The following is a 56093-nucleotide window of genomic DNA, read 5'->3' on the forward strand; positions in this document are numbered from 1 at the left end:
CGACCGCGTCCGGCCGGAGCCGGCGTACGGCCCGGGCCACCGAACGGCGCAGGTCGAGGCTCGGCTCCAGCATCCCGTCCGGGTGGTCGAGGATGGTGAGCTCACCGACCCCGACGGTGTCGCAGGCCCGCCGCTGCTCGGCGGCCCGGATCGGGGCCACCACCTCGGGCGGCTCGGCCATCCCCGCCTCGCCGGCGGTCAGTAGCAGGTAGTCGACGGTGATCCCGCGGTCGGTCCACGTGCGTACGGCAGCCGAGGTGCCGTACTCCAGGTCGTCGGGGTGGGCGGCGACGCAGAGCACCCGTCGCCACTCACCGTCCTCCAGTGGTGGGAGCAACTCCGTGTGGGCGCGCTCGTCCTTGGTCATGGCACCTCCGGTCAGGTCGGGCTGACCACGTTAGCCCTGTCGCAACGGACCTGCCACGCGTAGATGAACGGAGTAGTGGGCCCGATTCGGCCCGAAATCGACACTTATCGGCGCTTTACTCCGTTCAAATACGAGCACCCCCGCCCTGCGCTGAGCAGACGGGGGTTCTCGGTGGAGCTGGTGGAGCTGGTGGAGCTGGTGAAGCAGAGGGCGATCAGGCGCCGATGATGAACGCCTCGAGCTGGGCGCGTCCCTCGTCGTCGGCCATCTGCACCGGCGGGGACTTCATCAGGTAGGCCGAGGCCGGGAGGATCGGGCCGCCGACGCCACGGTCCAGGGCGATCTTCGCGGCACGGACGGCGTCGATGATGATGCCGGCCGAGTTCGGGGAGTCCCAGACCTCGAGCTTGTACTCCAGGTTGAGCGGGACGTCGCCGAACGCGCGACCCTCGAGGCGCACGTACGCCCACTTGCGGTCGTCGAGCCAGGCCACGTAGTCGCTGGGACCGATGTGGACGTTGCGGCTGTCCTTGAGGTTGGCCAGCGAGCCGGTCAGGTTGGAGGTGACGGCCTGGGTCTTGGAGACCTTCTTGGACTCAAGACGCTCACGCTCGAGCATGTTCTTGAAGTCCATGTTGCCGCCGACGTTGAGCTGGTACGTACGGTCCAGCGTGACGCCGCGGTCCTCGAACAGCTTCGCCATCACGCGGTGCGTGATGGTGGCGCCGACCTGGGACTTGATGTCGTCACCGACGATCGGGACACCGGCGTCGGCGAACTTCTTCGCCCAGACCGGGTCGGAGGCGATGAAGACGGGCAGGGCGTTGACGAAGGCCACGCCGGCGTCGATCGCGCACTGGGCGTAGAACTTGTCGGCCTCTTCCGACCCCACGGGGAGGTATGAGACGAGGACGTCGACCTCGGCGTCCTTGAGCGTCTGGACGACGTCCACGGCCTCGGCGTCGGACTCCTCGATGGTCAGGGCGTAGTACTTGCCGATGCCGTCCAGGGTCGGGCCGCGCTGGACGATGACACCGGTGGGCGGCACGTCGGCGATCTTGATGGTGTTGTTCTCGGAGGCGTGGATCGCCTCGGAAAGGTCGAAACCGACCTTCTTGGCGTCGACGTCGAAGGCGGCGACGAACTTCACGTCGGAGACGTGGTACTCACCGAACTTGACGTGCATGAGCCCGGGGACGTTGCCCGACGGGTCCGCGTCCTTGTAGTACTCGACACCTTGGACGAGGGACGTGGCGCAGTTGCCCACACCCACGATTGCTACGCGTACTGAACCCATGGGGCTCTCCTTACTCACTTGTGTATCAGTGCCACGGGTGTGGCGATGTGGCTCTGGTCAGGGGGTTGCTGTGCCCGGGGCCGTCCGGTGCTCCTGGTGTTCACGCTCGGCCTTGATGAGGTCCGACAGCCATCGGACCTCGCGCTCGACCGATTCGACTCCGTGCCGGTGCAGCTCGGAGGCGTACCTGTCAGCCTTCTTCGGGTTGCGGGCCAGGTCCCCTCGGACCCTCGCCAGGCGCTCCTCCAGACGCGTACGCCGACCTTCGAGGACCCGGAGCCGGGTCTCGCTGGGGGCTGAGGAGAAGAAGGAGAAGCGGATCCCGAAGGTGTCGTCCTCCCATGCCGTGGGACCGACGTCCGCCATCTGTCGGCGGAACTCTTCGCGGCCGCTCTCGGTCACTCGGTAGACGATGCGCGGGCGGCCGGTGACCGGCGCGGGCACGGAGGTGTCCTCGCTGATCAGTCGGGAGCGGAGCATCTTCTTCAGCGCGGGGTAGAGGGAGCCGTAGGACAGCACCCGACCCCATCCGAGCATCAGGTTGAGTCGCTTGCGCAACTCGTATCCGTGCAGGGGTCCCTCGTGGAGCAGTCCCAGGACTGCCAGCTCGATGGTCTCTCCGCGACGTGACACCGACCTATCGTAGCGATATATCCGGGGGCTAATGCAAATGGGAACGCCAGGTGAAATCGAGGTGACCTTCGACCCACCGCCCTCGACCAGTGCATCCAACAAGACGGAGGAGCGGGGATCGCCCTCTACTCTTGGCGGGTGACGAACTCGCGCAGAGCCCCGGGCAAGGCTGTCACCCGACGCCCGGGCAAGAAGACAATTGGCCAGCAGGTCCGCCGAGCCCTGTTGTGGCTGTGCACCCTCGGTCTGGTCGGAGCCCTGATCGCCGTCGGCGGTTTCGTCTTCCTCTACCAGACCATGGACATCCCGACGGAGAACGCTGAGTTCAAGACCCAGACCTCCTTCGTCTACTACGACGACGGCAAGAGCGAGGTCGGCAAGTACGTCGCGCAGAACCGCATCGCGGTGCCGCTCGACGACATGCCCGAGGTGTTGCAGCACGCGGTGGTCTCTGCGGAGAACAAGACCTTCTGGACCGACAGCGGGATCGACCCCAAGGGCATCCTGCGCGCCGCGTTCTCCAACGCGAAGGCCGGCCAGACGGTCGGCGGTGGCTCCACCATCACCCAGCAGTACGTGAAGATCCTCTACCTGACGAGCGAACGCCGCCTCAGTCGCAAGGTCAAGGAAGCGATCCTGTCGCTCAAGATCCAGCGCCAGCTGAGCAAGCGGGAGATCCTCGAGGGCTACCTCAACACTATCTACTTCGGTCGCGGTTCGTACGGTGTCCAGGCGGCCTCGAAGGCCTACTTCGGCAAGGACGTCGCCGACCTGAACCTGCGCCAGGCGGCCACGCTGGCCAGCGTCCTGAACAGCCCCAACGCGTACGACCCGGCCAATGGCGAGGACGCGAAGGAGGCGCTCAAGCGGCGCTACGACTACACGCTCGGACGGATGGAGGCTGACGGCCACATCACCGCCGAGCAGGAGGAGAAGGCGGCCAAGAAGCTGCCCAAGTTCCCCAAGATCAAGTCCGAGAGCGCGAACGGTGGCCAGCGGGGCCACATGATCAAGCTGGTGCGCGACGAGTTGCTGAGCCTGGGCTACACCGACGAACAGATCGACGGTGGTGGCCTCCGGGTCACCACGACCTTCAACCGCGACATGATGGAGCAGTTGGAGGAGTCGGTCGCTGAGGAACGGCCCGAGGGTCTGAGCGCGAAGAAGCTGCACATCGGCGCAGCGACCGTCGAGCCCGGGACCGGTGCCGTCAAGGCGTTCTTCGGCGGTCAGGACTACCTGAAGTCCCAGATCAACTGGGCCGCCACCGGCGGGATGGCGGGGTCGACGCTGAAGGCCTTCACCGTCGCCGCCGCACTGGAGGACGGGTTCAGCCTGCGCGACGGATTCCAGGGGAACTCTCCGTACCGGTTCTCCGACGGTCTGGAGATCAACAACGCCGGTGAGGGCGCCGCCGACATGGGCAGCAGTGTCTCGATGACGACTGCGACCGCCAAGTCGACCAACACGGCCTTCATCGACATGAGTGAGTCGATCGACGACGGCCCCGAGAAGATCCACCAGATCATGCTCGACGCGGGGCTCCCGCCGGCGGAGGCGGACCCGGAGTACCCGGGCATCCCGAACCGGAGCACCGACCTCCTGCCCGACGACCCGCTGATCACGTTGGGCAAGGCGCGGGTCAGTCCGATCAACATGGCCAACGCCTACGCGACCTTCGCCAACGAGGGTGAGCGCGCCGACGCCCACGTGGTCACCAAGGTGGTCGAGTCCAGCGGGGAGACCTCCTACTCCCGCAAGACCTCGACTCGACGGGTGATCGACGAGGACGTCAGCGCCGACACCGTGTACGCCCTCCAGGAGGTCGTCCGCAACGGCTCGGGCTCCAAGGCTCGGGCGCTGGGCCGCCCCGCTGCCGGCAAGACGGGCACCGCCACGGCAGGTGCCAGCCAGAAGACCGTCCACGTCTCCTCGTCCTGGTTCGTCGGTTTCACGCCGCAGTACTCCACAGCCGTGATGTACGTGCGTGGTGACGGCGACGACAAGCTCGACGACTGGCTCCCCTCCTTCTACGGCGGCACCTACCCGGCCCAGACGTGGACCGCGATCATGCGTCGACTCAGCGAGGGTCTCGAGGTGGAGAAGTTCCCGGAGCCCGTGTTCATGGACGGCGACGCGGACTCCGAGGGGGGTGGCTACGTCCGACCGGCTCCGCAACCGACCGCAGAGCCCGAGCCCTCGAAGGAGCCGAAGCCGAGCAAGAAGCCCGAGCCGAAGCCCGCCCCGACGCCGACCGAGACCCAGCCGCCTGAGCCCACGGTCGAGCCGGAGCCGACGTCGGTCCCTGAGCCCCCGGCTCCGCCCCCGACGCCGACCGCTCCGTCCCCACCCAAGCCCACCCCGCCTGCACCCGGCGTGGTGCCGGGTGGTTCGGCTGCGGCGACCCCCAGGCGCTGACCGACGCCTCACGCCGACTGCTGTTGCGTCTGTCCCGCTAGGGTCGCGTCCGTGAAGGACGACACAGCCCCGACGCGGGTCCACCCCACCCAGGACGACGCGGTGGTGGCCGGGCTCTCCGAATCCGTCGGGGGCCCGATGGGCTCACGCGCGGGGCGGCACTCCTGGTGGTCGCCCGTGCGCGTACTGCTCGTGCTGACCGCGCTGACGTTTGCACTCGGGCTGGTGGCGAAGACGCCGTGCGTCAACTCGCAGTGGCAGGACACCGAGCAGCGCTACACCCACATGTGCTACTCGGACATGCCCTACCTGTACACGTGGCGTGGGCTCGCCGACCTGAACTGGCCCTACACCGACGACGCTGCGGTGCGCGCCGAGTACGAGGTGATGGAGTACCCCGCCGGCATCTCGTACTGGGCCTGGGGGACCGGCCACGTGACCTGGTGGTTGAGCGGCACCCCCGACCTCGACGCCGAGGACCGTGACCTGGTGCAGGAGGGGACGCTCTACTTCGCTGTCAACGCGCTCGGCTTCGCGCTGGTCGCCCTGCTCACCACGTGGCTGATGGCGGGGGTCAACCGCCGCAGACCGTGGGACGCGGCGGGCTTCGCCCTGGCCCCGGCGCTGGCCCTGACGGCCACCGTCAACTGGGACCTGCTCGCCGTGGTCTTCGTGGCCGGCGCGGCCTGGGCCTGGGCACGCGAGCGTCCGCTGCTCACCGGTGTGATGATCGGGCTCGGCACGGCGGTCAAGCTCTACCCGCTCTTCCTGCTCGGTGCCGTGCTGGTGATCTGTCTGCGGAGCCGCCGGTGGCGGACGCTGGCGCTCACCGCTGCCGCGGCGGGTGGGGCCTGGTTGCTCGCGAACGCACCCGCGCTGCTGACCGGCCCGGCGCAGTGGAAGGTCTTCTGGAGCTTCAACTCCGAACGCGCCGCTGACCTCGGATCGGTGTGGTTGGTGGCCCAACAGATGTTCGACACCTGGTTCGAGGTCGAGACGGTCAACCTCGGCTCATGGGTCTTCTTCATCCTCTGGTGCGTGGGTGTCCTCGCGCTCGGGTGGCAGGCACCCGTCTCGCCGCGCTTCGCCCAACTCGGGTTCCTGATCGTCGCCGGTTTCCTGCTGGTCAACAAGGTCTACTCCCCGCAGTACGTCCTGTGGTTGCTGCCCCTGGCCGTGCTGGCCCGGCCCCGCTGGCGCGACCTGCTGATCTGGCAGGCGGGTGAGGTGATCTACTTCGCCGCGGTCTGGTGGTACCTGGCCGAGGAGCTCACCCCTGCCGGTGACGGCGCCCCGGTCATCTACTGGCTCGCGATCGCCCTGCGGCTCGCCGCCCAGTTGTGGTTGGTCGCCGTCGTCGCCCGTGACGTGATGCGCCCGGAGAAGGACCCCGTCGAACGCCCGCCCGAGGTGTTGCAGAGGTCACACTCCCTTTAATTGGTATTCACAATACCGATTTAACTAGGGTCGAGGTGTGCAACTCACCCGGTACACCGACCTCGGCCTCCGCATCCTGATGCGTCTGGCTGCGGTGGACGACCCCGCAGCGACCACCAGGACGGTGGCGGCGCAGATGGCGGTGAGCTACACCCACGCCGCAAAGGTGGTCGCCCGCCTGCAGGCGCTCGGTCTCGTGGAGACCCGCCGCGGACGTACGGGAGGGCTGCAGATCACCGACGCCGGCCGTCACCAGTCCGTCGGTCGCCTGGCCCGGGAGCTCGAGGGACCCGACGAGGTCATCGACTGCGAGGGACTCAAGTGCCCCCTGCGCAAGGCGTGTCGCCTGCGCGGGCTGCTGCGCGAGGCACAGGAGGCGTTCTTCGTCGTCCTGGACCCCTGGACGGTCGAGGAGTTGAGCCGCGAGCCGACCGGGTCGGTCCTGCTGGCCCTCTCCGTACGTCCGCCCGACTGACGCCCCAGACCCCCGGACCGCATCACCCAGACCGCATCACCCAGACCCCCGGACCGCATCACCCAGACCGCATCACCCAGACCGCACGATCCGTTCTCGGAAGGACACCCATGCTGTCACCCACCTCGACCTCGGTCATCCAGGCCACCCTGCCGGTGGTCGGCGCCGCCATCGGCGACATCACCCCGCTCTTCTACCGCAAGATGTTCGACGCCGAGCCCGACCTGGAGCGCAACCTGTTCAACCGCGGCAACCAGGCCGCCGGCGACCAGCCGCGCGCGCTGGCCGCGGCAGTGGCGACGTACGCCACCGCCCTGGTGGACCCCGACTCCCCGCACCCGCGCGACCTGCTGAGGCGGATCGGGCACAAGCACGCCTCCCTGGGGATCACCGAGCCGCAGTACGAGATCGTCCACGAGCACCTGTTCGCCGCCATCGTGGAGGTCCTCGGCGACGCGGTGACGCCCGAGGTCGCAGCAGCCTGGGACGAGGTCTACTGGATGATGGCGCGCGACCTCATCGACCTCGAGAAGGACCTGTACGCCGAGGCCGGGGTGAGCGCCGAGGAGATCTGGCACGACGTCGCCGTGCGCGAGCGTCTCCAGCAGTCGCCCGACACGGTCTCGTTCGTGCTCAGCGCCGCGGACGGCTCCGCGTTGCCGAGCGCCAAGCCGGGGCAGTACGTCTCGGTCGCGGTGATCCTGCCCGACGGCGCGCGTCAGATCCGGCAGTACAGCCTCACGGGCGCCGGCGCCCCCGGCGAGTGGGCGTTCAGCGTCAAGGCGATCGCGGCCTCGGTCGCCGCCGACGGCACCGAGATCCCGGAGGGTGAGGTCTCCAACTTCCTGCACCGCAACCTCTTCGAGGGCGACCGCCTCTCCGTCTCCCCTCCCTTCGGCGACCTGGTGCTCGACGACTCCGACGCGCCCCTGCTGCTGATCTCTGCCGGGATCGGGACCACGCCGATCATCGGGATGCTCAACTACCTCCAGCACACCGCCAGCGAGCGGGCCGTCACCGTCCTGCACGCCGACCGTTCGCCGGCCAGGCACGCCCACCGGGCACAGCTGAAGCAGTTGGTGAAGGCGCTGCCCCAGGCTCAGCTGCAGCGGTGGTACGAGGACCTCGGTGGCCGCCCGGCGCGCGACGACTTCCACGCCGGGCTGGTGGATCTCTCCGACGTCGACATCGCGGCCGAGGCCCGGGCGTACCTCTGCGGACCGTTGCCCTTCATGGAGTCCGTGCGTGGTGGCCTGGTGGAGCGTGGTGTCTCCTCCGACCACATCCACTACGAGGTCTTCGGGCCCGACAAGTGGGTCGCCGCCGTCTGATTTGCTGACCGGTCAGCGCAGCAGGCTCGCCACCGCGGCGTCCGAGGCGGCCAGCGCGTCCCGGTCGTACGTGGACCCCGAGACGAGCAGCTCGTCGGCACCGCTGCGTGCGGCGAGCTGCTCCAACCGGCGGCGTACGGTCTGCTTGCTGCCAGCGGTGACCCGGTCGAGAGCGCCCTCGATCCTCTCGCGTTGCCGGTTGTTGCCCAGTGGGTCGCCCAACTGCTCACGGATCGCGGCGACCGGTTCGAGGGCGTCGAAGAGGCCCGTACGCCGCGACTGCGCCATCGCCCAGACCTCCGGGAGGGCCAGGTCGCGGGCCTCGGCGTCGGTGTCGGCGACCAGCACGTCGAGGGAGACCGTGACGTGCGGCTGGCTGTCGCGGTGCGGTCGGAAGGCCTCGCGATAGCCGGCCAGGGTCTGCGGGAGTGCGGGGTCGTCGAGGACGGGTCCGCCCAGCACCACCGGAAGTCCCAGGTCCGCCGCCACCGTGAGGCCGGCGCCGGTCGCCAGCACGAAGAGCGGGATGGTCTCCTCGACCACCGGGCGGGCGGTGACCGGCGCGGTCCGCTCCAGGAAGCCGCGCAGCTCCGCGATGTCGGTGGCGAAGGTGTCCGGCTCCTCCATCTGACGTCGCAGGGCACGCCGGACCGGATCGGTGAAGCCGAGGGAGCGGCCCACCCCGAGGTCAATTCGCCCCGGGTGCAGGCCGGCCAGCACCAGGAACTGCTCGGCGACCACGAGGGGTTGGTGGTGGGGGAGCATGACCCCGCCCGAGCCCAACCGGATGCGCTGCGTACGCCCCGCGACCGCGGCCAGGAGCACCGCCGGTGACCCGGACGCGATGCCCGGGACGCCGTGGTGCTCGGCCACCCAGAAGCGGTGGTAGCCGGCGCCTTCGGCGGTGACCGCGCGCTCGACGGTGTGGGTCAGTGCCGCTCCGTCGCTGTGGCCGACGCGGGTCCGGGAGCGGTCGAGGAGGGAGAGCTTCACGCACACGCAACGTCGCGAGCTCCGGTTGACTTCCCGGCGGACCGACTCAGCCCTGCGAGATCACCACGTGGTCGAAGGTGGTGGCGGTGTAGCGGACGCGTACGTCGATCTCGTCGCCGACCTCCGGCACGCCCGCCCCGGCGGGGACGAAGAGCATCGAGGCCTGCATGTGCGGGGGCTCGGCGAAGAGCCGCTGCTTTCCGTCGATCGAGTACGGCGAGCGCACGAAGCCGACGGCGTCGAGGCCGCCGCGGGCCAGGGTCGCTGCCCGGGCCTTGAGCGACTGCTCGCCGGTGGGGGCCTCGAGTCCGATGCCGTGGGCCGTACCGCCGGAGACCACCAGGATGTGGCCGCTCTTCGGGGCGGTCCGGGAGCGGTACCCGAAGACGTCACCGCGCTCGACGGGGTGCACGTCGAGGACCCGTGCGCTCACCCGCAGCGAACCGCGATCGCCGAGCCACAGGCCGGTGCCGATGCGCGGGCGGATCGTGTAGTCGGAGTAGGACGTCCGCAGCGTCGCCAGCTCGTCGGGGGTCAGGTGGCTGACCCACAGGGTGCGGGTCGGCAGACCGGCGGAGATCGCGTCGGTGATCAGTCGCTGCACCTGGCTCAGGTGGGAGCCCTGCGCGAGCGGCAGGTGCATCGCGACGCCCTCGAGGGTGCCGCCGGAGGCGAGACTGCCGAGGCTGCGCAGCTCGTGGGCGTTGAAGCCGTGACGCAGCATCGAGGTCAGGAGCTCGAGCACGTAGCGGGCGTCAGGCTGGCGTTCCAGCAGGGCGGCCAGGTCGTCGACCCGGCTGACGGTGTGGATCACCCGTCGGGAGAGCGCGGGGTCGAGGGCGGCGTCCACCTCGACGGCGGCGCCGAAGGGGCGCCACGGGGTGAGCACCAGGATGCTGCCGTCGTAACGGTCGGCGACCTCGCTGATCTCGTCGTACGTGCCGACGGCCAGGACGTCGCCCCACGTCTGCCCGGTGGCGGCGCCGCGCTCGGTGAGCCACTGCGTACGTCGGGCCAGACGCCCCAGGCCGAAGCCGTAGCCGTTGCCCTTGGCGACCGGGACCAGCCCGGGCGTACGTTCCGCGACGTGGGTCAGGTGATCGCGCCAGCGCGCGCCGTCCACGTGGAGGGTCAGGGACATCTCAACGCCTCTTCATGTAGAGCTCGAAGGCCTTGTAGATCGCCTTGTTGAGGGGCAGGTCCCACTCGCCGACGTACTCGACGGCCTCGCCACCGGTGCCGACCTTGAACTGGATCAGGCCGATCGTCGGGTCGTCCGCGTCGAGCGTGTCGGTGATGCCGCGCATGTCGTAGACCTCGGCGCCCGCTGCCAGGGCCTCGCGGATCATCGCCCACTGCACCGCGTTGGAGCCGCGCACGTCGCGCTTCTCGGTCGACGAGGCGCCGTAGGAGTACCAGGAGTGGGCGCCGACCCGGATCGAGATGGTCGCCGCGACCAGGTCGCCCTCGTGGCGGGCCAGGTGGAGCACGAAGCGGTCCTCGTCCTCGGGGGAGAGGGAGTCCCACATCTTCTCGAAGTAGGAGAGTGGCCGGGGCGTGAAGTGGTCCCGCTCGGCGGTGTGGACGTACAGCGCGTGGAAGGCAGCGAGCTCGGCGCGGGTGCCGCGCGTCACCTCCACGCCTTCCTTGGCCGACTTCTTGATGTTGCGGCGCCACTGCTGGTTCATCGCCTTGAGGACCTCGTCCTCGGTCTTCGCGCGGCCCTCGACGGTCAGCGGGACGTGGAAGTTGTACTGCGGCTGACCGATGGCGAAGCCGCCCTCGGAGGCCTGCGGGCGCCACCCGAGCTCGTGCAACTGGGAGACCACGCAGGCCCCGGCCCGCGTACGTTCCACGGGCGCGATGTCGTCGAGGCGGCGTACGGCCGGGTCAGCGACGCCCTCCTTGATCTGCGCCGACGACCAGCGTCGGGTGATCACGGGCGGCCCGATGCGGATGCCGAAGGCGCCCTTCTTCTTCAGGTGCGCCTTCAGTGGCTCGAGCCAGTGGGCGAGCCGGGCCTCGGGGTGCTGGAGGCTCTCCCAGTCGATCACCGGACCCTCGGGAAGGTAGGCCAGGTAGCGCTTCACCTTCGGCAGTTGGCGGTAGAGGACCAGTGCTGCCCCGACCATCTCCTCGCCGTCCGGGGTGCGGCGGAACCAGCCCAGGGACTCGTGCTTCCACTCCGACTTCACCGGCCCCCACGCGGGGACCTGGAGGAACGAGGCGGAGCGCTGCGTACGGATGAACGCGAGGTGTTCGGCGGCGCTCACCGTGCGCAGGAGCAGGGGTGCAGCTTCAGAGGTGGACACCCGCCTGAGGCTACCCGGGTGGCGCGTGCGGGTCAGACGAGCGTGACGAACCAGTCACCGTCGATACGCACGAGGTCGATGTCGAAGGCGTCGTCGCCCGTGCCGTAGGTGACCGACGCCTTGTCGCCGTCCTCCTCCGACTTCTCGGGACCGTCCTCGAGCGACTTCTCCGCTTCCTTGCGCTCGTCGTCGTCCATCGCAGGCATGGCGTCGTCGGCCTGCCCGGTGCAGAGCTCGAGTGCCTCCTCGTTCTCGGCGACCGGTTGGCCCTCGATCTCGATGAGCGAACAGAAGGCGTCTCCGTCGCGGTCGACCATGGACTGCATGAACTTCTCGGCCGCCTTCTCGCTCTCCGTCTGGTCCTCGCCGCAGGCGCTGAGGGCGAGAAGGGTGCTGGTCGCGACGGCGACGAGGGTCGTACGTGCGGTGCGCATGGGGTCTCCTGGAGGACTGCGGTGGACGCGTCGAGTCGACGCCGCCCGGTTGCGGAAGGCTAGCCGCACCGCGGGCGGGGCCGTCGGCGTGACCAAGTGACGAGCCGGGCGTGCACGCTCAGGCGAGCGGGTCCCAGTACCAGGCCTCGTCGATCTTCACGAAGCCCAGCGCCTCCTCGTCGGAGAGGGTCACCGTAGCCCGGTCGCCGTCCTCCTCGACCTTCTCGGCGCCCTCCTCGAGGAAGTGCTCCATGTTCTTGCGGTCGTCGTCCTCCAGCTCGATCATCTCCTTGCCGAGGCCGTCGACGCACTCCTTCTTCGACTCCTCGTCGGGGAGCTCTCCGCCGGTTGCAATCAGGTCGCAGAGCGCTGCGCCGTCCTCGTCCAGGACGCTCTGGACGACCTGGCGAGCTGCTTCCTCTGGGGTCGAGGTCTGTGCACTGCAGGCTGCGGTGAGGGCGAGCGCGAGGGCGAGGGCGGGGGCGACGAGGACGCTGCTGGTCAGCCGGATGGGGCGCATGTGGACTCCTGGTGGGGTGCGGGCGGCGCCGTTGCCTGACGCCCTGCAGTGCTGTGCAGGCTACGGCGTTCGCGACTGTTCACCCACCCGTCGCCTAGGAGGCGTCGCGCGCGCTGCCAACCCATCGCTTGGGTGGAGATGCCACGCAAACCCGGGCACATCCTCGAAAGGCAGTCATGTCCAGAAACGTCCGCAACATCGCCATCGGCGCTGCGGCGCTCTCCTTGCCGCTCGCCCTCCTCGCCACCAACTCCGCAGCCGTGTACGGCCCGGGCAACGGGTGGGGCAAGTCTGCGCCGCTCATCGAACGGTCCTCGGCCGGTCAGGTCGACGAGCACGCCGGTGCCCGCCGGATCACCCGAGACCAGACCCAGGTCATTGCCGACTCGGTGCGCAAGAACTCCGCCAAGAACGTCATCCTCGTCATCGGTGACGGCATGGGTGACTCCGAGATCACCATCGCCCGCAACTACCTCGAGGGTGCCGGTGGCTCCCTCAAGGGCATCGACTCCCTCCCTCTGACCGGACAGATGACGCACTACAGCGTCGACCGGGAGACCGGGAAGCCCGACTACGTGGCCGACTCGGCCGCCACGGGCACCGCCTGGGCGACCGGCACGAAGACCTACGACAACGCGATCAGCGTCGACCGGCACGGGGCGCCGCAGCAGAGCGTCCTGCAGTGGGCGAAGAAGACCGGCCGGGCCACCGGCAACGTCTCCACCTCCGAGATCCAGGACGCCACCCCGGCGGTGCTCTACTCGCACATGTCGCTGCGCGCCTGCAAGGGCCCGGTCGCCACCTCCAAGACCTGCTCCGCCGAAGCTCTGGAGAACGGTGGACCGGGATCGATCAGCGAGCAGTTGCTCGACACCCGTCCGGACGTGACCCTCGGTGGTGGCTCGGCCTTCTACGAGGAGGTCGCCCAGGCAGGCAAGTTCAAGGGCAAGACGCTCGCCGAGCAGGCTCGCGAGCGTGGCTTCCAGTACTACACGGACAAGGCCGACCTCGCCTCGATCAAGAAGGCCGACCAGAAGAGCCCGGTGCTGGCACTCTTCGCGCCCAACAACCTGCCGGTGAAGTTCGCCCCGCTGGTCGCCGCCAAGGGCGGCGCCGCCCTGCCGGCGGCCGAGTGCCAGCCCGAGCCCGCCTTCTCCGACGTGCCCGCCCTCGGTGAGATGACCAGCAAGGCGATCGACCTGCTCACCAAGAACAAGGACGGCCGGAAGAACGGCTTCTTCCTCCAGGTCGAGTCCGCCTCGATCGACAAGAAGGACCACTCCGCCGACGTCTGCGGCCAGATCGGTGAGACCCAGCAGATGGACGAGGCAGTCCAGGAGGCGCTGGAGTTCGCCAAGCGTGACGGCAACACCATGGTCATCGTCACCGCCGACCACGCCCACACCTCGATGATCGTGGATGGCGGCACCCCCGGCCACGACGCGCACCTGAACACGGCCGACGGCTCGGAGATGATCGTCACCTACGGGACCTCTGCTCGTCCTGGCGGCATGCAGCACACCGGCGCGCAGGTGCGGGTCGCGGGCTACGGCCCCGGCGCCGCCAACATCGTGGGGCTGATCGACCAGACCGACCTCTTCTTCACGATGCGTGACGGCATGAAGAACTGGAGCAAGGTGCACCCGCCCCAGAAGTCGAAGCCCGCGAAGAAGTCCGAGCGGTCGAACAACCGTCGATGAGTTCCGAGTCCTCGGCGCTCTGCCAGCAGGGTTGATCCCGCGGCAGTGATCCAAGGGCGCGGGCTCAGAGGCGTTCCTGCAGCCAGGCGGCGTCGGCCACGTGTTGGTCGGCGCCGCCCGGCGTCTCCAGGATGACCGGCGCTCCGGCGTCACGAATGACCCGGGCGAGGAGCTCAGGGTCGATCTGCCCCGCGCCGAGGTTGGCGTGCCGGTCCGCGCCCGAGTCGAAGGCGTCCCGGCTGTCGTTGCAGTGCACCAGGTCGATGCGTCCGGTGATCGCGATGACGTCGTCCACGACCGTCTCGAGGGCGTTGCCGCCGGCGTGGGCGTGACAGGTGTCGAGGCAGAAGCCGACCCGGTCAGCCCCCTCGGCGCTCTCGATGGCGTCCCAGACCCGAGCGATGCGTGCCAGGTGCCGGGTCATCGCGTGGTCACCGCCTGCGGTGTTCTCGATCAGCAGGGGCACGGCGAGGTCGGTGGCCTCGATCGCCTTGCGCCAGTTGTCGAACCCCTTCGCCAACATTTCAGCATCGTCGTCCCCTCTGCTCACGTGGCCGCCGTGGACGATGAGCCCCTGGGCGCCGACCTCAGCAGCCGCGTTGACGTGCTGCTGCAGCAACTTACGACTGGGGATCCTGATCCGGTTGTTGGTGGTGGCCACGTTGATCACGTACGGCGCATGGACGTAGATGGCGACGCCGGCCTCCGCCGCGTCGGCCTTCAGCGCCTCGGCGCCACCTGCGTACTCCACGACGGGGCCCTTGTAGCTCTGCGGATCGCCGAGGAACATCTGGACGACCGTCATGCCGCGGGCCCGGGCCTCGGCGATCGGGTCCTGCTGGTCCACGTGGGCGCCGATGGTGAGCGCGCCGACAGGGGAGGAGGGGGTGGCTTGGCTCATGGCTCCACCCTAGGACGCTGCGCCGACGGCCCGGGTCGTGACCGTTGGCCGCTCATCGGAGCAGCCCCCACACCACGACGCCGCAGCCCGCGACCACCGCGCCCGAGACCGTCAGTGCGGCGAGCGCGACCAGTCGGGTGCCGAGATCCCTGCGCCGGGACCGTACGTCTGCCCGCGCCACGTCATCGGGCGCGGGGCCGAGGCGGTCCCTCACCCAGGCTCCCTCGGGTGCGGAGATTGCCAGCGCCTGGAGCAGGGCGAGTGCCTGCTCGGCCGTGGTCGGGCGCTGCTCGGGGTCGGGGTGGGTCAGGCGTTCCAGCAGTGGTCGCAGTCGGGTCGGCGGCCAGGGAAGGTCGGGGTGTGGTCGCCGACCGGTGAGCAGGTGCAACGCGGTGACCCCGAGCGCGTACAGGTCGTGGCGGGGGTCGGCGTGGAGGTGGGCCTCGGGCGGCAGGTAGCCGTCGGTGCCGACCGGTCCGGCCACCGTCAGCCGCGGGGCGGTGGGGTCCAACGCCACCCCGAAGTCACCCAGCCGCAGGTGGATGCTGCCGTCCGCGGTCGACTCCAGGAGCAGGTTGGCCGGCTTCACGTCGCGGTGCACCAGCCCGGCACCGTGCACGACCGCGAGCGCCCGCAGGGTCTGCTCCACGACGAGAGCGACCACCTCCTGCGGCAGGGCTCCGTGGCGGGCCAGGAGATCCTGCACCGTGCCGCCCCCCATCAGGTCGGTGGTCAGCAGGACGATGTCCTCCTCGGCTGCCCACCCGGTGGCCGTGAGGAGGTGGGGATGGCGCAGCCGGATCTCCTGCTCACGCCAGAAGCGGGCCATCAGCGCGCCGGTGTGGGCGCCCAACACCTTCGCGGCCACCACGTCACCTGTGGTCAGGTCGCGGGCACGCCAGACCGAGGCTGTCGCCCCGGCACCGATCTGGTCCAGCAGCAACCACCGTCCCGCGACCGTACGTCCGCCGGCCTGCTCCACCGCGTACGCCTCCGCTCATCTCCGGCGCAGTCCTGACCTCCGCGGGGTCGGGCCCTGACGCCCGTCCGACGCTAGTGGCAGTCGGCCGTCGGTGAGGGCGACGATTCACAGGCGCGCCGGGTGCTCCACAGGGCGCGCCAGGGATTCACCGCACCCTCGTCTGCGCTGGTAACCTGCTCCAGTTCTCTGTGTGCCCTCCTCAATAGGAGACGCCCGCAGTGAGCTCGCGGCCTGACTCACCCGAGTCGTTGGCCGTGACGCAAGCCCTCCTGCCACGGAGAGTCCGTGGCCGCCTGAGTCCAAAGGAGGTGGAGACCGCTTTGCGTAAGTATGAAGTGATGGTCATCCTCGACCCCAGTCTCGAAGAGCGCACGATCGAGCCTTCGCTCGACAAGTACCTCAACGTCATCCGCACCGACGGTGGAACCGTCGAGAAGGTTGATGTCTGGGGTCGTCGTCGTCTCGCGTACGAGATCAAGAAGAACGCCGAAGGCATCTACGTTGTCGTCTCGATCGAGGCCGAGCCGGCCACGGTCAAGGAGTTCGACCGCCAGCTGACCCTCAACGAGTCCATCCTGCGCACGAAGGTCATCAAGCCCGGCAACCGCTGAGCTTGTGCACAAGTCTTCGTAACCGTCGGCGACATCGGCAACGATGGTCTCCGGCAAGCAAGTGGCGGATTCAAACCCGCAACACCAACTGATGGACCAACCTAGGGAGTTCTTGCAATGGCAGGCGAGACCGTCATCACCGTGGTCGGCAACCTGGTCGACGACCCGGAGCTGCGATTCACCCCGTCGGGTGCACCCGTGGCCAACTTCCGGATCGCTTCCACGCCGCGCACCTTCGACAAGAACGCCAACGAGTGGAAGGACGGCGACGCGCTGTTCCTCTCCTGCTCGATCTGGCGTCAGGCAGCCGAGAACGTTGCCGAGTCGCTCCAGAAGGGCATGCGCGTCGTGGTGCAAGGACGGCTCAAGCAGCGCCAGTACGAGACTCGCGAAGGCGAGAAGCGCACTGTCGTTGAGCTCGAGGTCGAAGAAATCGGTCCCTCGCTGAAGTACGCCACCGCCAAGGTTGCTCGCGCCGCTCGTCAGAGTGGTGGCGGCGGCTTCGGTGGCGGCGGTCAGCAGGGCGGCGGTTTCGGCGGCGGTCAGCAGGGCGGCCAGCAGGCCGACGACCCGTGGGCCACTCCGGCTCCGCAGCAGCCCCAGGGCGGCGGCGGTTTCGGTGGCGGTCAGCAGGGCGGCGGCCAGCAGGGTGGGGCACAGCCCGACCCGTGGGGCGCCCCCGGCGTGGGCTCGGAAGAGCCTCCGTTCTGACCTGAACGACCCCTCTCTGGGGCCGTCCATCAGTTGTATCCGAATACACCCTCAACCATTCCGACCTCGCGGTCGGGCTTCTAGAAAGGAAGCACCACAATGGCCAAGGCAGTGATTCGCAAGCCCAAGAAGAAGGTTTGCCAGTTCTGCAAGGAGAAGGCGACTGGTGTCGACTACAAAGACACCACGCTCCTTCGCAAGTTCATCTCCGACCGTGGCAAGATCCGCGCGCGTCGCGTGACCGGCAACTGCGTCCAGCACCAGCGTGATGTCGCCATGGCGGTCAAGAACGCTCGTGAAGTCGCGCTGCTCCCGTACACCTCTACCGGACGCTGAAGGGAGCCAGGAACATGAAGCTCATCCTGACCCAGGAAGTGACCGGCCTCGGTGGCCCCGGTGACATCGTCGAGGTGAAGGACGGCTACGGCCGTAACTACCTCATCCCGCGCGGCGAGGGCATTCGCTGGACCAAGGGGGGCGAGAAGACGGTGGAGTCGATCAAGGCTGCACGCAAGTCCCGCGCCGTCCGCGACCAGGCCCACGCCGAAGAGATCAAGGGCAAGCTCGAGGGCAACGCTGTTGCACTCAAGGTGCGTGCCGGTGAGTCCGGTCGCCTGTTCGGCGCCATCACCACCGGTGACATCGCTGAGGCTCTCAGCGCTGCTGCGGGCGAGACCGTCGACAAGCGCACGCTCGTCCTCGGCAACCCGATCAAGTCGCTCGGCTCCCACGCCGTGTCGGTCAAGCTGCACGATGACGTGACCGCTCAGGTCACGGTCAACGTGATCCCTGCCTGATCACAGCGTCTGACGCAGGAAGCCCGCTCACCGTTCGCGGTGGGCGGGCTTCTCGCGTTGGTGCGTCCGACCATCCGCGGGCGCTGATCAGGACGCGCCCAGGACGATCCAACGTCCTCGGCGGGCCCGCGCCATGAGCAGGATGCAGCGCACGCCCATGAAGAGCGCGGCGAAGAGGACCCAGATCCACACCAGGCTCCGAGACTGGTCGGCGACCATCGGTACCGCCAGCACGAGTGGTGCGTACACGGCCAGGGTCCAGATCCCCGCCCACGCCAGGAAGCGTCCGTCCCCGGCGCCGATCAGGACCCCGTCGAGCACGAAGACGACTCCTGCCACGGGTTGACCCAGAGCGGCGATCAGCAGGATCGGCACCAGCAGGTCGTGAACCGCGGGGTCGGGGGTGAAGAGCGGCCCGAGGAAGGGCGCACCGGCCGCGATCAGGAGCCCTGCGACGATCCCGCTGCCCCATCCCCAACGGATCAAGCGTTGCAGGAGCACCTCGGTCCCTGCGCGGTCCCCTGCGCCCAGGGAGCGCCCGGTCAGCGCCTGGGCTGCGATGGCGATCGCGTCGAGGGCGAAGACCATGAAGGTCCACACGGTGAAGGCGATCTGGTGGGCAGCAAGGGCGGTGCCCTGGGTGTCACCGCTGTGGGCCACCGACCAGGCGCCGACGACGAGGGCGGCGCGCAGGGCGAGCGTACGGACCACGAGGGCGACGCTGGCCCGTCCCGCGCTGACGATGCCGGCGACGTCGGGGGTGAGCGCCGCCCCCTCCGCCCGCGCGGCGCGGATCACTACCGCCACCAGGACGAGTGCGCTCAGCACCTGCGCGATCACCGAGCCCAGGGCGGCCCCCGCCACCCCCAGTGCCGGGACGGGCCCGAAGCCGAACACCAGGACGAGGTTGAGCACGACGTTGACGAGGTTGCCGCCCACGGCGACCCAGAGCGGCGTACGGGTGTCCTGCAGGCCGCGGAGCACGCCGGTGGCGGCCAGCATCACCAACAACGGCGTGACCCCCAGAACGGCGACAGAGAGATAGTCCGACGCGTGCTGCGCGACGGCGTCGCCCACCCCGAAGGCCGCGATGAGCGGGTGAAGGGTGAGGAGCAGTACGCCGGTGGTCAGCGCACCGATCAGGACGGCGAGCCAGATCCCGTCTGCGCCGAGGGTGAGGGCACGTCGCGTGTCGCCGGCCCCGAGGTGGCGCGAGACTCCTGCGGTGGTCCCGTAGGCGAGGAAGATGCAGAGACCGACGGCGGTCTGCATGACCACCGCGGCGATGCCGACGCCGGCCAGTTCGGAGGTGCCGAGGCGGCCGACGATCGCGGTGTCGGTGAGAAGGAAGAGCGGTTCTGCGACCAGTGCGAAGAAGGCCGGGATCGCAAGCCTGAGGATCTCCCGGTCTGTGGTGTGCACCGGATCAGTGTAGGAAGCGGCGCGTCGCATCGGCGTGTCGCACCCGGCTGGAAGGTAAAGCCGCAGGTCAGAGGCGAAATTCGGGTATGCGGCTCTTTACCAACCTGTGGAGAGGCTTGGGATATCACACTTCACTTCATCGTTTCAGCGCCTTGTCGACAAAGGAACTCATGAAATCTCACGGCTGGAAATACTTTCCGGGGAACCTTTCATGCACAGGGTGTGGATTGCGTTTTCGCAGGTCAGAGGTCCTGTTGGGGGCGATGCGAGATGTCTGTCCACAGCCAACCCCACAGATGTGGGCATGTTGTTGGGGACAACTCACCCCTCATGCCCAAGTTATGCACAGGGCCTGTGGATACGCCGCTGTCATTTGCCCCCCTCGACCACGTACGTTCGCTGCGGTCGTAGGACTGTCGGTGCTCGCTCATAGGCTCCGAGACGACCCTCAGCGCCACTCCCGGAGGACCCATGAGCATCACCGAGCAGGACCGTCGCGGTCCGGCCGAGCCCCCCTTCGACGAGCGTTGGGGAGACGGCCCGTCGGCATTCGAGCCGGGTGAGCAGCCGCGTCGGGCCAACGACCGCACGCCGCCCCAGGACAACGCCGCGGAGCAGAGCGTCCTCGGGTCGATGCTGCTGAGCAAGGACGCGATCGCCGACGTATCCGAGGTGCTGCGAGGCACCGACTTCTACAGACCCGCCCACGAGATGATCCACGACGCGATCATCGATCTCTTCGGCCGTAGCGAACCGGCCGACGCCGTCACGGTCACCGCCGAGCTCCAGCGCCGCGGTGAGCTGTCCAAGATCGGTGGGGCTCCCTACCTGCACACGCTCGCCGCCAACGTGCCGATCGCGGCCAACGCCGGCTACTACGCCGAGATCGTCCGGGAGAAGGCGATCCTGCGCCGCCTGGTCGAGGCCGGCACGAAGATCGTCCAGATCGGCTACGCCGGCGAGGGGCAGGTCGACGCGGTGGTCGACCAGGCCCAGGCCGAGGTCTACAAGATCACCGAGAAGCGGGCGAAGGAGGACTACGCGCCCCTCAGCGACATCATGGACGGGGTCCTCGACGAGATCGAGGCGATCGGCAACCGGGAGCAGGGCGTCTACGGCGTCCCGACCGGTTTCCAGGACTTCGACGACCTGACCAACGGTCTGCACTCGGGTCAGATGATCATCGTGGCGGCGAGGCCTGCCATGGGCAAGGCGCTCGCGCTCGACACGCCTCTGCCCACGCCCACCGGGTGGACGACCATGGGTGAGGTCGCAGTGGGCCACGAGTTGTTCGACGCCCAGGGCCGGGTGACCCGTGTCGTGGCAGCCACCGACGTCATGCACGAGCGTCCTTGCTACGAGGTCACCTTCTCTGACGGCTCGGTCATCGTGGCAGACGCCGAGCACCAGTGGCTCACCGAGACGCGAGCCGCCCGCAAGTCGAAATGGGCGGCGGACCATCAGTACAACCGCGCGCGGAACCAGCAGATCCACTCTGCTGTGGTGACCACGGAGGAGATCGCCCGGACGCAGCGCATCGGTCAGGAGGGTCGGGCCAACCACGCTGTCCTGAACGCAGGACCTCTGGAGGGTTCTGCAGGATCGCTGCCAATAGATCCCTATGTCTTGGGCGCCTGGTTGGGCGACGGCCACAGCGCCGGTGGACGCATCACCAGCGAGACTCCCGAGATCCCCATGCTGATCGAAGGGCGTGGCTACGAGTGCCGTAGCCACGGCGGCCTGAACTACGGCATCTTGGTGCCAAAGGTAGTGGCGCCCCAGAAGGGCACGTGTCCCTCGTGCGGTGAGCGCCTTTCGGGTGCCTATCTGTGCAGGGACTGCCAGGCCTCCCACGGGTCGTTCACGGCGCTGCTCCGCTCGCTCGGCGTGCTGAACAACAAGCACATCCCGTCGCCTTACCTCCGGGCCTCGGAAGCCGCAAGACGCGATCTGCTCGCAGGTCTGATGGACACCGACGGCACGGTCGTCAAGGGCGTGGGCTCCTGTCAGTTCGCCGTGACCAGCGAGAGATTGGCCAACGATGTCTACGAGCTGATCGTCAGTCTCGGCTACCGCTGCGGCCGGACGACGAAGCAGGTTGCGGGCCGCTCCGAGGCGTCATCGACCTGCCACATCCTCAACTTCTCCACGACCGACGACGTGTTCCTCCTGGAGCGGAAGCGCCTGCTTCACAAGGAGGAGCGACCGTCGAGCACCATCCACATCGGGCGCCGCTACATCACGCAGGTGCGCCCGGTGGAGTCAGTGCCCGTGCGGTGCGTCCAGGTGGACAACGAGGACCACCTCTACCTGGCCGGTCGTTCCATGATCCCCACGCACAACTCGACCCTTGCCCTGGACTTCTGCCGAGCGGCGTCGATCCAGAACGGCATGGCCTCTGTCTTCTTCAGCCTGGAGATGACGCGTTCAGAGATCGTGATGCGTCTGCTGTCGGCCGAAGCCAAGGTGGCGCTCAACCACATCCGTACGGGCCAGCTGACCGAGGACGACTGGGACCGTCTGGCTCGCAAGATGGGCGAGGTCTCGTCGGCCCCGATGTACATCGACGACTCGCCCAACATGACCATGATGGAGATCCGGGCCAAGGCCCGGCGGCTGAAGCAGAAGCACGACCTGCGCCTCATCGTCATCGACTACCTCCAGCTGATGAGCTCGGGCAAGAAGGTCGAGTCCCGTCAGCTCGAGGTCTCGGAGTTCTCCCGTCAGATCAAGTTGCTGGCCAAGGAGCTCGAGCTCCCGATCATCGCGCTCTCCCAGCTCAACCGTGGCCCCGAGCAGCGCAGCGACAAGCGCCCGATGATGTCCGACCTGCGTGAGTCAGGCTCGATCGAGCAGGACGCCGACATGGTCATCCTGCTCCACCGTGAGGACGTCTACGAGAAGGAGTCGTCCCGCCCCGGTGAGGCAGACCTCATCGTCGCCAAGCACCGCAACGGCGCGACGCGAGACATCACGGTCGCCTTCCAGGGTCACTACTCGCGCTTCGTCGACATGGCGCACTGACCCAGTTTCGCTGGCGTCACGCGCATGACCACCGCCGTCCCCATCCTGGCCGTGACTGACGTGGACCTGCCGTGGTGGGGACGCCTCGAGCCACCGAGGGCTTCCGCCTCGTCCACCTGGGCGTCGACGATGTCGTCGGGAGCGGCCCTGCGCCAAGCCGTTACTCTCGACCCATGCCCACCGTCCAGGCATCCGTGCACGTGCCGCTGCCGCCCGAGCTCGCCTTCGCCGTCTCGCAGACCACGGGCGAGGTGCGCCGCCGCTGGGACCCCTTCATCAGGGGGCAGCACTTCCTCGACGGCGCCGCACGTCCGGCGAAGGGCGTACGCACCTTCACTCGGCACCGGATGGGGTTCGCGATGGTCAGCCGCTACGTCTCGTACGCGCCGCCGACGAACGTCGGGATGACGATGGAGAGCGGATCCTGGTTCTTCGCCAAACTCGGCGGGGGGTGGCGCTTCACCCCGGAAGGCGCCGGCACCCTCGCTGTCTGGAAGTACAACTTCGCCTGCAGACCCGCGTGGCTCGCGCCGATCGCTGAGCGCGTCGGCACCTGGGTGCTCGGGCGGGAGATCCGGGCGCGGATCGCGGGATTCTCCCGTGGCTGCGCCGATCCGGTCGTCGTCGCAGCCGCGCGCGAGTCAGTCTGAGACCCAGGAGGACCCGTGGCCCGTACCCATCTCGCGCTCCTGCGCGGCATCAACGTCGGCGGTTCCAACAAGGTGCCCATGGCCGAGTTGCGCGCGATGGCTGCCCGGCTCGGGTGGAAGGACGTGGCCACCCATGTGAACAGCGGCAACCTCGTCTTCTCGGACGAGGGCAAGATCGCTGACCTGGAGGCGGCGCTGTCCGCCGAGGTCGAGACCTTCCTCGGCAAGCCGGTGCAGGTGCTGGTGCTGACGGCGAGCGAGTGGATCGACGCCGTCGAGCAGTGCCCGTACAAGCCGACCGAGGACAAGTTCGTCCACCTGCAGGTGCACCGAAGCCCGCTGCCCGAAGCCTTGGCGACGGCCATGGTCGAGGACGTCTCCGCGGCCGGTGACGGCACGGAGATGACGGTCACCGGCCGCTGGGTCTACCTCCACACCCCGATGGGTCTCTCCAAGTCGGTGGCGTTCACGAAGTCTCCACGTGCGCTCTCCAAGAACGACCCGGGCACGGCCCGCAACCTCAACTCCTCCAAGGCGATCGCTGCCCTGCTCAGAGCCTCCGCCTAGCCTCCTCGCCATGCCCGACCATGCCCTCGAGCTCAGTTTCGACGAGGCCTCCGCGCAGGCGGTGACCATGCAGTGGGAGGCGCTGCAAACAGCTGGCCTCGCCTCCCAGGCTGACCACCGCTCCATGACCAACGCGCCGCACCTGACGCTGGTGGCTGCGGTCGGGATCGACCCGGAAGTCGTCCCGGTAACGGTCGCGATGGTGCAGCCGCTGCTCCCAGCCGCAATCCACCTGAGCGGACTCGTCCTGCTCGGCACCGGACCACGGGTGAGCATCGCCCACCTGGCCGAACCCGGAGCCGCCCTGGCCGCGGTGGTGGCCGAGCTCAGGGCGCGCGTCCCGAACGTCCGCCACGTGACCTGGACGCCGCACGTCACGCTGGCCCGTCGAGTCCCTCGACGTCTGCTCCCCGCTGCCCTGGAGGTCCTGGGTGGCACCCCCTCGCCCCGGGTGCTGGTCGCCGACCGGTTGCGCTGGTGGGACCCCGACGCCGACCTGATCATGGACGTCGCGCGGGCCGGTGGCTAGCGCGACGTAACCTCCCAGCACGGCCGCCGACCAGGTCTGTGTCGGCTCGGAGGGAGATCGCCATGACAGAGCACACCTACGCACCACTGCTCGAGCAGAGCATCGAGATCGCGGCGTCGGTCCCTGACGTGTGGTCACTGGTCAGTGACGTGCGCCGGATCCCCGAGTGGAGTCCCCAGGTTGACTCGACCCGGCTGCGTGCGGGCGCGCAGGAGGTGGCACTCGGGGTCGAGTTCACCAACCGCAACAGCCACGGTGAGCTCACCTGGACGACCCATGCCACCATCGTCCGCTTCGATCCCGAGCAGGCCATCGCCTTCCGTGTCGAGGAGAACTGGGTCGTCTGGTCCTTCGAGCTCGCGCCCACCTCCGGTGCGGGCACCCTGCTCACCCAGCGCCGCGAGACCCCCGAGGGCATCTCCGAGCTCTCGATCGAGCTCACCGACGGCTTCATGGGCGGCCAGGAGGCCTTCACCCAGAGCCTGCGCGAAGGCATGCGCAGCACCCTCGAGGCCATCCGCGCCGCTGCAGAGTGACGCTCGCGGCCCGGCTGGTCCCGTCGTCCACCCACGCGCATTCCTGAGACGGTGTTCCACAAGATGGAATATAGTTCCAGGTCCGGTGAGACACCTCGCATGAGGAAGGGGCCAGATGACGGTCCGCGCGACTTGGCCAGGCTCGGCGGCGACAGCCGCGGCCCGGGCTGCGGAGCGGGTGCGCTCCGTCAGGGCCACCACCTCCACGAAGAGCCTCCCGCCCGATCCCTCCGACACGGCCAGCATGCACGGCCGGGTGGTCGACCAGCTCGGCACCCGGATCGCCGGGGGAGAGATGACCGGGCTCATCGACCCCGCCCGGATCAGTGCGGAGTTCGGGATCTCGCGCTCGCTCGTACGTGAGTGCCTGCGCACCCTGGCGGCGAAGGGCATGGTCCGGGCCCGGCAACGTACGGGCACCGCGGTCACCGACTCCAGCGAGTGGGCGCTGCTCGACGAGCAGGTGATCCGTTGGCGATCGTCGGGTCCGTGGCGTTTCACCCAGATGGAGGAGTCACTGCAGCTCCGCGGCCGGTTGGAGCCCCTGGCCGCCCGCCTCTCGGCGATCTCGGCCCCAGCGCACGTGCTGCACGAGCTCACCCGGGCGACGGAACGCATCGAGATGGCCACGCACGCCAACGACTCGAAGCTGATGATCGAGGCGGACACCGCCTTCCACCGGCTGCTCTACCTCGGATCGGGCAACGACATGCTCTCCCGCCTGGCCGGCACCGTCCACGCGTGCCTGCGGATGCCTGACTTCCAGCGCTACCACCACTTCATCAACACCGACACCGCAGCCCAGCACCGTGTCCTGCTGGACCTGCTCCGGGCCCACGACGAGGACGGCGCCGAGGCAGCCTGCGCCCGTCTGATGGAACTCACCTTCGCGGTGTTCCGCGGCGCCCAGGAACGAGCCCTGAACGCCGCGGAATGACGGGACGACCCGCGTGACCCGCCTCGCGGAGTCCGGTGGGTCTCAGCTCCAGCGGTCGTGCTCGGCGATGTAGCCCGCCGTCTCGACCAGGCTGGCCGGCTGGGCCTGGGCGAAGAGGTTCGGCGGGAACCGGCTGACGTACCCGGCGAAGACCTCGCGGTAGAGGTCCCAGTGGATGTCCGGGGGCAGGTGGCGGGCGCGGAAGTCCGCGATCGGGATCCGGGCCTGGATGAGCGTCTCGTGCTTGCTCTCCGCCCGCACGACGACCTTGCCGTCCGGTCCGTAGATCGCGGAGCCACCCGCACCGGTGTCCTCGAAGTAGGGACCCTTGCGCAGCAGCAGCGCGTTGTTGGCGACTGCCACGTAGACGCGGTTGTGCAGCGCCGTCGAGGCGACGTCGACCTCGGTGAAGCTGCCGCTGGCCGTACGCAGGATGACCTCGGCCCCCTTGATCGCCAGGGCCCGCATCAACTCCGGCTCCAACTGGGTCGACGACAGGCTGATGTTGCCCAGCGCGGTCTTCGCGACCGGCAGCACGGCGTCGGCGCCGTACTTGGCCACGTACTCGTCGAGGACGTCGTAGATGGTGGTGGTGAAGAGCTCGAAGTTGGGGAAGAGTCCGCGCACGTTGCGGGCCTTCCAGTGGCTCGCGATCATCTCCCCGTCAGGGCCCATCAGGTTGGTCAGGCTGAGGACGTGCCCCGGCCAGTCCGGGTCCTTGACGTACGCCCCGAACGCGATGTGGGCGCCGTACTGCTTGGCCTTCGCGGCGATCGCCGCGACCTCGGGGCCGTCGAGGGTGATGCAACGCTCGAGGGCCTCCTCGCGGGTCCACAGGTCCCACCCGCTGATCGGGAACTCGTGGAAGAAGAGCAGGTCCGGGCCCGCGCCGTAGTGGTAGGCGTTGTCGATCAGGTGGAGCATGTGGGCGAGGTTGTCGTCCATCTCCGCGCTGTCGGCAGCCGGGTGGATCCGGGACTGGACCACGCCGAGGGTCCAGGCGTCCTTCGCCAGGGGAGCAGTGGGGTAGTGGCCGGGGCCTAGGTCGGTCATCTCGTCAGGCGATCTTGCGCTCGCGGATGACGGTGCGGCGAACGATCCGGTCGTCCTCCATCCAGTGCCACGTGCGCACCTTCTGCTGGCCGTCCTTGCTGAGCTGGATCATCTCGTAGAGGTAGTTGCCCTCCTTGAGGAGCTCCTTGTAGGTCCAGGTCAACAAGATGGTCTGCTCGTCACTCTGGTGCATGTGGCCGGTGATCCGGTCAGTCTCGAAGGTGACGTCCTTGCCCTCGAGGATCCCGGGGAACTCGACGGCCTCCTGGCGCCCGTCGGGCCAGGTGTAGGTGTTGATCTGCTTGATGTCGCAGGAGCCGTCCTCGGGGGCCCACATGCGCAGGTGCGAGGCGTGACGGTCGATCTCCTTGCCGTCGGGGTCGAGGTGGACGTACTCGCCCTCCCACTCGCCGATGTGACGGCTGAGGATGGGGAATTCCTTGTCCCAGGCGTTCATGTCAGGTTCCTTCCGGTGGTGGTGCCGGGGGCGTTGTCGCCGACCAGCTCTTCGATGCGCAGACAGGCCACGACCCGATCGTCGGGTCGGCGTTGCAGCGCGGGAGTCTCGGTGGTGCAGGCAGGGGCGACCATCGGGCAGCGGGTGTGGAAGCGGCAGCCCGTCGGCACGTCGATCGCCGAGGGGACCTCACCCGTCAGGCCGTCGCCGTGGAGTCGCCCGATGACCAGCTCGGTCGGCGCCGCGGCCAGCAGTGCCCGGGTGTACGGGTGCTCCGGGTCACCGAAGACCTGCTCGGCTGAGCCGCTCTCCACGATCTCGCCGAGGTACATGACGGCCACCCGATCAGCCAGGTGCCGGGCGATGTCGAGCTCGTGGGTGATCAGCACGTACGTGAGCCCCAGCTCGGCCCGCAGGTCGGAGAGCAGGTTGACCAGGGTGGCCTTGACGCTGACGTCGAGGCTCGCCGTGGGCTCGTCGAGGATGAGTACGTCGGGCTCGGCCGCCAGGGCCCGGGCGACGGTGACGCGCTGGAGCTCACCCCCGCTCAGGTCGCGGGGGCGACGGCTCAGGTACTCGGGGGGCAGGCCCACCATCTCCAGCAGCTCGGCGGCCCGCTGCGCGACGGCCTCCTTCCCCGACGCCCGACCGTGCAGGACGATCGGCTGGGAGAGGATGTGCTTGACGCTGCGGGCGCGGTTCAGGGCCGACCAGGGGTTCTGCGAGACGAGCTGGACGCGGCGGCGAGCAGCGGGGTCGTGCGTCGTCACCGGTACGACGTCGTGGCCGCCGACGCGGACCCGGCCACCGGTCGGCCGGACGAGACCGACCAGCACCTTGGCGACCGTGGACTTGCCGCACCCGGACTCGCCGATCAGCGCCACCGACTCCCCCTGACGGACCTGCAGGTCGATGCCGTCGAGGGCGTGCACCACCTGCGCGTCGGCGCCGGGCTCGCGTCGCCCACCCAGCCGCTTCTTCGCGCGCATGGGGTAGTGCTTGACCAGGCCCTCGACGTGGACCAGCGGGGTCTCGGTGCTGGACTCGGTGACTGCTGTCGTGGTCATGCGGGGCTCCCGGGATGGTGGCAACGTACGGTGCGGCCGGCGTGCTCGGTCGGCTCCGGGTCGACCTCCCAGCAGAGGGCGGTGGCCCGGTCGCACCGGGGCGCGAACGGACAACCGGGGAGCAACTGCGCGCCGCTGACGGTGCCGGGGATGGGCCGCAGCCGCTCACCTCGTGCCTGGTTGCTGGGCATCGCGGCGAGCAGGGCACGGGTGTAGGGGTGCTGCGGGTCCTCGAAGAGCTGACGTGTCGGCGCCACCTCGACCAGCCGGCCGCCGTACATGACCCCGACCCGGTCGCAGACCTGGGCCACGACTCCGAGGTCGTGGGTGACGAGCAGGACCGTGTTGCCCAGACGCTCGCGCAGGTCGAGCAGGAGACGCAGGACCTGGGCCTGGACCGTGGCGTCCAGGGTCGTGGTCGGCTCGTCGGCCAGCACCAGCGAGGGCTCGCGGGCCAGCACCGCGACGGCGATCAGCATCCGTTGGAGCTGGCCGCCGGAGAACTGGAAGGGGTAGTCGCCCAGGCGTGCCTTCAGGCCGCCGAGACCGACGTCGGTGAGCAGCTCGTGCAACCGGGCGTCGTCGACCTCCCCACCGGTGAGCCGGCGCAGCTGGGCTGCGACCGGCGTCACCGGCGAGAGGGAGGTCATCGGACGCTGGGGGACCAGTCCGATCTCCCGGCCACGCAACCTGCGCATCCGGGACTCGGGCATCGTGAGCAGGTCCGTGCCGTCGAACTCCAGCCGGTCGGCCGTGATCTCGGACCCGCGCGGCAGCAGCCGCATCAGTGCAGTGACGAGACTGCTCTTGCCGGATCCGGATTCACCGACGAGGCCGAAGACCTCGCCCCGCTCCACCCGGAACGAGACGTCCCGTACGGCGGGCAGGAGGCCCCTCGCGGTGCGGTAGGTGACGTCGAGACCGCTCACCTCGAGGAGGGGTCCGGCACCCGTGTCACCGGCCTGGCCGGCTGGGAGTTCAACGACAGTCCTCATGTCAGCCCAGACGTCGCAGTGCTGCTGCGTCGAGGCGACCCAGAGCCATCTGGTCGGCGTCCAGAGCGGTCACGTCGGTGCGCTGCGCGATGATCATGCGCGGGTAGACCGGCGGGATCGCGATGGCGTCCTCGGCGAGGATCTTGTTCACCTGGCGGCTCAGGTCGGCGCGCTCGGCCGGGTCCGTGGTCGCCCAGGCCTCACCCATGAGGCGGTCGGCCTCCTCGTTCTTGTAGCCGAAGTTCATGGAGTTCGACGACGCGTACGAGGTGAAGAGCGGGAAGGCGCTGTCGCCGGCGCTGACGCCGGTGACGAAGCTCGTCATCGACATCTGGTAGTCACCCTTGACCCAGTTGGCGGCCCAGGTGCCGGCGTCGGTGCTGTCGATCGTGGCCTTGATGCCGGCCTTCTCCCAGCCCTGGGCGAGCACCTCGGCCATCTTGACCGTGGCGTCGGAGGAGTTGCTGATGGAGAGCTTGAACTCGAAGCCGTCCTCGAGGCCGGCCTCGGCGAGCAGCTCCTTGGCCTTCTCCACGTCAGGGGCGGCGGAGTAGAGGTCGAGCTCGTCGTCGTGCGCGTCCAGCGCCGGGCCGGCAGGACCCTGGGCCGGGGGTGCGGTGTCGGCGTAGACCAACTCGGAGACGCCCTCACGGTCCATGGCGTGGGCGAGTGCCTGGCGGACCCGGATGTCGTCGAAGGGAGCCTTGGTGGCGTTGAAGAAGGTCAGCACCGAGATCGGCGCGTCGACGACCTCGACGTTGAGCGAGTCGTCCTTGTCGAGGGTCGCGACGTTGCTGGCCGGCACGTCGGTCATCACGTCGATCTTGCCCTCACGCAGGTTGACCAGGCGGGTGCCCGCGTTGGGGATCGCGCGGAACTCCAGCGTCTCGGGGCCGTCGTACTCCTCGCGGTACTCGTCGTTGCGGGTCAGCTTGACCGACTGGCCCTGCGTGACCTCGCCGAGCTCGAAGGGGCCCGTGCCGATGGTGGTGTCGTTCTTCTCGAGCACCGATTTGTGGATGATCGGGAGGTTGTTGAGGTGCGAACGCAGCACGCCGTACGGCATCGCCAGGTTGATCTCGACGGTGCTGTCGCTCTTGGCTTTCGCGTCCTTGACGAAGTAGGCGAAGTAGCTGGTCCAGTCCGTGTACGCCGCCGGGTTGGCGACGTGGTTGATCACGGCTGCGACGTGGTCGGCGGTGAGCGGGTCACCGTTGGAGAAGGTGATGCCCTCGGCGAGATCGATGGTCCAGGTCAGACCGTCCTTCGAGATCTCGGGCTCGGCGGCGGCGAGCAGCGGCTTCGAGTCGTCGCCGGGGGTGTAGAGGGTCTCGACGATCGGGTCGGTCACCCACGCGAGGGCGTTGGTGGTGGCCACCAGCGGGTTGACGTAGTCGGAGACGGCAGGCATCCCGAAGACCACGTTGCCGCCCTCGACCGGGTCGCCGTCGAACTTGTCGTCGGACTCGGATGATCCTGATCCGCAGCTCGCCAAGAGCAGGGACGCCGTGGCGACACCGACTCCTGTGATGAGGCGCCGGTAGGACGACTTGGAGGTTGTTGCCTTCATGGATTCTCCTGGTGTGGGTGGATGGAGCAGGCAGACGTCAGCGCCGTCCCGAGAGCAGACGCTCGACCTCGTCCCCGAGAAGATTGATGCCGATCGTGACGAGCAGGATCGCGAGACCGGGCAGCACCGAGAGCCACCAGCCGCCGATCATCAGTGAGTTCGTCGCGTCGGAGAGCAGGTTGCCCAGGCTGGCCTGTGGCGGTTGCATGCCCAGGCCGAGGAAGCTGAGTGCGCTCTCGGCGAAGACCGCGATGCCGACCCACAGGAAGCCCTGGACCAGGACCGGGGGGATGACGTTGGGAAGCAGCTCGCCGAAGAGGATGTGTCGGCGCGGGACGCCGACGACCCGCAGCGCGTCGACGTACTCCTGCTGCACCTCGACCAGGGTCGCCGCGCGGGTGACCCGGGCGAAGAAGGGGAGGAAGGAGACGGCCAGCAGCGCGATGACCTTGATCTCCGGGGTGAGCGTGAGCGGGCCGAACTCCGACGAGCCGGTGCCGGTCATGCCGACCACGAAGAGCGCCAGGATGAAGACGGGCAGCGCCTGGAGCGCCTCCATGATCCGCATCAGGACGTTGTCGAGCCGGGTGCCGCCGCGGTAGCCGGCGAGCAGACCGATCGGCACCGCCACCACCAGTCCTCCGATGACGCTGCCCAGCGCGACGAAGAGGGAGAGTCGCGCGCCGACCGCCGTACGGGCGAAGACGTCGCGACCCAGGTCGTCGGTGCCGAACCAGTGGTCGGCGCCGGGGGCCTCGAGCGCGCCACCCGTCCGCTCGTTGGGGTCGAGTGAGATCAGGGGGCCGAGGAGCGCGAGCAGGCAGAAGGCGATCACGAAGGCCAGCCCGACCCATCCCAGACCGCTGAGGTGGGGGCGCTTGAGCAGGCGGAGCCGAGCCAGCCGACGGGGACGCTGGGCAGCGCGCAGCGACGTGGAGAGAGAGCTCATCGCGTCGACCTCTCGAGGAACTGGGCCCGAATGCGCGGGTCAATGGCGAAGTAGAGGAGGTCGACCACCAGGGTGGCGACCAGGAAGGTGCCCGCGGTCCACACGGTGGCCGCGATCGCCACCGGGTAGTCGTGGGCGAGGAAGGAACTCACCACCAGCTGGCCGACGCCGGGGACGTTGAAGACGTTCTCGATCAGCACGGCGCCGCCGATGAAGGTGCCGAGCATCATGCCGATCACGGTGACCGTCGGGATCACTGCGTTGCGCAGCGCGATCCGGGAGAGGATCGTGCGCTCGTTGAGGCCGAGCGACCTCCCGAAGGTGACGTGGTCAGCGTCCAGGGCCTCGATCATCGACGTACGCAGGGTGCGGGCGATGACGCCGGCCGCGCTGATGCCGAGGGTGAAGGCGGGCAGGACGATGGACCGCAGGTGCTCACCCACGCCCTCGTCCCAGGTGGCCCAACCGGAGCTGGGCAGCACGCCGGGGACGTACAGGCCGAAGACGAGGACCAGGATCAGGCCGAGCCAGAAACTCGGCACCGAGAGGGCGACGACGCTGCCGACCCGGACCACGGCGTCCAGCGCGCGGCCGCGGCGGGCGGCGGCGAGAGCGCCGGCCAGCATGCCGATCGCGGTCCAGACGACGAAGGCCACCAGGCCGAGCTCGAGCGTCACCAGCATGCGGTCGGCCAGGAGTTCCGAGACGGGGGTGCCGGTGGTGAGCGAGCTGCCGAGGTCCAGGGTCAGGATGCTGCCCACGAAGGTCAGGTACTGGGCCCAGAGCGGGCGGTCCAGACCGAGTTGCGCCAGGACCGCGGCACGCTTCTCGGGGGTGGGGTTGTTGCCCAGGTAGGCGGTCTCCGGGCCACCCGGCGCCGCGTGCAGCATCAGGAAGACCATGGTGAGCACGAGCAGGAGGACCACTGCGGCGCCACCGGCGCGTCTTATCGCGTAGGACAGCATGTTCTCCCCCTCTCAGGACTTGTTCCGCTTTGTGGAACGTGGTTTCGGTCACGTTAGGAGACATTTTGTCGGGTGGGAAGAAAGTCGGACAAATGGCGAAAGGGCCGGCCCAGCCGGATTCCGTGCACGTTTCGTCGGCACGGCGTCTCACTCCCGGAGACCTCGGCACGTGTCCCTACCGGCCCGCCTCTTGAGCCGTTACCGTCGGGCAACTTCTCGCCCACCTCAGGAGCAGGCTGCATGCCGAAGGTCCGCGCACTTCCCGTCCTCAGCACGTTGACCGCTGCGGGCCTCGCCCTCAACGCGCGCAACCTGCGCGGACGGGCGCTCAACCTGTCCGCGCTCACGCCGGTGACTGCCGGCACCGTCGACACCGACGGCTGGCGCGTCATCGCTGCGACCGGAGTCGAGCTGCACCCCGACACGCTCCCCGCAGCCGTGGCCTGGGCGACCGAGCACGACATGGACGCCCTCGACCTGGTCCCCGCCGACCTGCCGGTCGCCCGGGCGCTGGAGCTGCTCGGTCAGGTGGACCCGGCGAAGTACCGCAGTGACCCGTTGACCCAGGGGCGCACGGCCGGACATGCCCTGGTCGTCCGCGAGGAGGTTGCCGAGCGCGCCGGGGTGCCCACGGGTCCGGTCTCGCCCGCGGCGCTGATCGACGCCGTACGTCAACTGAAGCGGTTCGCTCCGCGCAGCAGCGACCTCGTGGTGGCCTGGGCCGAGCGCGCCGTCGACCTGTCGCCCGACGAGCAGCTGGAGGCGCAGCGTACGTTCTTCGACCGCTACGGCACGATCAACCTGACGGCCTTCGCCGCCCAGATGGCCGTGCTCGGCGCGGGCGCGCTGACGTCGCGGCGCACAGGTCTGGCCGCGTTGGCTGCCTACGAACTGCAGCCGGCGCTCGTGCTGCGCGGCAAGCCGGGTGGTCTGGCGCCGCGTGACCTGGCCCGACAGAGCGCCACCCGCTGGGTGCGCGAGGTCGGACGCCTGGCCGGGCTGCTGCGTGCAGAGGCCCCGCGGGCGCGGTCCCTCGAGCTGTCCGACGCACTTCGCCCCGAGTACGCGGCAGAGATCGCCCTGGGGACCGACCGCTTCTTCGAGGCGCCGGTGGACAAGTGCCGGTGGTGTGGCTCGACGGAGCTCAGCTGCCTGCTCACCACGCCCGACCTGATCCAGCACAAGCCGGGCACCTTCCGGCTCGACGAGTGCGGCAGTTGCGGCCACGTCTTCCAGAACCCGCGCCTCTCGCCCGAGGGCCTCGACTTCTACTACAAGGACTGTTACGACGGCTTCGGCGGCAGCGAGATGGAGCGACTCTTCGCCTCCGAGCGGTCCGAGTACGAGGGCCGCGCCGCCATGGTGCACGCCGTCGATCCCTCCCCCGAGCGGTGGCTGGACGTGGGCAGCGGGCACGCGCACTTCTGCCTGATCGCGCGCGACCAGTTCCCCGAGACCTCCTTCGAGGGCCTCGACCTGGGCGACGTGATCGACGAGGCCGCTGACCGTGGCTGGATCGACCGCGCCTACCGGGGTCAGTTCCCCGACGTCGCCCCCGAGCTCGCTGGCCAGTTCGACGTGGTGAGCATGCACCACTATCTCGAGCACACCCGCGAGCCTGCCGAGGAGCTCGACGCCGCCGTGACCGCGCTCCGGCCCGGTGGCCTGCTGATGATCGAGGTGCCTGACCCGGAGTCGCCGACGGGGCGTGTCCTGGGCCGCTACTGGATGCCGTGGCTCCAGCCCCAGCACCAGCAGTTCATCTCGATCGGTCGACTGGAGGAAGCCCTGGTGGAGCGCGGCTTCACCGTGCTGGACCGTTATCGCGCCAAGCCGGTCCCCGGTCTCGACACCGTGGCCGCCGGTTGGTTCGCCGCCGGTCACGTGGTGCCGCGTCCCTGGATGCCGTGGCGACGTCGTCCCACGGTGGCCGACCGGGCGGCACGGGTCGCGACGCTGGCAGCAGCGATCCCGGCGACCACGGCCGCTGCGCTCGTGGCCCAGGTGAGCGGCCCGAAGGGCGAGGACACTCCCGGCAGCGCGTTCCGGGTGCTGGCCCGCCTGGACGGCCCGACGGCCCCGATCACCCAGTAGCCCTCATGGCTGAACGACCGGACGGGGACGTCGACGCCTTCGAGGCCGAGCGACCTCGCCTGGTCGCCCTGGCGACCCGCATGCTGGGCGACCACGCCGAGGCCGAGGACGTCGTCCAGCAGGCGTGGTTGCGTCTGGATCGGGTCGCGGAGGCCGTCGACTCGCTGCCCGCCTGGCTGACCACGGTGACCTCGCGGCTCTGCCTGGACCGGCTCAAGTCGCGTACGCCCCGACCCGACGGAGAGATCACCGAAGACCACCTGCTCGCGGGCTCGCCGCTCGGCTCAGGCGTCTCGACGACGCCCGCCGATCCCGCTGACCACGCCGCGCTGGCAGATGCCGTCGGCGCCGCGCTGCACGTGGTGCTCGACCGCCTCACCCCGAGCGAACGGGTCGCCTTCGTGCTCCACGACAGCTTCGGCTTCGAGTTCTCGACGATCGCTGCCGTGCTCGACACGACACCGGGCGCAGCCCGCAAACTGGCCTCGCGGGCCCGTGCGAAGGTGGCGCAACCGGCCGCCGCCGACGCACTCGCCGAGTGGGAGGTCGTCGATGCCTTCATGGCTGCGGCGCGCGAGGGAGACTTCGCCCGGCTGCTCACCCTGCTCGCCCCCGACGCGGTCGTACGCGCCGACGAGGCCGCCGCCGAAGCCGGCACGCCTGCGCACATCGACGGACGCGACGACGTGGCGGCCTTCTTCAACGGCTCGGCCCACGCCGCCCTCCCGGTCTTCGTCGCAGACGCCCCCGGCTCGGCGTGGTTCCACCGCGGCGAGGCCAGGGTGGTCTTCGACTTCACGGTCGCCGACGGGCGGGTGCAGGCGATCACCTTCCGCGCCGACCCGGAGACCTTGACCCGGGTCGTACGCCGCGACGGAGGAGCCCGTCGGCCCTGAGCACCGAGAAGACCCGGTCACATCCGGACAGTGCCGATCGTCAACGGAGCAGAGACAGAGCAGAGAACCGATCCACGGAGGAATCACCATGAAGACCATGACCTGCCAGCAGCTCGGCGGCCCCTGCGACCTGGCACACCGCGGCGAGACTGCCGATGACGTGATCGCCGCCCAGGACAAGCACCTCAAGACCATCGGCGACGAGGCGCACGAGCCCGCCCGCAAGGACATGAAGGGTCGCTGGTTGCACCCCAAGAAGTCGCTCGGGTGGTACCGCGACATGCAGCAGGCGTTCGCCGACCTGCCCGAGGACTGACCCGGGGGAGCAGGGCGTGGGGTCACGCCGCCTAACCTCGTCGCGTGACCTCACAGCAGTGGACCAACGGACTGATCGCGGTGGTGATCGGCTCCATCGTGGCCGTCCTGCTGCTCGTGCCGGTCGCTGCCGTCCTCTACCGGCGTCGCGGCGAGATGACCTTCGGCGCGCTGGTGGTGCTGCTCGCGGCGGGGGTCTACGGGGTCGCGCTGTGGACGTACACGCTGGTGCCCTTCCCGGCCACCGTCGACTACACGTGCGCCAGCCCGATCCTCGAGCCCTTCCAGTCCTTCCGGGAGTTGCGCGCCAACGGCGTACGCACCCCGCAGCTCCTCGCCTCCAACGCCTACTTCTGGCAGACCGCCCTCAACGTCGCCCTCTTCGTGCCGTTCGGCTACTTCGTACGTCGCGTGCTGGGCGGAGGCATCTTCGTCGCAGCGGTCATGGGGTTCACCACCTCGCTGCTCATCGAGGCCACCCAGCTGACAGGCGTGTGGGGCATCTTCCGTTGCGCCTACCGCTTCTTCGAGCTCGACGACCTGATGACCAACACCGCAGGTGCCGTGATCGGTTCGATCCTCTCGATCGCCCTGGTGAGCGGTCGCTCGGGGGGGACGGGGCGCGTTCCCGCCCGGCCCGCGCACGTCACCCTCGGCCGGCGCTGGATGGGCCTGGTCTGTGACCTGCTGTGGACCGTGGGCACCAGCGTCGCGGTGAGCGTCGCCTTCCGGGTCTGGCACCAGTACGGCCCCGGCGACGAGGCCGCTCTCGGGGGGCGCCTGGAGGCGTGGCTCGGCTGGACGGTGGCGGCCGCCCTTCAGGGGCTCGTGGTGATCGGAGCGGGACGCACCCTGGGTGAGTGGACGGTCGCGCTGCGCACGGAGGCGCTGCGACCGAGGCTGGTGCTCCTCAGTCGCCTCGGCAAGTACGTGCTCGGCGTGGGCGGCTTCATTGCGCTGGCGGCCTGGGACGGACCCGCGTGGGCCCTGCCGGCGTTTCTCGTCGTCACGGTGCTGGGCACGCTGCCACCAGGTCACGTGGGCCTGTCGAACTGGCTCGCCGGACTGCGATTGCGCACCTGAGGGAACTGGTCCGCGCGAGGGGGTTTACGCGAGCCCTGATTCGGGTGCAGTCTCAGTCTTGGTCGGGACCCTCCCGGTCATTCTCGGGAGGTGGAGCAGTGAAGAGAAGACTGACGATCGTGGCGTCAGTGCTCATGGCAGCCAGCTTGCTGGCGCCCGTGGGAGCCACTCAGGCAGCACCCGCCGGCAAGGACCGTGGTGGTCCTTCCCCTGGTTCGTACACCCCGCCCGCGCCCGACTGGGGCGAATGCACGACGCCGCGGCTGGTGAGCGCCGGCGCCGAGTGCGCCTTGGTCGACGTCCCGCTCGACTGGGACCGTCCGCGCGGAGAGAAGATCCAGATCGCGGTCAGCCGCGTGCTCCACACTGACCCTGACTACAAGGGCATGATCGCGGTCAACCCCGGCGGCCCCGGTGGCTCCGGCCTGATCTACTCCGTGCTCGGCGGCGCGATCCCCGACGGCGTCGGAGCCAAGTACGACTGGTACGGCTTCGACCCGCGCGGCGTCGGCAGCAGCGTCCCGGCGCTGAGCTGCGACCCCGACTACGCCGGCGCCGGCTACGACCGGCCCAACTACGTGCCGAAGCGTCTGGCCGATCTCCGCTGGTGGAAGAAGACCACTGAGGGGTACGCCCGGGCGTGCGGCAGGTCGGCGGCCAAGGAGCTCCTGCCGCACATGCGTACGGAGGACGCGGCGCGTGACCTCGATGCCATCCGCGCGGCGGTGGGCCAGAAGAAGCTGAACTACTACGGCTTCTCCTACGGCACCTACCTCGGTCAGGTCTACGCCACCCTCTTCCCGAAGCGGGTCGGCAACTTCGTCTGGGACGGCGTCCTCGACGCGAAGAAGGCCTTCTACGAGGCGAACCTCGAGCAGAACGTGCAGTTCGACAAGAACCTCGACACGTACTTCAAGTGGTTGGCCGACAACGACGCGGCCTTCGGCCTCGGCACTGACTGGCGTGAGATCAAGCGGGGCTACTACCGCCTCCGCAAGCAGCTCGACCGGCAACCTGCGGCCGACGGCCGGCTCGGGCCCGACGAGTTGGACGACTCGATGCTCAGCGCTGCCTACTACGTCTACGGCTGGGTCGAGATCGGTCAGGCCTACGCGACGCTCGTCAACACCGGTGACGGCGATGAGCTGCTGTCGTTCTACGGCGGCCCGGGTGACGACAACGGCTACGCCGTCTACAACGCCGTGCAGTGCACCGACGCTCCGTGGCCCGGTTGGCGCAAGACCAAGTGGGACGCGTGGATGCTGCACCGCAAGTACCCGTTCCTGACCTGGGGCAACACCTGGTACAACGCCCCGTGCCTGACCTGGCCCGCACGGTCGGGCAAGCAGTTCAAGGTGAACGGCTCGAAGGTGAAGTCGCCCATCCTGATGATCGGTGAGACCTACGACGCCGCCACCGTCTTCAGCGGTGCGCTGGCGACGCGCAAGCGGTTCCGGACGTCGTACCTGATCGAGGGCGTGGGTGGCACCACCCACTCGGGCTCGCTCTCCGGGATCGCGTGCGTCGACGACACCGTCGCGTCGTTCCTCGACACCGGGGTCCTGCCCGAGCGCAAGCGCGGCCGCAACCGCAGTGACCAGCTCTGCGAGCCGGTGCCCGCTCCCGACGCGCCCGCGCCCGCGGGTCTGCGCAGCTCGGCACCTTCGACGGCGCCCGAGGGTGTCAGCGACCGCATGCCGGCGGACCTGCGTGAGGGCCTCGAGCAGGCCCAGTCGTCCAGGCGGTGATCGCGGGTCGGTGAAGAACGCTGCCCGGTGGGCGGTGGTGGGGGCGTCGACCATCGGGTCGGCGCCCCCCCTTCAGGCCTGTTCGCGCCGTTCGTGCAGCCGCTGCTGGGCCTCGGGCAGGAAGGCCAGGCAGGGAGCTTCGGCGTCGGGGTGCTTCTCGACCAGGTGGAAGATCCAGCGGTCCATGGCCGCCATGAAACCGTTGTCGCCGCCCGTACGGTAGACCGACCACGGTCGGTCGCCAGCCGACACGCACTGGGTGCAAGCGATCTTGTAGACGAACTGCTGGTCCTGGTCGAGATCGATCTTGACGCGGGCCAGGGGGCCGGCCTGGAGACCCGCCTTCTTCTCCCGCGCGGTACGGCTCGCCGTCATGGGTGCTCCTCTGCGTTGGTGCGTTGCAGCCTACGGCCGGGACGGGGTTGCGCGGTGGTCGGGCAGGACGCCGAACGCCCACCGTCAGCGGGGCTGACGGTGGGCGTTCGGATGATCGTGACGAGTCGGCTACTTCTTGGAGTGGCCGGGAGGAGCGGGCTTCACGGGCTTGGCGGGCGGGGCGGGCTTGGTGGGCTTGGGACCGTGAGCGTGGCCCTTGCCCGGCTTGGGGCCGTGAGCGTGGCCCTTGCCCGGCTTGGGGCCGTGCGCGTGGCCCTTACCTGGCTTGGGGCCGTGCGGGGTCCCGGGCGACGTGACGGGCGGCTCCGGGTCAACCGGCTCCTCCGGGTCGACGGGCTCTTCGGGGTCGACCGGCTCTTCAGGGTCGACCGGCTCTTCAGGGTCGACCGGCTCCTCGGGGTCGGTCGGCGCTGGGGGCAGCGCGACCGTGAACATGGTGTTCCCGGTCGAGCCGGGCTCGCGACCGGCGAAGTGGAGGGTGTCGTCGGCGAAGGTCATGGCGGTGACGAAGAAGAGGTCGAACTCTCCGCCCTGCCACACGGTCGTGACCGTCCTGGCGGACACGTCGATGCGGCTGACGGCGAGGTTGGAGTCGAGGACGTACAGGTGACCGTCGTCGCCGGGCGCGGCCCGCGACATGTAGGTGCCTTCACCCAGGGGAATGCTGGAGAAGGAGGTGCCGTCGAAGAGGGCCACCTCCTCGTCGATGGCGAACGCGATGCCGTGCTCGGTCGAGATGACCCGTTGGGCGTCGACGTTTGGCAACCAGCCGCCGGCCGGCGTCGCGACGGGGGCCTCGGACCAGACGCCGTCGCGGTACTGGAGCATCGGCTGCGCGGCCCCGCGGATTCCCTGGGTCGCAGCGGCGTACAGGGTGTCGCCGTGGGTGGCCCCCCAGTAGAACCGCTCGTATCCGTCGTAGTCAGCCGCGGTCTCGGGCGCCTGGTAGCTCACGGTCCAGTCGGTCAGGCCGTCGGCCGACTTCCAGATCGTCGCTGCGGCCTGGACGGTGCCTGCCTGCCCGTACGTGGAGGTGCGGGCGGAGCCGAAGAGGAACCACTCGTCGCCCAGCTTGGCCATGTCGAAGACGTGGATCACGTCGGGGATGGGCTCGCCGTCATACCCCCACTGGCCCGACGCGTTGGTGACGTAGGGCTGGTCGGCGTCGAGGGTGGTCGGGTCGACGTTGGGGGCGTACAGGTCGCCGTCGATCTCACGGAAGACCTTGACCTCCTCGGTCGTGTAGCCCGACATCTCGAGGAGGTGCTGGCCACTCGCCGGGTCGTACGAACCGATGTCCGTCCCGTCCAGGACGGGCAGGGTCCCGGAGTTGGCGTCGTAGTCACCGTGGCCGACGAAGACGCGACCGTCGTGCGGGAAGAGGGTGTCGACGGTGCGCCCGCTGGGGTTCAGCTCAGTGTTGGCGATCTGCCAGCCGCCGGGGTGGTGGAGCAGCGGTTCAGTGCTGACTGCGGCGTCGTCCGCCGTGGCGGAGACCGTGCCGATGAGGAGACCGGCCGCGACCAGTGTCGTCACGCTGAATCCGGCGATGAGGGGGGAGAGGAGAGTTTTGGGGGTGCGCATGCGCGTCGCTTTCTGCCCAGTACGGGAGGGAATGATCTCGCAGGTCGGGGGGCCCGAGAGTGGGAAACCTGGCCACATGGTGTACCCGAAATGGCATACCCCATGTTGGGTACACATCGTGCACCGAAGTGGCGACCCGTTGCAGTCGATTGGCGAGACTCCCGGCATTTTTCGATGGTGAGTCGCAGCCTGGCGTTCACCTGCGAAGGTGATGCGTGCGTGTGGGTTGCCGACGCCGGTAGCGTCAGGACCACACCGACCCGCCAACCGAGGAGCCCTTCGTGGACCTGTTCGACATCGACGACACCCAGACCATGCGTCGCGAGGAGGCTGCTGCCAAGTTGCGCGACCTGGCGGACTCCCTGGACCGCCACAACTCGGTCGAGTTCAACCGCCACGGCAAGAAGTTCACCGTCAGCGTCCCTGACGAGGTGAAGCTGAAGATCGAGGTCGAGCTGGGCGAGGAGAACGAGGTCGAGATCGAGCTCACCTGGTGACCATTGCGTGACCCTCGGGGGGCATGTCCCGTGCGGGTCGGCGACCCCAGTTGCGTGCGCGGCTCAGGCGGCGCGTCTGGGGTCGCCGCAGGTACGTGATCAGCGCTTCACTGTGGATCAGTCGCGCTGGACGACGCAGGACTCACGCCAGGTGTCGTTCACCTTGTGCCAGCCACGGGCGTCGAACTCCTTCCACCAGTACCACTGCCCGGTGCGGGCGGCCCTCCGACAGTGGATTTCCTCATTGGTGCGGACGTAGACCTGGTCGATGTCCTTGCAATACTTCGACGACTGCTCCCCCTCTGCCACGCGGCGCTCGGAGTTCGGATCACCGTAGTTGCACCGGACGATGATTGGTGCGTCGTAGCCGTTGTCCTCTACGTGGTTCAGCCACCCACAGGTGACGTTGTAGTCGCAGGTGGGGGCGGCAGCTGTCGGGGAGGCGCTGAAGGTCAGGAGTCCTCCGATCAGCAGCACCAGGGCGGAAAGCGTCGCCGTGAGGGTCTTCTTCATCGGTGGTTCCCTTGCTCGGTGTGTGGGCAAACTGATTCAGGGTAGCGATTTCCGGAGGGCCGCGTCGTAGACACCGGTGACGGTGAAACCCGGTCGAACGGGGTCCGAACCAGCGACGATGCGGGGGGGGGGGGCGCAGAACTTTTCTGACGAGGTGTCCACAGATGCCAAACCGAGCGCCAGACCTCGGTGCGTGCGATCCCGACGCTTGCGTGGGGTTGTTGGATGGGCGGGTGCTGAGAGCCCGACACCAGTTCCGCGAAACCTGGACCGTCGCTGCACCACCCGAGGAGGTGGCTGCAGTGCTGGGAGACCTGGAGTTCTATCCGCAGTGGTGGCCGCAAGTGGTGGCCGTGGCGGCGTTGGGTGAGGATCGTGCGCGGGTGCTGTGCCGCTCCCGGCTGCCCTACACGCTCGATCTGGTCCTGACGGCCGTCACCCGCCGGGCGCCGACGCTGCGCGTCGACGTGGAGGGCGACCTCGTGGGCCATGTGCGCTTCGACCTGGTCGAGGAGGGGCTTCGTACGCGCCTCGACTTCCACCAGGACGTGACGGTCAGCGGTTGGCTGGCACTCGCCTCACAGGTGGGGCGCCCGGCGCTGCACTGGAACCATGCGCAGATGATGCGCGGCTGCCGCGAGGGTCTGGCCGCGCGCCTGGGCTGACCCCGGCTCATCGGCGCCATCCGGCGGGGTGGGTCATTCCATTTGCTGGAACGCTATTGCAGAGAATATATCATCGCGTAAGGTGACCCAAGTCTCACCCGGCGCTCGGGCGCAGGTCCACCCACCCATCACCGACATCCGCAGACCGATCACCTCGATCGGGTCGCTGAGGAGCATCCGTGAGAGAAGAATCGTCGGCAGTGACGACAGCGCCACCAGTCGAGTCACTGACCACCACGAAGTCGTTTGCTGCGCCCGGTGCCTTCCGCGCGCTGCAGCCCCTACCGAGTGAGGTCACTCGATGAGCGCCCACCGCAGGTCCGCACCTGCCTCCCGTACCTTCATGAAGCGCCTCGGAGCAGGCTTGCTGTTGGGGGGCCTGGTCATGAGTGCCGGGCCCGTCGGTCTGGCAACTGCCCAGGCGCCTTCGACCGGCACCGTGTCTGCTGCTGCGGCAGCGCCGATGGCCGTCACCGGCGACATCGAGTGCACCTACTCGTCGTGGACGCTGCCGTACGCCCCGACTGTCACTGCGGTTGCCGCCGACGGTGAGGTCCGGGTGGACATGAGTGACTTCCCCGGAATCGCTGGTCCGCCGCCGTTCGTGACGGTGAGCAAGGTCGTTGCGACCGCGACCGCCACCTACGGTGGCGAGGAGATCACCCTGACCGGCACGCAGACCATCGACCCGGCGACCCCGTTGTCGGGTGGTTTCGCCGTGCCGACGATGGCGGCCGATCGTCCTACCGGGATCGACGGTGGTCAGCTGAGGATCACCGGGTTCAACCTGACGGCCACGGCGATGCGCTCGGATGCTGCGATTCCGTGCACCGTGGCGGAGCCGATCGTCGTCGACGTCACTCCGGAGAACGAGCCCGAGCCCGAGCCGGTGGCACCGATCGAGTGCACCTACTCGTCGTGGACGTTGCCCTTCGACCCGACGATCACCGCTGAGGGTGCTGACGGTCGGGTGAACGTGAGCATGAGTGACTTCCCCGGGATCGCTGGTCCGCCGCCGTTCGTGACGGTGAGCAAGGTCGTTGCGACCGCGACCGCCACCTACGGTGGCGAGGAGATCACCCTGACCGGCACGCAGACCATCGACCCGGCGACCCCGTTGTCGGGTGGTTTCGCCGTGCCGACGATGTCGGCCGAGCGTCCTGGTGACACCAACGGTGGCCAGCTGAGGATCACCGGGTTCAGTCTGACGGCCACGGCGATGCGCTCGGATGCTGCGATTCCGTGCACGGTGGCGGAGCCGATCGTCGTCGACGTCACTGCTGAGCCAATCGTCGACCCGACCGACCCCACGGACCCGACCGATCCCACGGACCCGACCGATCCCACGGACCCGACGGACCCCACGGACCCGACCGACCCGACCGATCCCACGGAACCGACCGATCCCACGGACCCGACGGACCCCACGGACCCGACCGACCCGACCGATCCCACGGACCCCACGGATCCCACGGACCCGACGGATCCCACGGACCCGACGGACCCGACCGAGCCTGTGACCATCCAGTGCGCGTACCAGAGCTGGACCCTGCCCTTCACTCCGACCGTTTCAGCCGCGGTTGACGGCGGCCAGGTCAGCATGGAGATGGGTTCCTTCCCCGGTATCGACGGTGTCCCGTCGTTCGTGACGGTGAGCAAGGTGACTGCTGGACTGCGCGGTACGTTCGGTGGTCAGGCCATCGTGCTCAATGGTGAGCGCGACATCGCCCCGGCGACGCCGCTGGCCAATGGCTTCCCCCTGCCGACCCTGTCCGGCGCTGTGCCGGCTGGAGCCGAGGGTGCCCAGTTGGTCATCACCGAGATGGACCTCTCCCTGGTCGCGTTCGGAATGGACACCGAGATCCCCTGCGTCATGGACGAGCCGATCGTGATCTCCCTGGACGCACCCACGGACCCCACGGACCCGACAGACCCGACGGACCCAACCCACCCGACGGACCCAACCGACCCGACGGACCCGACGGACCCGACGGACCCGACGGATCCGACCGACCCGGTCGACCCGACGGAGCCGAGTGGCCCGGTGCTGATCCAGTGCACGTACGCCGACTGGACTCTTCCCTTCACCGCGGAGGCGGTGGCTGTGAATGACGGCACCCGTATCAGCGTGGAGCTGGGTGACTTCCCGGGCATCGATGGTGTTCCTGCGTTCGTGACCATGAGCAGCGTCTCGGCCACCGCCACCGGTACCTACGGCGGCCAGGCCATCACGATGAGCGGCACCCAGGAGATCAGCCCTGCGGCGCCGTTGGCGGCTGGCTTCACCGTGCCGACCATGTCGGCGGAGGTGCCTGCGAATGCTGCGAGCGACTGGTTGACGATCTCTGGCTTCGATCTCTCGATGACGGCAATGGGCATGGCCACGGAGATCCCGTGCACCCTGACCGACCCGATCATCGTGAGCGCCGCTGCCGCTGAGCCGACCGATCCGACGGACCCCACGGACCCCACGGACCCGACGGACCCGACGGACCCGACGGATCCCACGGACCCCACGGACCCCACGGACCCGACGGACCCCACGGACCCGACGGATCCCACGGATCCCACGGACCCCACGGACCCGGTCGAGGACGACAAGGACAAGGACGACAAGGAGAAGGACGACGCCGACGACGACAAGGGAGGCGTCGGCAGCGGGGGCACCACCCTGCCGCGTACCGGTGCCGGTCAGGCCCTGTTCGCCATGGGCCTCTGGGGCGCCCTGCTCGCCCTGGGCGGTGCTGCGGTGCTGTTCTGGATGCCCCGCCGCACTCGGAGCGTCTGATCATCTGAGCGCTGTCGAGCTCTGAAACGTGAGGGAGTCCCGCCGGGAGGTGGGGCTCCCTCACGCGTTGACCACCCACGTACGCAGGCGTCAGTGCGTTGATCAGCGGGTCTAGGCTGAAGCCACACTGAAGTCAGCTGAGGAGACGTCCATGCTGGACACCCGCGCCCTGGTCGCCACCGGCCGCCCTGCTCGCTACGGCAAGCAGCTCACCAACCACCTGGGCCGCAAGCTCGGGGGCGAGTGGGACGAGTCGGAAGAGACCGGCTGGGTCGTGCTCGGGGAGGGCCGCCTCACCCTCGCCGCGGGGCAGGACGAGCTCGTCCTCGACCTGAAGGCTCCGGCCGCAGATCTGGCCCGGCTCGAAGAGGTCGTCGGGCGTCACCTGGTGAAGTTCGGTGCCCGCGACGACCTCGTCTGCGCGTGGACCCGGGGAGACGGCTCCGAGGGCACCCGTCAGGTGATGGAGACCGAGCCCGTCGAGAGCTGATGCGCCTTTCCGCGCGAGAGGCGGGGAGCACTCAGGCCTTGCGCCCCCTGATCGCTGCGGCGACCGCCTGGGGCACGTCCGGGTCGAAGACCGACGGGATGATGAAGAACGGGTTCAGTTCCTCGTCGGAGACGCAGCCGGCGATCGCCTCGGCCGCGCTCAGCAACATGTCGACGGTGATCTCGCTGGCGCGGGCGTCGAGCAGTCCCCGGAAGACCCCGGGGAAGGCGAGCACGTTGTTGATCTGGTTCGGGTAGTCCGAACGCCCCGAGGCAACCACTGTGGCGTAGTCGTTGGCGGCCGCCGGGTCGACTTCCGGGTCGGGGTTCGCGAGCGCGAAGACGATCGACTCCTCCGCCATCTCCGCGATCCAGGCGGGCTCGAGGATGCGGGGCGCCGACACCCCGATGAAGGCGTCCGCCCCCTGCAGGGCGTCTCGCAGGGTCCCGGTGACCCCCCGGGGGTTGGTGCTGGCAGCGAGCACCTCCTGGCTCGGGGTGAGGCCCTCGAGTCCGGGGACCAGGCAGCCCACCCGGTCGGAGACCACGATGTCGCCCGCACCCGCTGCGGCCAGCAGAGTCACGATCGCGGTGCCGGCTGCGCCCGCACCGGAGACGACGATGCGGCTTTCGGAGATCGGTTTGCCGATGCACCGCAGGGCGTTGAGCATCGCTGCCAGGACGACGATCGCGGTGCCGTGCTGGTCGTCGTGGAAGACCGGGATGTCGAGCCGTTCACGCAGTTGACGTTCGATCTCGAAGCAGCGAGGCGCAGCGATGTCCTCGAGGTTGATGCCACCGAAACCGGGAGCGATGCGCACCACCGTCTCGACGATCTCGTCGACGTCCTGGGTGTCGAGGCAGATCGGCCACGCGTTGATGTCGGCGAACCGCTTGAACAGCGCCGCCTTCCCCTCCATCACGGGCAGCGCGGCCCCGGGGCCGATGTTGCCCAGCCCCAGGACGGCGGATCCGTCGGTCACCACGGCGACCGAGTTGCCCTTCATGGTCAGGCGCCAGATGTCCTCGGGGTGGCGGGCCAGCGCGGCCGAGACCCGACCCACGCCGGGCGTGTAGGCCAGCGAGAGGTCGTCGCGGGTTTTCAGCGGAACCCGGGAGGTGACCTCGATCTTGCCGCCCAGATGGGCCAGGAACGTCCGGTCGGAGACCTTGTGGACGGTCACGCCGACGATCTCCTTCACCGCAGCCACCACGATCTTGGAGTGGTCGGCGTCCGAGGAGGAGCAGGTCACGTCGACGGTGAGGCGGTCGTGGCTGGACTCGGCCACGTCGATACCGGTCACCACTCCTCCCTCAGCCGAGATCGTGGTGGCGATCCGACCCACCACCGCGTGGTCGGGGACGGTGTGGAGGCGCATCGTGATCGAGTACGAGGAGGTCGTCGCGCCGCTGGAGGTGGGGGAGTTCATCGGGCCTTCCTGGGGGGTCAGGGAAGCCGCCGATCGCCGAGTGTCACTGCGTTTGATCACTGCGTTTGATCACTGCGATCCGGAGGCGTCGCGCTCAACCCTACGCCTCGGCGAAGGAGCCTCCGAGAGCGCAATGGTGCGCCGCAGTGGACCGCCTTCAGTCGAGCTGCTTCTCCTTGCGGGTGAAGAAGCCGCCGGCGAAGAGAGCCGCCAGGACGAGCACCGGCTGGAAGAAGAGGCGTACGAGCCGCTTCCGGTCGGTGTCGAGGCCGAAGGCGTCCGTGCCCTCGAGGTACTGGCCGATGTTGCCGGGGAAGATCACCACGAAGAAGGCCGCCAGCAGGCCACCGAAGAGACGCTTGTGCTTGGGGAGCGCGACGAGACCGGCACCCAGCGCGATCTCCACGACACCGGAGCCGAGCACCGTCAGGTCGTCGTCGAGGGGGAACCAGTCCGGCACCTGTGCCTGGAACTCTTCGCGCTGCGTGGTCAGGTGCATGACGCCGGCCCCGACCATGGCGGAGCCGAGCAGGATGCGGACGGCGGTACGCGGCAATGAGGTCATGGAGGTGAGCGTACGGGCGCTCGCAAGCAGCGTGGATTCGTCGGAGAGTTGCTCGGTCCTGTGTCCCACTCGAGCATTCCTTCCCGCGCGGCACGCGCCCCACGCTGCGTGCCGTCTGGCCGGGCCCCATCAGTGTGCCGAAGGTGGAGGGTGCCGAGTACCGGATCGAGGTCGACGGCGAGCCTCTCGAGATCCTCCCCTGACCCCTCGTTGGCCGCGCCAATCGATCGGATTTCCTCCACGATCCGCAGGACATCCGACACCTGTGGGGGTTACCGTGCCGAAATGCGCCGAACCATCTCGCGGGCCTCCCTCGTCGTTCTCTCCCTGGTTGCCTCCGCGTTGATCGCGCCGGCCAGCACCGCGGCCGCTCCGCCCCACGAGCCGATCTGGGACAAGGGAGCCGGGGGTGAGCGCTACGTCGCCTTCGGTGACTCCTTCGTCTCCGGTCCCGGGATCGCGCCGCAGCGCCCCGGCCCGTGCGTACGCAGTGAGAAGAACTTCCCGACGTTGGTGGCCGAGGAGTTCAAGGTCACCTCCTACATCGACGCCAGTTGTGGAGGTGCGGAGACCAAGCACCTCACTGAGGCCCAGACCAGCCTCGGCGGAAACGCCCCGCAGCTCGACGCGCTGTCGGCCGACACCACACTCGTCACCTTCGGCACGCTCGGCGGCAATGACCTGGGTCTGGTCCAGCTGGCGGTCGGGTGCGCCACCACAGACTGCGTGCCACCGGCGGGGACCGACCCCAACGCTGGCCGGCTCGAGGCGGTCCGTCAGGCGATGACCGCGGGCCTGGCAGCGGCCAGGAAGCGCGCGCCCCGGGCCGAGATCTACGTCATCGGCTACGGCACGTACCTGCCCGAGGGCGGATGCCCCGCTGCGTTCGGCAACGCACTCACGCCCGAGGAGTTCGACTACGTGCAGGGCGAGATCGACCGGCTCTCCGACGTCCTCGAGCAGGTCGCCGCTGCCCAGGGCGTCGGTTTCATCGACCAGCGCGAGGTGCCCGGCGCTGCTGAGCACACGGCCTGCGCGCCGCCTCAGGAGCAGTGGATCCGGGCCTTCGAGACGTACGGCGACGGGGTCCCGCTGCACCCCTCCACCGCCGGCATGGTCGCCATCGCCGACCACGTGGTCGCCAGCATCCGAGCAGCCCGTGAGGCAGCGACGCCCCAGCCGACGCCGAAGCCCACCCGCGCCGAGCGTCTGAAGAAGTTGAGGGCCAAGGCCAGGACGGCACAGTTCACGGCCACGTGCCACCGAGGCGGCCGCATCCTGAAGCCCAGGGTCACCCGGGGTGGGGGAGCCATCACCAAGGTCGTCTTCAAGGTAGGGAGGAAGACGGTCGGCGTCGACCGGACCGCACCCTGGGCGGTCAAGGTGAACGCCGCGAAGATCAGGAAGAGCAAGGGCAAGCAGTACCGGGGCAAGGTGCACGCGGTCATCACCTTCCGCGACGGCTCGCTCTCGATCAAGCGCTCGCGGACCAAGGCCCGCCCGAGTTGCCTTAAGGCTGCGCCCGTCGGCGTGGTCTGGAAGTGATTGCTACCCGGCTCGTGTGACCCACAAGCCGGTGACTGGGTGAGACCGAGGCGGCTCAGGTGAGCCAGGGACAGACCAGGTCGCGGGTCTGCAGGTGCTGACGCTGGCGCCGGTCCGATCGGCGCCGGTGCGGCTCGGCCACGCTCTCGCCCGGTCGCAGGATCGGCACCGTCGGGGTCTGGAGCAGCTCCTCACGGGCGGCGTCCAACTCGATGGTGACGTCGTACGCCCCGTGCCCGTTGGGTTCGGTCTCGAGCGGTCCGAGGCGTCGCAGCATCGCCAGGGAGGCGTCGTTGTCGCTGGCGACCTCGGTGATCACCCGGGTGACCCCCACAGGCCGGCGCGCGACGAGCACGCCGAGCAGTGCGGAGGCGACACCGCGGCCCTGCCAGGCGTCCTTGACGGTGACCGCCAGATCGGCGGCGTCCGGTTGGTCGTCGTAGCGCACGATCCGGGCGATCGCGATGGGGTCGTACGTGCCGGGGGAGGTCTCGGCCGACAGCACGAGCGCGATGTGGTCGACGCCGTCCACGTCGTCGACGAGGTGGTCCAGCATGGTGTCGGTGAGGTGGGCCATCGGAGTGAGGAATCGCTGGCGACGGCTCTCGGGTGAGAGCTCCTCGAAGGCCTGGGCCAGGTTCTCGCGGTCCGACGGCTTCAGGTCGACGATCCAGGCGTCGGTCCCGTCGCGGAGGCTGACCTGTTCAAGCACGCGGTGCTCCCGACCTCATGGATGTGACGCGCATCACGCACGCCTTCATGCAAGCAGCCTAGGGCTCGCAGCCCCCCGGTGCACCCGTCCGCGTCCACACCGTGGCCCACGATGGGCCCTCCGTCGGTGCGCGATGGGAGGATGGCGCTCTGTCGTGACGAGAAGGAGTTGGGTGTGGAACTGCGTCAGCGCATCGCCGAACGACGTGGCGGAGCCGTGCTCTTCGGGATGACGCCGCCCCGGTCGGGGACCTCGCCCGAGGGCGTACGTCAGGTCGCCGAGCGCACGATGGAGCGCCTGGAGTCCCTCGACCTCGACGGCATCATCCTGTACGACATCGACGACGAGTCCGACCGCAACCCCACCGAGCGCCCGTTCCCCTACTCCGCGACCCTCGACCCGGCCAAGTTCGTCGAAGAGCTCGACGGCTGGAAGAAGCCGGTCATCATCTACCGCTGCGTGGGCAAGTACACGCCCGACGACCTCGGATCGTGGCTCGGTGACCAGGACCCGGAGCGGGTGCTCAGCGTCTTCGTCGGGGCCTCCTCGCGCCAGAAGGACGTCGCTGTCACGCTTCCCCAGGCCCAGGAGCTGCGCCGGACGGTGCAGCCCGACCTGCTCCTCGGCGGGGTCGCCATCCCCGAACGCCACGTCACCCGCGGTGACGAGCACGAGCGGCTGCTCAGCAAGCAGCAGGCCGGCGCCAGCTTCTTCGTCACCCAGGTCGTCTACGACGTCAACGCCGCCAAGGACCTGCTCTCCGACTACCACTACGCCTGCCAGGCCGCCGAGATCGCACCGGTCCCGGTGATCTTCACGCTGTCGGTGTGTGGCTCGCTCAAGACGCTCGAGTTCCTGGAGTGGCTGGGCGTCAACGTGCCCCGGTGGGTGCGCAACGACCTGCGCCACTCGGCCGACACGCTGCAGCAGTCGTACGACCAGTGCCTGGCCACCGCCGACGAGCTGATCGCCTTCTCCGACCGCCTCGGTCTGCCGATCGGCTTCAACATCGAGTCCGTCGCCATCCGCAAGGCCGAGATCGAGGCGTCGGTCGAGCTGGCCGCCGAGGTACGGGGACGTCTCGAGATCCAGCGCGAGTTCTGACCTCCTCGCGCGTCCTGTCGCCCGCGGCCTCAGTGCGGGGGAGGATTCGCGCATGAGCGATGCCACTTCCGACCCTGACTGGGCCGACCCTGACTGGGCCGAACCTGATCGGGCCGACTTCTCGACCTACGTCATCGAGACCCCCTCCAGCGCCGGGATCGCCCGCGCGCGCGAGGTCGCCGAGCAGTGGTTGCCCGCCTTCCTGGCAGGCAGGCGCGCTGCTGACGAGTTGTACGTCGAGGGGGCCTCGACCTGGCACAACATCGGCGAGCGGGAGGTCGAGATCCAACGCACCCCGTCGCGCACCCGGGCCGTCGACTCCGGCGCGGACCTGCGGGTGGTCGACGTACGGGTGAAGGTCTTCGACGGCGGGTGGGTCTTCCAGGGCACGACCGTCGGCACCAACGCTGCCGGCGGCGCGGTCCGCGTGCCGGTCTGTCTGGTGGTCACCCTGCGCGACGGCCGGATCGCACGCTTCGAGGAGTATGCCGACTCCCGCGCCGCCGAGGCGCTCCTCGCGACCTGAGCCCTCCAGCGGCTCGCACGAAGGTCGGCAAGTGATGACAGTCACAGGTAACTGGTTTACTGTGACAGTTCTGCTGTCACCGTTGTGCGGAGTGCCGCGCTGTCCCCCAGGAGTGCCCATGCCCGAGAGGCCGTCCATCTACGAGACCGAGCACGAGGACTTCCGCAGCACCGTCCGGTCGTTCCTCGAGCGCGAGGTCGTGCCCTTCCACGACCAGTGGGAGAAGGACGGACAGGTCGACCGTGAGGTGTGGCGCAAGGCCGGCGCGGCAGGGCTGCTCTGCCTCGACGTCGACGAGGAGTACGGCGGCGCGGGCGTGGCCGACTTCCGCTACACCTCGGTGCTCGCCGAGGAGACCATCCGGGCCGGCGCCAGCGGACTCGGTTTCGGGCTGCACAGCGACATCATCGTCCCCTACATCTCCACCCTCGGGACACCCGAGCAGAAGCAGCGGTGGCTGCCCGGACTCGTCAGTGGCGAGACGATCTCGGCCATCGCGATGACCGAGCCTGGCGCCGGTTCCGACCTGCAGGGCATCGTCACCCACGCCGTGGACAAGGGGGACCACTACGTCCTCAACGGCTCGAAGACCTTCATCTCCAACGGCATCCTGTCCGACCTCGTCGTTGTGGTCGCCAAGACGGATCCCGACGCCGGTCACCAGGGCATCAGCCTGCTCGTGGTCGAGCGCGGGATGGAGGGCTTCACCCGTGGACGCAACCTCGACAAGATGGGGCTCAAGGCCCAGGACACCGCCGAGCTCTTCTTCGACGACGTCGTCGTGCCCAAGGAGAACCTCCTCGGCGAGGTCGGTGGGGGTTTCATCCACCTCATGCAGAACCTGCCCCAGGAGCGGGTATCGATCGCGGTGATCGCGGTCGCCGCGATGGAGCACGTGATGGACCTGTCGCTGGCCTACGCGAAGGAGCGCAAGGCGTTCGGCCGTCCGATCGGCGTCTTCCAGCACAACCGCTTCATGCTCGCCGAGATGGCCACCGAGGTCCACATCGCCCGGGTCTTCGTCAACGACTGCATCATGAAGTTGAACGCCGGCGAGGTCGACGCGAGCCTGGCGTCGATGGCGAAGTGGTGGACCACCGAGCTGCAGAAGAAGTTCGTTGACCAGGGCGTCCAGCTGCACGGTGGCTACGGCTACATGATGGAATACCCGATCGCCAAGGCCTTCCTGGACAGTCGCATCCAGACCATCTACGGCGGCACCACCGAGATCCAGAAGGAGATCATCGGCCGGATGCTCGGCGTCTGACCCCCCCTTCCGCAGGCGCGGGTCAGTCGAGCTGGAGCAGCAACTCGCCGTGCGTCATGGAGAAGTACGCGTCCGGGTGCTCGCCCCACTCGCGCCAGTGGGTCGCCATCGTGGTGATCCGCTCGTCGTCGAGGCCCAACGCCTTCAGCTTGGCGTTCTGCTCCGACTCCAGAACGCGGGCGGACTGCACGTCTCCCCACCACTTCGTGACCTCGGGGGTGGCGTACGTCCACGTCGAGGCGTCGACGCGCACCTCTCCGAGGGCGGGCAGCCCGGCGGCGTTGGACCAGGCGCGCAGGTGGCGCGCGGCGTCCGGCTCCCCGCCGCTGTCACGGGCGATCTGTCGGTAGCTGTCCAACCAGTCGCTCATCCCCGAGCTCGCCGGACACCAGTGCATCACCGCGTAGTCGACCTCGCGCGCGGCCACGACGCGACGCGCCACCCGGGCCATCTCCCGCAGTGCCGCCGGCGGGTCCGTCAGGTACTGCAGCACCTGGTGGCAGTGCACGACGTCGAAGGAGTCGTCGTCGAAGGGCAGGGCGTAGACCGACCCGGTCCGCAGGGTGACGTTGTCGACTCCCCGGGCGTCCATCAGCGCCTGGGCGGCGGCGACGGCGTCGGGCGCGGCCTCGATACCGACCACCTCGGCCGGCGCCACGATCCGGGCCAGGTCAGCGGTGATGCTGCCCGGGCCGAAGCCCACGTCGAGCAGGGTCATCCCGGGCGAGAGGTGCGGGAGCAGATGGGCAGCGGAGTTCTGGGCCGTACGGGCTCCGTGGGCGGCCAGCACGCTGGCGTGGTGGCCGTGCACGTAGTTCTCGTCACCGGGTCGGGTCATGGACCGATCTTCGCGCCGCGAGGGAGGAGCCGGGGGCGGAGTCCACGACGCGACCAGCGCCCGACTCAGGAGTCGCGTACGTAGCAGAGCATCTGCGCCGGCTCGCCGGCTGCGAGCGCGGTGGGGTCCAGGTGGGAGAAGCCCCTGCGTTCGTAGAACCGGCGGGCGTCCTGGTCGACCTCGTCGACGTTGATGTGCACCTCGCCGACCTCGTGCCGGGTGACCCACGCATCGAGCGCGCCCATCAGCGCGGTCCCGACCCCGGTCCCGCGGCGGGTGGGGACCGCGTACAACTCCTCGACCTGGGCGATGCCGCCCGCGTGGTACGGGGAGGGGCGATGGGTGGCGAGGAGGAACCCGAGCGCCGCACCGCCGGGATGGGTCGTGGTCTCGGCGAGCCAGACCCGGACGTCGTCGCGCCACAGGAGCACCTCGAAACGGGCCTCGAACTCGGCGGGAGTCGGCGTCGGCGTCTCGAACTCCACATTGAAGGCGTGCAGCAGACGCGCGACGAGGGCGGCGTCGCGAGGTCCGGCGAGACGGACGGCGATCTCCGGCGGCTCCTGGTGCGCATTCATGCCTGACATGGTGCCCGATCAGCGGCCGACGTCGGACAGGTGCGTGCGCAGGTGGGCGATCTTCTCCGCGTCCCAACCGTCCGGGGCGAGCATTGCTGCCCAGGCCAACGTCGGCTGGGTGCCGTACATGTGCCCCTGCTCCTCCTCGAAGGTCGTGCTCAGGGCCATGTCGACGGCCAGGTTGAGGAAGGTCGTGCCCGGATACCAGCGCATCGCCGGGTTGACGGCCGGGTCGAGCGGCTCGTCGAGCCAGTCCGGCTCCTCGACCGCGGTGGGCCAGTCCCACCACACGATGGCGTCGTCGGCCTGCTGGAGGAAGACCGAGCGCGGGTGCCCGACGACGTCGGCGGCACGGTTGGCGAAGAGGATCTCCGTGCCGTCCCCCACCACGGGCTTGATCTGCAACGAGCCCGCGGACCGGGTCCGTTCGGCCTCGCGGCGCAGATGCATCGTGGGTGGCGGGCCGACCCACAGAGACGCGTCGGTCGTCGCGACGAGCTCGTCGAGGGAGTCGAAGGCCGCGCTCCCGCCGAAGGACCCGAGGCTCTCCCCGGCGACGAGCAACTTCGGTCGTTCGCTCTCGGGGATCTCCTGAAGACGCTCTCGCACCGCGCCGATCAGCGCCCGCGCCGAGGCCCGCGCCGCCTCGGCCTCGGTGAGGAAGGCCAGCGGGCTCGGCAGATGCGAGTACTGCACAGCCACGGTGGCCACGTCACCGCCGTGGAGGTACTCGACCGGCTGCACGATCTGCTCGTTGATCCAGCCGGTGCCGGTGGGGATCACCACCAGCACGACCTCGCGCTCGAAGGCGTCGAAACGCTCCATCTCGGCCAGCGCGAGGGCGCTCTGCTCGACCGGGTCACTGCTGGTGGCGCGACCCACGAAGACCCGCACCGGTTCGAGGGCCTCGGCGTCGTCGACGGTCCACTCGCCCAGCCGGTCGGTCGTCGCCCCCCGGGTGAGGAAGCGGCGCCCCTCGTCGCCGACCTCTTCCCAGGCGACCCGCGAGGCCGGGCCCGTGGAGCGCAGCTGTGAGGTGGGAGGTTCGCGCGACCCCTCGACCTCCAGGTCGGAGAGGGTGAACGCCTCGTTGAGCCCGTCCAGACTGCGCTGGTAGACCCAGTCGCTGAGCGCGGTGGCGACCAGCCAGGTCGCGACGACGGTCCCGACGACGACCGCGATCCAGCGCGGCAGCCAACGTCGGCCGAGCCCGATCGCGCGGTCCCGGATCCAGACGTACAGGCGCACCGCGGCGACGAGAAGCCCCAGGACCAGCAGGGTCAGGAGGATGGTGCCGCCGTACGCCAGCCAGGCGTCGACAGGCTCGTGCCCCAGACGCTCCCACGTCCAGCGATGGGCGTCGACGGCGCGGCGGGTCAGGATGGTGAGGGCAACCACCAGCACGACGGCGAGCAGCAACCGGATGCGTACGTCCTGCTTCTCGGTCAGGGGCGGCGGACGTCGGTCCACGGCGCGCAGGGCGAGTTCGCCGAGCCAGGTGAACAGGGCGCCGATGCCGTACGCGATCGCAACGGCGACTCCGCTGACCACACCCTGGAAGTACCAGTCGCGCGTGGTCAGGGTCGGCGTCAAGGACTGCGTGAACGCAACGAAGGCGAGCAGCACTCCCAGCAGACGCGGCGCGCGCAGCCACTGGATGGACACAGATCCAGGATCCATGGTGCCCCCGTGGGAAGGATGGCTCTCGGCACGATCCTAGGGGCTGCAGCGGCTCAGGGCCCCTGACGTACGCCTTCCGCCCAGGCCAGGATCCAGTCCGGCAGGTTCTGTTCGGGCGCACCGGGGACGAGCGCGCGCAG

General features: G+C 69.0%; 56 protein-coding genes (2 of these 56 running past the window's edge). 28 read left to right on the top strand and 28 right to left on the bottom strand.

All coding sequences use genetic code 11. The annotated features are described in order from the left end of the window. The 3 genes from DNK52_RS08040 to DNK52_RS08050 form a co-directional block, all read right to left on the bottom strand. On the bottom strand, positions 1–367 hold the start of the coding sequence (locus DNK52_RS08040; RefSeq protein ID WP_110240440.1) for a PIG-L deacetylase family protein. Its footprint begins 380 nt before the window's first position; 367 of the gene's 747 nt are visible here — the first part of the coding sequence; it begins with the start codon at positions 365–367; its stop codon lies off the left edge, out of view. 214 nt (positions 368–581) lie between these two features. Further along, the gene (locus tag DNK52_RS08045; RefSeq protein ID WP_110240441.1) at positions 582–1664 is read right to left on the bottom strand and encodes an inositol-3-phosphate synthase; all 1083 of its coding nucleotides are present in this window, start codon (positions 1662–1664) and stop codon (positions 582–584) included. A 57-nt stretch (positions 1665–1721) separates the two neighbouring features. Beyond that, positions 1722–2297 carry a PadR family transcriptional regulator gene (locus DNK52_RS08050; RefSeq protein ID WP_110240442.1) on the bottom strand — a complete coding sequence of 192 codons (576 nt, stop codon included), beginning with the start codon at positions 2295–2297 and terminating at the stop codon, positions 1722–1724. Positions 2298–2435: 138 nt separating this feature from the next. On the opposite strand from DNK52_RS08050, the gene DNK52_RS08055 reads away from it, so the two are divergent. The 4 genes from DNK52_RS08055 (at position 2436) to DNK52_RS08070 (ending at position 7958) form a co-directional block, all read left to right on the top strand. Next, positions 2436–4715, top strand: a complete 2280-nt coding sequence (locus tag DNK52_RS08055; protein ID WP_239455452.1) for a transglycosylase domain-containing protein — start codon at positions 2436–2438, stop codon at positions 4713–4715. Between the two features lie 51 nt (positions 4716–4766). After that, the gene (locus DNK52_RS08060) at positions 4767–6152 is read left to right on the top strand and encodes a glycosyltransferase family 87 protein (RefSeq protein ID WP_239455453.1); all 1386 of its coding nucleotides are present in this window, start codon (positions 4767–4769) and stop codon (positions 6150–6152) included. A 37-nt stretch (positions 6153–6189) separates the two neighbouring features. Further along, complete coding sequence (locus DNK52_RS08065) at positions 6190–6627, top strand: RrF2 family transcriptional regulator (protein ID WP_110240443.1); 438 nt, start codon at positions 6190–6192, stop codon at positions 6625–6627. Positions 6628–6737: 110 nt separating this feature from the next. Further along, positions 6738–7958 carry a globin domain-containing protein gene (locus DNK52_RS08070; RefSeq protein WP_110240444.1) on the top strand — a complete coding sequence of 407 codons (1221 nt, stop codon included), beginning with the start codon at positions 6738–6740 and terminating at the stop codon, positions 7956–7958. 12 nt (positions 7959–7970) lie between these two features. Here the strand turns inward: DNK52_RS08070 and DNK52_RS08075 are convergent, their stop codons facing one another. The 5 genes from DNK52_RS08075 to DNK52_RS08095 form a co-directional block, all read right to left on the bottom strand. Beyond that, entirely contained in the window at positions 7971–8951 is a 981-nt protein-coding gene (locus tag DNK52_RS08075) for an MsnO8 family LLM class oxidoreductase (protein ID WP_110240445.1), read from the bottom strand. Positions 8952–8997: 46 nt separating this feature from the next. Then, positions 8998–10092, bottom strand: coding sequence for an alanine racemase (locus tag DNK52_RS08080; RefSeq protein ID WP_110240446.1), 1095 nt, complete (start codon positions 10090–10092; stop codon positions 8998–9000). A gap of 1 nt (position 10093) precedes the next feature. Next, positions 10094–11263, bottom strand: coding sequence for a lipid II:glycine glycyltransferase FemX (locus DNK52_RS08085; RefSeq protein ID WP_239455454.1), 1170 nt, complete (start codon positions 11261–11263; stop codon positions 10094–10096). 32 nt (positions 11264–11295) lie between these two features. Then, entirely contained in the window at positions 11296–11697 is a 402-nt protein-coding gene (locus DNK52_RS08090; protein ID WP_110240447.1) for a hypothetical protein, read from the bottom strand. A 118-nt stretch (positions 11698–11815) separates the two neighbouring features. Continuing rightward, the gene (locus tag DNK52_RS08095; RefSeq protein ID WP_110240448.1) at positions 11816–12217 is read right to left on the bottom strand and encodes a nuclear transport factor 2 family protein; all 402 of its coding nucleotides are present in this window, start codon (positions 12215–12217) and stop codon (positions 11816–11818) included. Between the two features lie 176 nt (positions 12218–12393). Between DNK52_RS08095 and phoA the strand changes: the two genes are divergently transcribed. Beyond that, positions 12394–13917 (top strand): alkaline phosphatase, encoded by a 1524-nt coding sequence (gene phoA, locus DNK52_RS08100; protein ID WP_110240449.1) that lies wholly within the window; start codon positions 12394–12396, stop codon positions 13915–13917. 64 nt (positions 13918–13981) lie between these two features. Here the strand turns inward: phoA and DNK52_RS08105 are convergent, their stop codons facing one another. Both DNK52_RS08105 and DNK52_RS08110 read right to left on the bottom strand, forming a co-directional pair. After that, positions 13982–14818 carry a deoxyribonuclease IV gene (locus DNK52_RS08105; RefSeq protein ID WP_110240450.1) on the bottom strand — a complete coding sequence of 279 codons (837 nt, stop codon included), beginning with the start codon at positions 14816–14818 and terminating at the stop codon, positions 13982–13984. 52 nt (positions 14819–14870) lie between these two features. Then, complete coding sequence (locus DNK52_RS08110) at positions 14871–15800, bottom strand: serine/threonine-protein kinase (protein ID WP_110240451.1); 930 nt, start codon at positions 15798–15800, stop codon at positions 14871–14873. Positions 15801–16120: 320 nt separating this feature from the next. Here DNK52_RS08110 and rpsF point away from each other — a divergent pair, with 320 nt between their 5' ends. From rpsF to rplI, 4 genes are all read left to right on the top strand, one after another. After that, positions 16121–16411, top strand: a complete 291-nt coding sequence (rpsF, locus tag DNK52_RS08115) for a 30S ribosomal protein S6 (RefSeq protein ID WP_110240655.1) — start codon at positions 16121–16123, stop codon at positions 16409–16411. A 117-nt stretch (positions 16412–16528) separates the two neighbouring features. Continuing rightward, complete coding sequence (locus tag DNK52_RS08120) at positions 16529–17122, top strand: single-stranded DNA-binding protein (protein ID WP_110240452.1); 594 nt, start codon at positions 16529–16531, stop codon at positions 17120–17122. A gap of 99 nt (positions 17123–17221) precedes the next feature. Next, positions 17222–17458 (top strand): 30S ribosomal protein S18, encoded by a 237-nt coding sequence (rpsR, locus tag DNK52_RS08125; RefSeq protein ID WP_101525917.1) that lies wholly within the window; start codon positions 17222–17224, stop codon positions 17456–17458. Between the two features lie 14 nt (positions 17459–17472). Further along, the gene (rplI, locus tag DNK52_RS08130) at positions 17473–17919 is read left to right on the top strand and encodes a 50S ribosomal protein L9 (protein WP_110240453.1); all 447 of its coding nucleotides are present in this window, start codon (positions 17473–17475) and stop codon (positions 17917–17919) included. Positions 17920–18006: 87 nt separating this feature from the next. Here rplI and DNK52_RS08135 read toward each other — a convergent pair whose 3' ends face one another. After that, the gene (locus DNK52_RS08135; RefSeq protein ID WP_239455455.1) at positions 18007–19341 is read right to left on the bottom strand and encodes an MATE family efflux transporter; all 1335 of its coding nucleotides are present in this window, start codon (positions 19339–19341) and stop codon (positions 18007–18009) included. Between the two features lie 633 nt (positions 19342–19974). Between DNK52_RS08135 and dnaB the strand changes: the two genes are divergently transcribed. The 6 genes from dnaB to DNK52_RS08165 all read left to right on the top strand — a co-directional run bounded on the left by dnaB (position 19975) and on the right by DNK52_RS08165 (position 25584). Next, positions 19975–22365, top strand: coding sequence for a replicative DNA helicase (gene dnaB / locus DNK52_RS08140; RefSeq protein ID WP_239455472.1), 2391 nt, complete (start codon positions 19975–19977; stop codon positions 22363–22365). 173 nt (positions 22366–22538) lie between these two features. Next, the gene (locus tag DNK52_RS08145) at positions 22539–23015 is read left to right on the top strand and encodes an SRPBCC family protein (protein ID WP_110240456.1); all 477 of its coding nucleotides are present in this window, start codon (positions 22539–22541) and stop codon (positions 23013–23015) included. Between the two features lie 15 nt (positions 23016–23030). Continuing rightward, entirely contained in the window at positions 23031–23582 is a 552-nt protein-coding gene (locus DNK52_RS08150) for a DUF1697 domain-containing protein (RefSeq protein ID WP_110240457.1), read from the top strand. A gap of 10 nt (positions 23583–23592) precedes the next feature. Then, positions 23593–24111, top strand: a complete 519-nt coding sequence (locus DNK52_RS08155; protein ID WP_110240458.1) for a 2'-5' RNA ligase family protein — start codon at positions 23593–23595, stop codon at positions 24109–24111. A 62-nt stretch (positions 24112–24173) separates the two neighbouring features. Then, entirely contained in the window at positions 24174–24647 is a 474-nt protein-coding gene (locus DNK52_RS08160; protein ID WP_110240459.1) for an SRPBCC family protein, read from the top strand. Between the two features lie 115 nt (positions 24648–24762). Continuing rightward, positions 24763–25584 carry a FadR/GntR family transcriptional regulator gene (locus tag DNK52_RS08165; RefSeq protein ID WP_110240460.1) on the top strand — a complete coding sequence of 274 codons (822 nt, stop codon included), beginning with the start codon at positions 24763–24765 and terminating at the stop codon, positions 25582–25584. Between the two features lie 42 nt (positions 25585–25626). Here DNK52_RS08165 and DNK52_RS08170 read toward each other — a convergent pair whose 3' ends face one another. Genes DNK52_RS08170 through DNK52_RS08200 form a run of 7 tightly spaced genes read right to left on the bottom strand, consistent with a single transcriptional unit; the run spans position 25627 to position 32640 of the window. Continuing rightward, complete coding sequence (locus DNK52_RS08170; RefSeq protein ID WP_110240461.1) at positions 25627–26637, bottom strand: nitrilase-related carbon-nitrogen hydrolase; 1011 nt, start codon at positions 26635–26637, stop codon at positions 25627–25629. Between the two features lie 4 nt (positions 26638–26641). Further along, positions 26642–27094: a DUF3598 family protein gene (locus tag DNK52_RS08175; RefSeq protein ID WP_110240462.1), complete on the bottom strand. Its 453-nt coding sequence runs from the start codon at positions 27092–27094 to the stop codon at positions 26642–26644. Next, entirely contained in the window at positions 27091–28161 is a 1071-nt protein-coding gene (locus DNK52_RS08180; RefSeq protein WP_204163438.1) for an oligopeptide/dipeptide ABC transporter ATP-binding protein, read from the bottom strand. Before DNK52_RS08180 ends, DNK52_RS08175 begins: the two co-directional genes overlap by 4 nt. Beyond that, positions 28158–29156 (bottom strand): ABC transporter ATP-binding protein, encoded by a 999-nt coding sequence (locus tag DNK52_RS08185; RefSeq protein WP_110240463.1) that lies wholly within the window; start codon positions 29154–29156, stop codon positions 28158–28160. The genes DNK52_RS08180 and DNK52_RS08185 overlap by 4 nt, the downstream gene beginning before the upstream one ends. Before the next feature lies 1 nt (position 29157). After that, positions 29158–30726 carry an ABC transporter substrate-binding protein gene (locus DNK52_RS08190; protein ID WP_110240464.1) on the bottom strand — a complete coding sequence of 523 codons (1569 nt, stop codon included), beginning with the start codon at positions 30724–30726 and terminating at the stop codon, positions 29158–29160. A gap of 37 nt (positions 30727–30763) precedes the next feature. After that, the gene (locus tag DNK52_RS08195) at positions 30764–31675 is read right to left on the bottom strand and encodes an ABC transporter permease (protein ID WP_110240465.1); all 912 of its coding nucleotides are present in this window, start codon (positions 31673–31675) and stop codon (positions 30764–30766) included. Further along, a complete protein-coding gene (locus DNK52_RS08200; RefSeq protein ID WP_110240466.1) occupies positions 31672–32640 on the bottom strand; it encodes an ABC transporter permease in 969 nt (322 codons plus the stop codon). Before DNK52_RS08200 ends, DNK52_RS08195 begins: the two co-directional genes overlap by 4 nt. A 240-nt stretch (positions 32641–32880) precedes the next feature. On the opposite strand from DNK52_RS08200, the gene DNK52_RS08205 reads away from it, so the two are divergent. From DNK52_RS08205 to DNK52_RS08225, 5 genes are all read left to right on the top strand, one after another. Next, the gene (locus DNK52_RS08205; RefSeq protein WP_110240467.1) at positions 32881–34734 is read left to right on the top strand and encodes a class I SAM-dependent methyltransferase; all 1854 of its coding nucleotides are present in this window, start codon (positions 32881–32883) and stop codon (positions 34732–34734) included. Positions 34735–34739: 5 nt separating this feature from the next. Beyond that, complete coding sequence (locus tag DNK52_RS08210) at positions 34740–35630, top strand: sigma-70 family RNA polymerase sigma factor (protein ID WP_110240468.1); 891 nt, start codon at positions 34740–34742, stop codon at positions 35628–35630. Between the two features lie 88 nt (positions 35631–35718). After that, entirely contained in the window at positions 35719–35946 is a 228-nt protein-coding gene (locus tag DNK52_RS08215) for a hypothetical protein (RefSeq protein ID WP_110240469.1), read from the top strand. A gap of 44 nt (positions 35947–35990) precedes the next feature. After that, positions 35991–37028 (top strand): VanZ family protein, encoded by a 1038-nt coding sequence (locus tag DNK52_RS08220; protein ID WP_110240470.1) that lies wholly within the window; start codon positions 35991–35993, stop codon positions 37026–37028. A 98-nt stretch (positions 37029–37126) separates the two neighbouring features. Beyond that, positions 37127–38776 (top strand): alpha/beta fold hydrolase, encoded by a 1650-nt coding sequence (locus tag DNK52_RS08225; RefSeq protein ID WP_162598690.1) that lies wholly within the window; start codon positions 37127–37129, stop codon positions 38774–38776. A 72-nt stretch (positions 38777–38848) separates the two neighbouring features. Here the strand turns inward: DNK52_RS08225 and DNK52_RS08230 are convergent, their stop codons facing one another. Both DNK52_RS08230 and DNK52_RS16140 read right to left on the bottom strand, forming a co-directional pair. Beyond that, on the bottom strand, positions 38849–39151 hold the full coding sequence (locus DNK52_RS08230; protein WP_110240472.1) for a hypothetical protein: 303 nt from the start codon (positions 39149–39151) through the stop codon (positions 38849–38851). Positions 39152–39280: 129 nt separating this feature from the next. Continuing rightward, the gene (locus DNK52_RS16140; protein WP_204163439.1) at positions 39281–40756 is read right to left on the bottom strand and encodes a hypothetical protein; all 1476 of its coding nucleotides are present in this window, start codon (positions 40754–40756) and stop codon (positions 39281–39283) included. Positions 40757–41037: 281 nt separating this feature from the next. Here DNK52_RS16140 and DNK52_RS08240 point away from each other — a divergent pair, with 281 nt between their 5' ends. Continuing rightward, positions 41038–41253 carry an amphi-Trp domain-containing protein gene (locus tag DNK52_RS08240; RefSeq protein WP_204163440.1) on the top strand — a complete coding sequence of 72 codons (216 nt, stop codon included), beginning with the start codon at positions 41038–41040 and terminating at the stop codon, positions 41251–41253. A gap of 117 nt (positions 41254–41370) precedes the next feature. Here DNK52_RS08240 and DNK52_RS08245 read toward each other — a convergent pair whose 3' ends face one another. Then, on the bottom strand, positions 41371–41766 hold the full coding sequence (locus DNK52_RS08245) for a hypothetical protein (protein WP_110240473.1): 396 nt from the start codon (positions 41764–41766) through the stop codon (positions 41371–41373). Positions 41767–41999: 233 nt separating this feature from the next. On the opposite strand from DNK52_RS08245, the gene DNK52_RS08250 reads away from it, so the two are divergent. From DNK52_RS08250 to DNK52_RS08280, 3 genes are all read left to right on the top strand, one after another. Beyond that, a complete protein-coding gene (locus tag DNK52_RS08250) occupies positions 42000–42431 on the top strand; it encodes an SRPBCC family protein (RefSeq protein WP_239455456.1) in 432 nt (143 codons plus the stop codon). A 343-nt stretch (positions 42432–42774) separates the two neighbouring features. Continuing rightward, positions 42775–45219, top strand: a complete 2445-nt coding sequence (locus DNK52_RS16430; protein WP_275426141.1) for a hypothetical protein — start codon at positions 42775–42777, stop codon at positions 45217–45219. Positions 45220–45370: 151 nt separating this feature from the next. Next, positions 45371–45709, top strand: a complete 339-nt coding sequence (locus DNK52_RS08280) for a DUF2218 domain-containing protein (protein ID WP_110240477.1) — start codon at positions 45371–45373, stop codon at positions 45707–45709. A 31-nt stretch (positions 45710–45740) separates the two neighbouring features. Here the strand turns inward: DNK52_RS08280 and DNK52_RS08285 are convergent, their stop codons facing one another. Beyond that, positions 45741–47138: an NAD-dependent malic enzyme gene (locus DNK52_RS08285; protein ID WP_110240478.1), complete on the bottom strand. Its 1398-nt coding sequence runs from the start codon at positions 47136–47138 to the stop codon at positions 45741–45743. 157 nt (positions 47139–47295) lie between these two features. After that, a complete protein-coding gene (locus tag DNK52_RS08290) occupies positions 47296–47703 on the bottom strand; it encodes a DoxX family protein (RefSeq protein WP_110240659.1) in 408 nt (135 codons plus the stop codon). 285 nt (positions 47704–47988) lie between these two features. On the opposite strand from DNK52_RS08290, the gene DNK52_RS08295 reads away from it, so the two are divergent. After that, positions 47989–49248, top strand: a complete 1260-nt coding sequence (locus DNK52_RS08295; protein ID WP_110240479.1) for an SGNH/GDSL hydrolase family protein — start codon at positions 47989–47991, stop codon at positions 49246–49248. Between the two features lie 55 nt (positions 49249–49303). Here the strand turns inward: DNK52_RS08295 and DNK52_RS08300 are convergent, their stop codons facing one another. Beyond that, positions 49304–49960, bottom strand: coding sequence for a GNAT family N-acetyltransferase (locus DNK52_RS08300; protein WP_110240480.1), 657 nt, complete (start codon positions 49958–49960; stop codon positions 49304–49306). 174 nt (positions 49961–50134) lie between these two features. Here DNK52_RS08300 and DNK52_RS08305 point away from each other — a divergent pair, with 174 nt between their 5' ends. The 3 genes from DNK52_RS08305 (at position 50135) to DNK52_RS08315 (ending at position 52857) form a co-directional block, all read left to right on the top strand. Next, positions 50135–51064, top strand: a complete 930-nt coding sequence (locus tag DNK52_RS08305; RefSeq protein WP_204163444.1) for a methylenetetrahydrofolate reductase — start codon at positions 50135–50137, stop codon at positions 51062–51064. 52 nt (positions 51065–51116) lie between these two features. Beyond that, the gene (locus tag DNK52_RS08310) at positions 51117–51590 is read left to right on the top strand and encodes a nuclear transport factor 2 family protein (RefSeq protein ID WP_110240482.1); all 474 of its coding nucleotides are present in this window, start codon (positions 51117–51119) and stop codon (positions 51588–51590) included. Positions 51591–51708: 118 nt separating this feature from the next. Next, the gene (locus DNK52_RS08315) at positions 51709–52857 is read left to right on the top strand and encodes an acyl-CoA dehydrogenase family protein (protein ID WP_110240483.1); all 1149 of its coding nucleotides are present in this window, start codon (positions 51709–51711) and stop codon (positions 52855–52857) included. A gap of 22 nt (positions 52858–52879) precedes the next feature. On the opposite strand, the gene DNK52_RS08320 is transcribed toward DNK52_RS08315, so the two are convergent. The 4 genes from DNK52_RS08320 to DNK52_RS08335 form a co-directional block, all read right to left on the bottom strand. Beyond that, a complete protein-coding gene (locus DNK52_RS08320) occupies positions 52880–53695 on the bottom strand; it encodes a class I SAM-dependent methyltransferase (RefSeq protein WP_110240484.1) in 816 nt (271 codons plus the stop codon). A 65-nt stretch (positions 53696–53760) separates the two neighbouring features. Next, on the bottom strand, positions 53761–54273 hold the full coding sequence (locus DNK52_RS08325; RefSeq protein WP_110240485.1) for a GNAT family N-acetyltransferase: 513 nt from the start codon (positions 54271–54273) through the stop codon (positions 53761–53763). 18 nt (positions 54274–54291) lie between these two features. Beyond that, positions 54292–55938 carry an alpha/beta-hydrolase family protein gene (locus DNK52_RS08330; RefSeq protein ID WP_162598692.1) on the bottom strand — a complete coding sequence of 549 codons (1647 nt, stop codon included), beginning with the start codon at positions 55936–55938 and terminating at the stop codon, positions 54292–54294. Between the two features lie 68 nt (positions 55939–56006). Then, positions 56007–56093, bottom strand: the final stretch of a protein-coding gene (locus tag DNK52_RS08335) for a thioesterase family protein (RefSeq protein ID WP_110240487.1). 429 nt of this gene lie beyond the right edge of the window; 87 of the gene's 516 nt are visible here — the last part of the coding sequence; the start codon falls outside the window, past its right edge — the gene reads right to left on this strand; it ends in the stop codon at positions 56007–56009.

The organism is Nocardioides gilvus, assembly GCF_003194605.1.
Lineage (GTDB): Bacteria > Actinomycetota > Actinomycetes > Propionibacteriales > Nocardioidaceae > Nocardioides > Nocardioides gilvus.

What these genes read in the sequence shown, in the direction of transcription:
- DNK52_RS08045 (WP_110240441.1), bottom strand. Translation starts at nt 1,664, where the DNA reads ATGGGTTCAGTACGCGTAGCAATCGTGGGTGTGGGCAACTGCGCCACG.
- DNK52_RS08070 (WP_110240444.1), top strand. Translation starts at nt 6,738, where the DNA reads ATGCTGTCACCCACCTCGACCTCGGTCATCCAGGCCACCCTGCCGGTG.
- DNK52_RS08080 (WP_110240446.1), bottom strand. Translation starts at nt 10,092, where the DNA reads ATGTCCCTGACCCTCCACGTGGACGGCGCGCGCTGGCGCGATCACCTG.
- DNK52_RS08090 (WP_110240447.1), bottom strand. Translation starts at nt 11,697, where the DNA reads ATGCGCACCGCACGTACGACCCTCGTCGCCGTCGCGACCAGCACCCTT.
- DNK52_RS08095 (WP_110240448.1), bottom strand. Translation starts at nt 12,217, where the DNA reads ATGCGCCCCATCCGGCTGACCAGCAGCGTCCTCGTCGCCCCCGCCCTC.
- phoA (WP_110240449.1), top strand. Translation starts at nt 12,394, where the DNA reads ATGTCCAGAAACGTCCGCAACATCGCCATCGGCGCTGCGGCGCTCTCC.
- DNK52_RS08105 (WP_110240450.1), bottom strand. Translation starts at nt 14,818, where the DNA reads ATGAGCCAAGCCACCCCCTCCTCCCCTGTCGGCGCGCTCACCATCGGC.
- DNK52_RS08120 (WP_110240452.1), top strand. Translation starts at nt 16,529, where the DNA reads ATGGCAGGCGAGACCGTCATCACCGTGGTCGGCAACCTGGTCGACGAC.
- rpsR (WP_101525917.1), top strand. Translation starts at nt 17,222, where the DNA reads ATGGCCAAGGCAGTGATTCGCAAGCCCAAGAAGAAGGTTTGCCAGTTC.
- rplI (WP_110240453.1), top strand. Translation starts at nt 17,473, where the DNA reads ATGAAGCTCATCCTGACCCAGGAAGTGACCGGCCTCGGTGGCCCCGGT.
- dnaB (WP_239455472.1), top strand. Translation starts at nt 19,975, where the DNA reads ATGCTGCTGAGCAAGGACGCGATCGCCGACGTATCCGAGGTGCTGCGA.
- DNK52_RS08145 (WP_110240456.1), top strand. Translation starts at nt 22,539, where the DNA reads ATGCCCACCGTCCAGGCATCCGTGCACGTGCCGCTGCCGCCCGAGCTC.
- DNK52_RS08155 (WP_110240458.1), top strand. Translation starts at nt 23,593, where the DNA reads ATGCCCGACCATGCCCTCGAGCTCAGTTTCGACGAGGCCTCCGCGCAG.
- DNK52_RS08160 (WP_110240459.1), top strand. Translation starts at nt 24,174, where the DNA reads ATGACAGAGCACACCTACGCACCACTGCTCGAGCAGAGCATCGAGATC.
- DNK52_RS08165 (WP_110240460.1), top strand. Translation starts at nt 24,763, where the DNA reads ATGACGGTCCGCGCGACTTGGCCAGGCTCGGCGGCGACAGCCGCGGCC.
- DNK52_RS08170 (WP_110240461.1), bottom strand. Translation starts at nt 26,637, where the DNA reads ATGACCGACCTAGGCCCCGGCCACTACCCCACTGCTCCCCTGGCGAAG.
- DNK52_RS08175 (WP_110240462.1), bottom strand. Translation starts at nt 27,094, where the DNA reads ATGAACGCCTGGGACAAGGAATTCCCCATCCTCAGCCGTCACATCGGC.
- DNK52_RS08180 (WP_204163438.1), bottom strand. Translation starts at nt 28,161, where the DNA reads ATGACCACGACAGCAGTCACCGAGTCCAGCACCGAGACCCCGCTGGTC.
- DNK52_RS08185 (WP_110240463.1), bottom strand. Translation starts at nt 29,156, where the DNA reads ATGAGGACTGTCGTTGAACTCCCAGCCGGCCAGGCCGGTGACACGGGT.
- DNK52_RS08190 (WP_110240464.1), bottom strand. Translation starts at nt 30,726, where the DNA reads ATGAAGGCAACAACCTCCAAGTCGTCCTACCGGCGCCTCATCACAGGA.
- DNK52_RS08195 (WP_110240465.1), bottom strand. Translation starts at nt 31,675, where the DNA reads ATGAGCTCTCTCTCCACGTCGCTGCGCGCTGCCCAGCGTCCCCGTCGG.
- DNK52_RS08200 (WP_110240466.1), bottom strand. Translation starts at nt 32,640, where the DNA reads ATGCTGTCCTACGCGATAAGACGCGCCGGTGGCGCCGCAGTGGTCCTC.
- DNK52_RS08205 (WP_110240467.1), top strand. Translation starts at nt 32,881, where the DNA reads ATGCCGAAGGTCCGCGCACTTCCCGTCCTCAGCACGTTGACCGCTGCG.
- DNK52_RS08210 (WP_110240468.1), top strand. Translation starts at nt 34,740, where the DNA reads ATGGCTGAACGACCGGACGGGGACGTCGACGCCTTCGAGGCCGAGCGA.
- DNK52_RS08215 (WP_110240469.1), top strand. Translation starts at nt 35,719, where the DNA reads ATGAAGACCATGACCTGCCAGCAGCTCGGCGGCCCCTGCGACCTGGCA.
- DNK52_RS08230 (WP_110240472.1), bottom strand. Translation starts at nt 39,151, where the DNA reads ATGACGGCGAGCCGTACCGCGCGGGAGAAGAAGGCGGGTCTCCAGGCC.
- DNK52_RS16140 (WP_204163439.1), bottom strand. Translation starts at nt 40,756, where the DNA reads ATGCGCACCCCCAAAACTCTCCTCTCCCCCCTCATCGCCGGATTCAGC.
- DNK52_RS08245 (WP_110240473.1), bottom strand. Translation starts at nt 41,766, where the DNA reads ATGAAGAAGACCCTCACGGCGACGCTTTCCGCCCTGGTGCTGCTGATC.
- DNK52_RS16430 (WP_275426141.1), top strand. Translation starts at nt 42,775, where the DNA reads ATGAAGCGCCTCGGAGCAGGCTTGCTGTTGGGGGGCCTGGTCATGAGT.
- DNK52_RS08280 (WP_110240477.1), top strand. Translation starts at nt 45,371, where the DNA reads ATGCTGGACACCCGCGCCCTGGTCGCCACCGGCCGCCCTGCTCGCTAC.
- DNK52_RS08285 (WP_110240478.1), bottom strand. Translation starts at nt 47,138, where the DNA reads ATGAACTCCCCCACCTCCAGCGGCGCGACGACCTCCTCGTACTCGATC.
- DNK52_RS08290 (WP_110240659.1), bottom strand. Translation starts at nt 47,703, where the DNA reads ATGACCTCATTGCCGCGTACCGCCGTCCGCATCCTGCTCGGCTCCGCC.
- DNK52_RS08295 (WP_110240479.1), top strand. Translation starts at nt 47,989, where the DNA reads ATGCGCCGAACCATCTCGCGGGCCTCCCTCGTCGTTCTCTCCCTGGTT.
- DNK52_RS08310 (WP_110240482.1), top strand. Translation starts at nt 51,117, where the DNA reads ATGAGCGATGCCACTTCCGACCCTGACTGGGCCGACCCTGACTGGGCC.
- DNK52_RS08315 (WP_110240483.1), top strand. Translation starts at nt 51,709, where the DNA reads ATGCCCGAGAGGCCGTCCATCTACGAGACCGAGCACGAGGACTTCCGC.
- DNK52_RS08320 (WP_110240484.1), bottom strand. Translation starts at nt 53,695, where the DNA reads ATGACCCGACCCGGTGACGAGAACTACGTGCACGGCCACCACGCCAGC.
- DNK52_RS08325 (WP_110240485.1), bottom strand. Translation starts at nt 54,273, where the DNA reads ATGAATGCGCACCAGGAGCCGCCGGAGATCGCCGTCCGTCTCGCCGGA.